This window comes from Kriegella aquimaris, from assembly GCF_900103215.1.
In the GTDB taxonomy this organism is placed as follows: Bacteria; Bacteroidota; Bacteroidia; order Flavobacteriales; family Flavobacteriaceae; genus Kriegella; species Kriegella aquimaris.
Genome location: NZ_FNGV01000005.1, coordinates 1 through 57,671 on the forward strand (window position 1 = coordinate 1; position 57,671 = coordinate 57,671).

43 protein-coding genes and 1 pseudogene (1 of these 44 running past the window's edge) are annotated in these 57,671 nt (G+C 38.7%); 34 read left to right on the forward strand and 10 right to left on the reverse strand.

Annotated features, from left to right (window positions below; translation table 11 throughout):
- The 3 genes and pseudogenes from BLS33_RS11675 to BLS33_RS11685 all read right to left on the reverse strand — a co-directional run.
- Positions 1-6,625: pseudogene (locus BLS33_RS11675) on the reverse strand (T9SS type B sorting domain-containing protein); the annotation flags it as partial.
- A 467-nt stretch (positions 6,626-7,092) separates the two neighbouring features.
- A complete protein-coding gene (locus tag BLS33_RS11680) occupies positions 7,093-9,144 on the reverse strand; it encodes a PorP/SprF family type IX secretion system membrane protein (RefSeq protein WP_089888936.1) in 2,052 nt (683 codons plus the stop codon).
- Positions 9,145-9,149: 5 nt separating this feature from the next.
- On the reverse strand, positions 9,150-11,399 hold the full coding sequence (locus tag BLS33_RS11685) for a T9SS type B sorting domain-containing protein (RefSeq protein ID WP_176801379.1): 2,250 nt from the start codon (positions 11,397-11,399) through the stop codon (positions 9,150-9,152).
- Positions 11,400-11,685: 286 nt separating this feature from the next.
- Here BLS33_RS11685 and BLS33_RS11690 point away from each other — a divergent pair, with 286 nt between their 5' ends.
- The 4 genes from BLS33_RS11690 to BLS33_RS11705 all read left to right on the forward strand — a co-directional run bounded on the left by BLS33_RS11690 (position 11,686) and on the right by BLS33_RS11705 (position 14,597).
- Entirely contained in the window at positions 11,686-13,368 is a 1,683-nt protein-coding gene (locus tag BLS33_RS11690) for a glutamine--tRNA ligase/YqeY domain fusion protein (RefSeq protein WP_089889718.1), read from the forward strand.
- Positions 13,369-13,701: 333 nt separating this feature from the next.
- Positions 13,702-14,031, forward strand: a complete 330-nt coding sequence (locus BLS33_RS11695; protein WP_089888940.1) for a YtxH domain-containing protein — start codon at positions 13,702-13,704, stop codon at positions 14,029-14,031.
- A gap of 3 nt (positions 14,032-14,034) precedes the next feature.
- Complete coding sequence (locus tag BLS33_RS11700; protein WP_089888944.1) at positions 14,035-14,385, forward strand: phage holin family protein; 351 nt, start codon at positions 14,035-14,037, stop codon at positions 14,383-14,385.
- Positions 14,382-14,597, forward strand: coding sequence for a DUF6327 family protein (locus BLS33_RS11705; protein ID WP_089888947.1), 216 nt, complete (start codon positions 14,382-14,384; stop codon positions 14,595-14,597). The genes BLS33_RS11700 and BLS33_RS11705 overlap by 4 nt, the downstream gene beginning before the upstream one ends.
- A 73-nt stretch (positions 14,598-14,670) precedes the next feature.
- Here BLS33_RS11705 and BLS33_RS11710 read toward each other — a convergent pair whose 3' ends face one another.
- Together BLS33_RS11710 and gltX are read right to left on the reverse strand one after the other, a co-directional pair.
- Positions 14,671-15,597, reverse strand: coding sequence for an SPFH domain-containing protein (locus BLS33_RS11710; RefSeq protein ID WP_089888950.1), 927 nt, complete (start codon positions 15,595-15,597; stop codon positions 14,671-14,673).
- Between the two features lie 208 nt (positions 15,598-15,805).
- A complete protein-coding gene (gene gltX / locus BLS33_RS11715; RefSeq protein WP_089888953.1) occupies positions 15,806-17,314 on the reverse strand; it encodes a glutamate--tRNA ligase in 1,509 nt (502 codons plus the stop codon).
- A 238-nt stretch (positions 17,315-17,552) separates the two neighbouring features.
- Between gltX and BLS33_RS11720 the strand changes: the two genes are divergently transcribed.
- From BLS33_RS11720 to BLS33_RS11745, 6 genes are all read left to right on the forward strand, one after another.
- On the forward strand, positions 17,553-20,963 hold the full coding sequence (locus BLS33_RS11720; RefSeq protein ID WP_245731414.1) for a DUF4175 family protein: 3,411 nt from the start codon (positions 17,553-17,555) through the stop codon (positions 20,961-20,963).
- Positions 20,956-21,375, forward strand: a complete 420-nt coding sequence (gene ybeY / locus BLS33_RS11725; protein ID WP_089888959.1) for an rRNA maturation RNase YbeY — start codon at positions 20,956-20,958, stop codon at positions 21,373-21,375. The genes BLS33_RS11720 and ybeY overlap by 8 nt, the downstream gene beginning before the upstream one ends.
- 105 nt (positions 21,376-21,480) lie before the next feature.
- The gene (gene mnmG / locus BLS33_RS11730) at positions 21,481-23,349 is read left to right on the forward strand and encodes a tRNA uridine-5-carboxymethylaminomethyl(34) synthesis enzyme MnmG (protein WP_089888962.1); all 1,869 of its coding nucleotides are present in this window, start codon (positions 21,481-21,483) and stop codon (positions 23,347-23,349) included.
- A 232-nt stretch (positions 23,350-23,581) separates the two neighbouring features.
- Positions 23,582-24,145, forward strand: coding sequence for a hypothetical protein (locus BLS33_RS11735; RefSeq protein WP_089888965.1), 564 nt, complete (start codon positions 23,582-23,584; stop codon positions 24,143-24,145).
- Complete coding sequence (locus BLS33_RS11740) at positions 24,123-24,950, forward strand: class I SAM-dependent methyltransferase (protein ID WP_089888968.1); 828 nt, start codon at positions 24,123-24,125, stop codon at positions 24,948-24,950. The genes BLS33_RS11735 and BLS33_RS11740 overlap by 23 nt, the downstream gene beginning before the upstream one ends.
- A 292-nt stretch (positions 24,951-25,242) precedes the next feature.
- Positions 25,243-25,749, forward strand: a complete 507-nt coding sequence (locus BLS33_RS11745; protein ID WP_089888971.1) for an OmpH/Skp family outer membrane protein — start codon at positions 25,243-25,245, stop codon at positions 25,747-25,749.
- A 59-nt stretch (positions 25,750-25,808) separates the two neighbouring features.
- Here BLS33_RS11745 and BLS33_RS11750 read toward each other — a convergent pair whose 3' ends face one another.
- Together BLS33_RS11750 and holB are read right to left on the reverse strand one after the other, a co-directional pair.
- On the reverse strand, positions 25,809-26,207 hold the full coding sequence (locus BLS33_RS11750) for a DoxX family protein (RefSeq protein ID WP_089888977.1): 399 nt from the start codon (positions 26,205-26,207) through the stop codon (positions 25,809-25,811).
- 102 nt (positions 26,208-26,309) lie between these two features.
- Entirely contained in the window at positions 26,310-27,461 is a 1,152-nt protein-coding gene (holB, locus tag BLS33_RS11755) for a DNA polymerase III subunit delta' (RefSeq protein WP_089888981.1), read from the reverse strand.
- A gap of 113 nt (positions 27,462-27,574) precedes the next feature.
- On the opposite strand from holB, the gene BLS33_RS11760 reads away from it, so the two are divergent.
- The 3 genes from BLS33_RS11760 to BLS33_RS11770 all read left to right on the forward strand — a co-directional run bounded on the left by BLS33_RS11760 (position 27,575) and on the right by BLS33_RS11770 (position 31,658).
- Entirely contained in the window at positions 27,575-28,765 is a 1,191-nt protein-coding gene (locus BLS33_RS11760) for a phosphoglycerate kinase (RefSeq protein ID WP_089888984.1), read from the forward strand.
- 117 nt (positions 28,766-28,882) lie between these two features.
- Positions 28,883-30,541, forward strand: a complete 1,659-nt coding sequence (locus BLS33_RS11765; RefSeq protein WP_089888989.1) for a lytic transglycosylase domain-containing protein — start codon at positions 28,883-28,885, stop codon at positions 30,539-30,541.
- A 118-nt stretch (positions 30,542-30,659) separates the two neighbouring features.
- Complete coding sequence (locus BLS33_RS11770; RefSeq protein ID WP_089888993.1) at positions 30,660-31,658, forward strand: DUF4837 family protein; 999 nt, start codon at positions 30,660-30,662, stop codon at positions 31,656-31,658.
- An 84-nt stretch (positions 31,659-31,742) separates the two neighbouring features.
- Here the strand turns inward: BLS33_RS11770 and BLS33_RS24850 are convergent, their stop codons facing one another.
- The 3 genes from BLS33_RS24850 to tatA all read right to left on the reverse strand — a co-directional run bounded on the left by BLS33_RS24850 (position 31,743) and on the right by tatA (position 35,478).
- Positions 31,743-31,913, reverse strand: a complete 171-nt coding sequence (locus tag BLS33_RS24850) for a DUF6747 family protein (protein ID WP_176801380.1) — start codon at positions 31,911-31,913, stop codon at positions 31,743-31,745.
- Positions 31,914-32,370: 457 nt separating this feature from the next.
- On the reverse strand, positions 32,371-34,854 hold the full coding sequence (locus BLS33_RS11775) for an OmpA family protein (protein ID WP_245731416.1): 2,484 nt from the start codon (positions 34,852-34,854) through the stop codon (positions 32,371-32,373).
- Positions 34,855-35,295: 441 nt separating this feature from the next.
- On the reverse strand, positions 35,296-35,478 hold the full coding sequence (gene tatA, locus BLS33_RS11780) for a twin-arginine translocase TatA/TatE family subunit (RefSeq protein ID WP_089888996.1): 183 nt from the start codon (positions 35,476-35,478) through the stop codon (positions 35,296-35,298).
- A gap of 203 nt (positions 35,479-35,681) precedes the next feature.
- On the opposite strand from tatA, the gene BLS33_RS11790 reads away from it, so the two are divergent.
- The 21 genes from BLS33_RS11790 to BLS33_RS11895 form a co-directional block, all read left to right on the forward strand.
- Positions 35,682-36,551, forward strand: coding sequence for a M23 family metallopeptidase (locus tag BLS33_RS11790; RefSeq protein WP_089889004.1), 870 nt, complete (start codon positions 35,682-35,684; stop codon positions 36,549-36,551).
- A gap of 5 nt (positions 36,552-36,556) precedes the next feature.
- Complete coding sequence (locus tag BLS33_RS11795) at positions 36,557-38,056, forward strand: GH3 auxin-responsive promoter family protein (RefSeq protein WP_089889007.1); 1,500 nt, start codon at positions 36,557-36,559, stop codon at positions 38,054-38,056.
- Positions 38,057-38,087: 31 nt separating this feature from the next.
- Positions 38,088-39,776, forward strand: coding sequence for a DUF6909 family protein (locus BLS33_RS11800; RefSeq protein ID WP_089889010.1), 1,689 nt, complete (start codon positions 38,088-38,090; stop codon positions 39,774-39,776).
- 3 nt (positions 39,777-39,779) lie between these two features.
- Complete coding sequence (locus BLS33_RS11805) at positions 39,780-40,793, forward strand: hypothetical protein (protein WP_089889013.1); 1,014 nt, start codon at positions 39,780-39,782, stop codon at positions 40,791-40,793.
- Entirely contained in the window at positions 40,793-41,830 is a 1,038-nt protein-coding gene (gene rfbB / locus BLS33_RS11810; RefSeq protein WP_089889016.1) for a dTDP-glucose 4,6-dehydratase, read from the forward strand. Before BLS33_RS11805 ends, rfbB begins: the two co-directional genes overlap by 1 nt.
- Position 41,831: 1 nt before the next feature.
- Positions 41,832-42,689 carry a glucose-1-phosphate thymidylyltransferase RfbA gene (gene rfbA / locus BLS33_RS11815; protein WP_089889019.1) on the forward strand — a complete coding sequence of 286 codons (858 nt, stop codon included), beginning with the start codon at positions 41,832-41,834 and terminating at the stop codon, positions 42,687-42,689.
- An 18-nt stretch (positions 42,690-42,707) separates the two neighbouring features.
- Complete coding sequence (rfbC, locus tag BLS33_RS11820; protein ID WP_089889023.1) at positions 42,708-43,253, forward strand: dTDP-4-dehydrorhamnose 3,5-epimerase; 546 nt, start codon at positions 42,708-42,710, stop codon at positions 43,251-43,253.
- On the forward strand, positions 43,250-44,035 hold the full coding sequence (rfbD, locus tag BLS33_RS11825; protein ID WP_089889026.1) for a dTDP-4-dehydrorhamnose reductase: 786 nt from the start codon (positions 43,250-43,252) through the stop codon (positions 44,033-44,035). Before rfbC ends, rfbD begins: the two co-directional genes overlap by 4 nt.
- A gap of 368 nt (positions 44,036-44,403) precedes the next feature.
- Positions 44,404-45,858 (forward strand): MBOAT family O-acyltransferase, encoded by a 1,455-nt coding sequence (locus tag BLS33_RS11835; RefSeq protein WP_089889032.1) that lies wholly within the window; start codon positions 44,404-44,406, stop codon positions 45,856-45,858.
- Between the two features lie 5 nt (positions 45,859-45,863).
- Positions 45,864-47,318 carry a hypothetical protein gene (locus tag BLS33_RS11840; protein ID WP_089889035.1) on the forward strand — a complete coding sequence of 485 codons (1,455 nt, stop codon included), beginning with the start codon at positions 45,864-45,866 and terminating at the stop codon, positions 47,316-47,318.
- A gap of 117 nt (positions 47,319-47,435) precedes the next feature.
- Positions 47,436-48,623 (forward strand): UDP-N-acetylglucosamine 4,6-dehydratase, encoded by a 1,188-nt coding sequence (locus BLS33_RS11845; RefSeq protein WP_089889038.1) that lies wholly within the window; start codon positions 47,436-47,438, stop codon positions 48,621-48,623.
- A gap of 5 nt (positions 48,624-48,628) precedes the next feature.
- Positions 48,629-49,771 (forward strand): LegC family aminotransferase, encoded by a 1,143-nt coding sequence (locus tag BLS33_RS11850; RefSeq protein ID WP_317039851.1) that lies wholly within the window; start codon positions 48,629-48,631, stop codon positions 49,769-49,771.
- Positions 49,758-50,387: an acetyltransferase gene (locus BLS33_RS11855; RefSeq protein WP_089889041.1), complete on the forward strand. Its 630-nt coding sequence runs from the start codon at positions 49,758-49,760 to the stop codon at positions 50,385-50,387. Before BLS33_RS11850 ends, BLS33_RS11855 begins: the two co-directional genes overlap by 14 nt.
- Position 50,388: 1 nt before the next feature.
- Positions 50,389-51,393, forward strand: a complete 1,005-nt coding sequence (gene neuB, locus BLS33_RS11860) for an N-acetylneuraminate synthase (RefSeq protein WP_089889044.1) — start codon at positions 50,389-50,391, stop codon at positions 51,391-51,393.
- 81 nt (positions 51,394-51,474) lie between these two features.
- Positions 51,475-52,650, forward strand: coding sequence for a UDP-N-acetylglucosamine 2-epimerase (gene neuC / locus BLS33_RS11865; protein ID WP_089889047.1), 1,176 nt, complete (start codon positions 51,475-51,477; stop codon positions 52,648-52,650).
- Positions 52,637-53,683: a nucleotidyltransferase family protein gene (locus BLS33_RS11870; RefSeq protein ID WP_089889049.1), complete on the forward strand. Its 1,047-nt coding sequence runs from the start codon at positions 52,637-52,639 to the stop codon at positions 53,681-53,683. Before neuC ends, BLS33_RS11870 begins: the two co-directional genes overlap by 14 nt.
- Before the next feature lie 3 nt (positions 53,684-53,686).
- Complete coding sequence (locus tag BLS33_RS11875; protein ID WP_089889053.1) at positions 53,687-54,751, forward strand: N-acetylneuraminate synthase family protein; 1,065 nt, start codon at positions 53,687-53,689, stop codon at positions 54,749-54,751.
- 53 nt (positions 54,752-54,804) lie between these two features.
- Positions 54,805-55,638 (forward strand): cytidylyltransferase domain-containing protein, encoded by an 834-nt coding sequence (locus BLS33_RS11880; protein WP_089889057.1) that lies wholly within the window; start codon positions 54,805-54,807, stop codon positions 55,636-55,638.
- Positions 55,635-56,090 carry a NanQ anomerase/TabA/YiaL family protein gene (locus tag BLS33_RS11885; protein ID WP_089889060.1) on the forward strand — a complete coding sequence of 152 codons (456 nt, stop codon included), beginning with the start codon at positions 55,635-55,637 and terminating at the stop codon, positions 56,088-56,090. Before BLS33_RS11880 ends, BLS33_RS11885 begins: the two co-directional genes overlap by 4 nt.
- 10 nt (positions 56,091-56,100) lie before the next feature.
- Positions 56,101-57,558, forward strand: a complete 1,458-nt coding sequence (locus tag BLS33_RS11890; RefSeq protein ID WP_089889063.1) for a lipopolysaccharide biosynthesis protein — start codon at positions 56,101-56,103, stop codon at positions 57,556-57,558.
- Positions 57,555-57,671, forward strand: the beginning of a protein-coding gene (locus tag BLS33_RS11895) for a hypothetical protein (protein WP_089889066.1). 1,269 nt of this gene lie beyond the right edge of the window; only the first 117 of its 1,386 coding nucleotides appear in the window; it begins with the start codon at positions 57,555-57,557; its stop codon lies off the right edge, out of view. Before BLS33_RS11890 ends, BLS33_RS11895 begins: the two co-directional genes overlap by 4 nt.

Consider the following 57,671-nt stretch of genomic DNA (forward strand, 5'->3'; position numbering starts at 1 on the left):
AGGAGTAGTTCGGTGTTCCGCCCGTTGCGCCTGCCGTGATAGTGGCACCTGTATTGTTACAGGTAAAGGGCTCGGATATGTTGGCCGATGCGACCATTACCGGTGGTTCTGCTATTGTCTGTTCGAGAAGGGTAACGGTACATCCCGCGGTCGGGTCGTCGAGGTCCCTTACGGTAACGGTATAGTTGCCGGCGGGGAGTCCCGAGATCGTCTGTGGCGATGTTGTCCCGCCGCCCAGTGTTGTGGCGAAGTCGTCGAGGCTGTACTCGAACCCTCCGGGGCCGAAGTTCTCGACCTCGAAGGTTATCGAACCGGAACCGTCTCCGTTACAGTCAAGGTCCTCGTACGAAATTACCGATGCCTCGATGGCGTTGCCGTCCTCCACTAAAACATCTACATTAACGAATGATGGACATTTGGCTGGAGGTTGGGTAGCGAGAATATCATCGATAGCAATATCATTTCCATCTTCAACGGCTGAATTGGTACGTATAACAATATCCAAAGAGGTGTTCGGTCCTGGATTCAATAATACCGAATAATCATGCCAATCATTGGCACCAAAGTTCTTAGGCACATTTCCGGTTGTTGTGCTAGCAATTACGTTACCACTACCATCAACAAGTTGTATCTCAATAGAAGGATCTCCGCCAGACGTCCCATTTCGAAGTAAATTAAATGCAGATAAAGAAATTGTAATATCTTGGTCAGGCAATACTTCAACATCTCTTTTCGCATATATTATTCCCCCAACACCGGCGACGCCACCAACATTTATTGCCAAAAATCTTCCATTGGTATTTCCAGTATGATCATTTGGGCTCAACCAAGCAGGATACGTGTTGATTAGACCTTGTGTAACTGTGTACTCTCCATCCTGGAGTTCTGTATTTGTTCCAAAACCGCAAAGACTTGCTGAACCATCTTGAGGTTCGTAACAATATGCAGGATCAATTTGTGTAATACCAGTATTCGTTCCAAATCCAAAATCCTCAAAAAGCAAGGTGCTGGGAGGTGTTGCAACGGTAATCACATAGTTAACAGTTACTACATGGTTTCCAGGGGAAATATTGTCAAATACATTTGATGTTGCGGGTGTATTGGGAACAGCATCTATTTCATAAGTATAATTATAACTTGGATCATCGGGAGTTACGGTAATCGTTCCTTCACCATCGCACGCATAGTCTATTGTTGTTGTAACCCCTGGCGGTGTGAAAGGTGGCGATACGGTCACTTCCATTTGATGGTAGCAGTTATTGGCATCCCGTATGAAGAGGTCATGAGTTCCGGGCAATAGATAAGAGATATTACTTGGATTATAAGTTGCTCCACCATCAAAACTATAGGAATATGGAGTCGTGCCTCCACGGGCGTTGACAATCCTAACTTCTGCCCCTGAGGGGTTACATTCAATCAATTCTGCCACCAAAGCAGAGGCCGATAAGTTAAAGGGCTCTGAAATAGCGTAGATTTCAGAAACTGTACAGTTATTAGAATCTCTAACTTGAATATTATAGCTGCCGGCTGCTAGGTTTAAAAAAGTGTTAGATGTTTGGTATGTGGCTCCATTATCTATACTATATTGATATGGATAACCTCCACCGCTGGGCGTAATGGTAAGTGAAGCAGATGCATCACTACTACAAAGCACAGGGGTGTTGGTAATTACAATTGACAGTGGATCTTCTTTTACAATAGTAATATCATAATTTGTCTCGCAAAAACCAATGTTCCCGTTGTTGTCCCGCACATAGACATCATAATCGCCTACATTATTTACTGTTATCGCATTTGAAGACGTAAAAGAGCCGGCAGAGGGTACAATGCCATTGTTTACAACCGCGTAAACAAAATTTCCATCCCCTCCTGCGGCGGTAACATTAACTTCAGTGGTTGAACCACATGCTGAAATGGGGCTGGCCGAGGCCGTTACGCTCAGCTCGGGATTAATTGTGATTGTTTCGCTATCAGTACAGTTCTTTCCGTCCCTTACATTTATGGTGTAGGTTCCAGCATTCAGGCCAGAGAAGACATTAGAGGATGCAAATGCTCCCCCGTTTAAATTATATTCAAAATTACCATCACCCCCGGAAGTTACATTAGCCGTAAGCGTCAACCCGTTGGCGTCATCATAACAAACCCCATTCGGTGTTATGGCCAGTATTGGCGCAACAGCCGAGTCTACACTAAATGAGGTGGTAACTACACAACCATTGGCATCCGTAACAGATGCATTATAGGTTCCTGTTTGTGTAAGACCAGAGAAAGAACCATTAGCATTAGTGCCGAAGGGAGTAGTATCAGGATTGGTCAATTCATAGGTATAACCTCCCCAGCCATCTGAAGCCGTTAATGTCACACTTCCATCTGTAATACAACTGGGCTGTGTTACATTTACCGAAAGAGTAAGGGCTGCTACAGGGCCCTGTACCTCTACGCTATCGGTATCTGAACAGTTGGTATCATTGTCGGTAACGGTAATTGTGTACGTACCGGCGGAAAGGCCTGATAATGGTAAAATATTAGCCGTCTGTGCCGTTCCTGAGAAATTACTTGGGCCTGACACGGTATAATCATAGGAAGTGCTAAAATCTGTAATATTAAAGGAAATAACACCATCAGATAGCCCAAAGCAGGTTACATTACCATCTAGCTGGCCCAATGCATTTATACGATTTACGGGTGTAACCGTGAAATCTTCTTGGACCGTACATCCCTTGGTATCGGTAATTTGAAAAGTATAAGTGCCTGGCTCGAGTGCAGTAAATACGTTACTGTTCCCATTATTCACTGCGTCGGCGGCAGGGGCTATTATCTCATAAGTAAAATTCGGGTTACCATCAGTCACGGTAACAGTTACATCTGAAGTCAAAGCCGGACAATTGGGAGATGTAGCCGAAAACACTAAATCGGAAGGCTCGTTCAGCGGATCAACTGTGATAGGATTGGTCACGAAAGTACATCCCGCATCGTCTCTTATGGTAATGGAATAGGTACCATCGCTCAAGTTTGCAAACCGATGCGCATTGGGCGTGGTGTCGGGTACAAAATTGATGCCGTCAATACTAAATTCGAACGGGGCCGTACCACCAGTTATATTTTGTGCCTCTATTATCGCATCTTGAAGACAGGTATAGTCCTGTATCAAAGAGGCTGATCCGTTTATGGGGTTTGTGGGTGAGGAGATGGTGTACGATTCTTCATAATCGCAACTTGCACTTCCTTTACTTTGATTTATTATTACGGTGTAATCATCGGCTGGCAATCCTTGAAAATTTCCAGATCCGTTGGTCGCAACTTCGACATCATTGGAGTCGTAAAGGAAATAGGTCAATTGATAACCATTATCGTCAACCAAATCAAACTGAATACTTCCGCTGATATCACCAAAACACGACACATCAACCACTGATGTCGCGTTAAACTCCGCAGCAGGCCTGAATTCAATACTTACCGTATTGGAATACGAAAAACAGTTGTTCCTATCGACTACCACGAATGTATAATCACCCGGGTCATATATATCAAAAATCTGACTGGTTTGAAAATTCGCTGCGGGGATATCTTGGGGCGTAGGATACGAGGTGACCGTAGTGCCACCTTCATCTACATAAGACCAAATAGCATAGTTGTGAGGTGTTTTTCCCCCGCCTGAATCCATTAGAATATTACCCTCCCTACAAGTGATATGTTGTGATACTCGGGCGCTTAGCCACAAGTCATTTTCATTTAAAATTGTTACATTTTCAGTATATGAACAACCATCTTCCGAGCGAACGACAGCAATATAATCGCCAGGGCTTAAATCAGTAAATGTAAAGTTGTTATCAGGTTGGGCTGTTTCACTGTCTATTAATGTTCCCAAACCGCCATTACTTCCATCATCTAACCGTATTTCATACTCGTAAACGGGGTCGGCGTTATTGATTTGAATATTAATGGTGCCGAGTGCAATACAACTTGCCGAGGTTACATTTACGGCATAGGTTACATCACGGTCTAGGATGCCTATCACAGGAGTGGAAAATATACAAGCATTGACAATAGGATCTCCATTGGTATCCAACTGCGTTACCTCTACTCGATACGATCCATTTTCGCCAGAGGCAAAGTCAAAACTTGGGCCGTTGTTCGCGCTAAATGGTATAAGAACATTATTCGTAAGATCATCAATTAATTGAAAGCCATACCCGTTTCCTATATTGGTAATGGTAACATTGCCTGGCGTATTACATATGATATCCCTTTCATTATACTGTATATCAAGAGTATTTTGAAAACCATTGAAATAGAACCGGCTTGTACAACCATTTTGGTAGGTTACCGAAAGCCGAAACTGACCTTCGGAATTGAGTAAGTAATTGCTTCCTGTACCCACTTGATTCCAAGTACAGGTAAGGGCCTTGTTGGCACAATCATCTCCTGAAGCAGTACAACTACCTTCGTCCAGCTTTTCCCAAATCACATTTTGGGCGTCTAAGATGTTTACCTGTAGTAAATGGGAATCATTAATTCCACAAAGAAAAATTTTAGGCAATAAATCGCTATCTATACTACACGAGACTATTTCCCCAGCGACATCATTAGAAGGATCACTATCGTTATTAACCTCATTGAGAAACTCAATGATTGGATGTGGAATACTCCCAGATCCGAAGGGCTGAACTTCAATAATTTCTTTGAAGCCCTTACAGGGATCAGCAACAATTTTATCGACAATGTAGGTGCCAATTGTGCTTACTGTAATGGTACTCGGGTCGTTATCGGGGTCGCCATCATTTATAACGGTATCTACAGCGTCAATTTCGTTATTGCCATTAGTATCGCGATACCAGACATATGAATCAAAACCGTCACCGGCATTCAGCAAGGCGCTGGTTCCACATAATTCGACGGTTCTATAAAAATTACAATCACTCAAATCATCCAACAAAAAGTTAGTGGCTCCCGGAACGGTAAAGCCACAAGCGTTGAAGTCAGTGACACTCGGGTCGTCAGTGATCATGGCACTATTCTTGTCACCTCGATAGGTGCTAAAAGCCAAATTCTCAATAAGATCAGAGCAAGCATTGATAAAATCGTAACAATTTTCTGCTACCTGTACCCTCATTCTAATCGAATAGGCCGGGTCTTCATCTTGTACCAAATGATCAGGAATAGTAAAAACTACCTCTCTGGTAGCCGGATTATAAACGTATTCAATAGGAGTTAATGGAGTAGTATCGGGGAAATCGAAATCTGAGGCGTTAAAAAAACTACGGCCGTCAGGTGGGGAAACATTAACAGGGAGTACATCGCGAATGGTGTAATCCTTTGCATCATCATTTCCTATATTGTCAAAGGTTAGCACATAGTCCAATACTTGACCTAAGTGTACGCCTTCTCCTGTAATATCATCACCGCCAGGTGTATTTACACGTTTTTCAAGAATTATATTTGGAGCTATAATCTCGACATCAAAGGACGCAAAGAATATATCATATTTATCACCAGATGAAAACGCCCTTAAATTCGCACTTGTTGCGTCATTGGGAATTGTTCTGTTATTGGTGTTTGGAATTTCAATTAGGTCAACATCCCAACCGGAGGTATTTATACTATTAGGATTTCTAGCAGTGAATGGTGCATCTTTGATGGTGATACTAGAATTAAAGAAATTGTTTGCTGGGTTTTCTGTGTTGGATAGTATTGGAGTATCCACACCGTTTGCATCTATTTCCAATCCATCACCATCGATTCGATTATCTCCTTCAAGGGCAGCAACACCCATATTCGCGATAACGGGAAAAGGGGCTGGAAGTGTGGTAAATCCATTCACAGGAATATTGACTTCCTCTCCAGATTTTATTCCGGCATAGCCATCGAATGTTGTTATGTATTTGCTTCCAGATAAATTCGGGTTTTCATAAACTACAACCATTGACCAGCCCCCGGAGATACCACCGGAAATACTACTCCCACTACTGGCCCTTACATTGGCAACAAAGTAATCGCCATTAGGGTTGGCCATTCCTGACACGATTGAGGTGACATCGGCGTACATGGCATACGGACTATAATAGCCAAAATCTGCATCCCCATTCCCGTCAAAAAGAATTTCGTCAGCAGTAATATCTTGATAAACACCACCTGGCACCTTGAATTTTATTTCATCGATATTACTCCGATCGGAATTCACATATACTGCCGACCAATATAGACCTGCATAACGTACTAAAGCACAATCAATGTCTGGAATATCAAGTGCGGCACTACTAGAACTAAAGGTTGAAGTATCACCATCAACATCAATATACTGCATATTGAGGTCGTCATTGTATCCTGAGTTTCTGCCAGTAAGATTATAGGGGTCATTGGGCGTTTGCTCGGGGTAACAAACACGATTTCTTCTTCTCCCAGTACAATACGCATCGATCTGTGGCCCCACGATACTATTCGCAATGAAAGTCAACTCTCCCCTGATATCGGCTTCATAGCGAACATCAAAGTCATTTTTTACTTGAGAAAAAGCGGAATAACTACCTAAAAAGAACAAAAAGATAATGAAGATGCCCTTTGAAACAACTATTCTCAAAGAGCCCTTGTTTTTTGCGTAACCCGGAAATGTAAAGATGTTGGCCATATGGTACTTTTTGTTTGGAATTGCCCCAATAGTGTCTTTTTAAGAATGTAAAGTGTCTACAATGGTATTATCCAACAACAAATATTAACCTTACTTCCGAGGTGTAGAATTTAATGTTGTAGCAGTATGCTATAGTGTTGTGAAAACGTAGAATTCTATGGTCTGAGAATCTCTAGAACCCTGTGTTTTACGGATGTTTCCGTTAATCGTTAGAATTTGCATTTGCACGGATAAATTGAGAATTTTCACCAATGTCGAACACTTTTTGACGTAGCTTTAGACAACTATGCAATGAGTTTCTAGTAGTCCATTTTTTACTGAGGAAGAGATAGCCGTATTTGGCCAAGAAACTGGTAAGTTAATTTAGAGCCGTAGAAAACCTTTGAAATTTCCGTTGGCATTAGATAGTAAAATATCTCGAAAATAGCTATGCACGTTCGTTGTATTTCTGAGGTAGACGGAAAAGCTTATGTTATATTATCCGGTGTAACTCGCATAATCCACATTTTGTCATTATACGCGTCATTTAGTTTGGAGTAATAGGAAATTAGGGCATTATTCCAAGAGTCATGTTTTTTCAAATAAACATACCGATAGTTATTTTCAGGATTTATAAAATAACTTGCACTGAGTCCGTATGAGTTCAAAAGCTTAATAAACTTCTTAGCATTGCTCGGGTTCGCAAAAACGTTGGCTATGATATAATAGCCTGATCCGATGCCATTGGTTACAACCGTTTTTGAAGCGGCTTCGGCAGAGGCAAGATTATCTCTAACAATCACATTTTGCCGTAATACGTCGGTACCATATTGAATTGATTTCTCTCTAAGCTTGTCTACATTTTGAACATAGGCCTCGTTGCTGTATCGGTTATCGACGTTCATGATCCACATAGCTTCATCATATTTGCCGTTTAGTTTGCTTTTATGGGCGTCAACGGCTTCTTGCCAAGTATCAAATCGTTGTAAATAGACGTATTTAAGTCCATTGTTCGGGTTGTCAATATAATTGGCCTGAATACCTTTTTGTTCAAGGTTGTTCATGAATTTGTCCATATAACGACCTCCTTTGTAGACATTGGCAACAACATAATACCCATCTTCGACACCTTCCAGATTCTTGAATTTTCTGCTTTTCACTGCATTTTTGGAAGATTGGGAACTAGAGGAAATTTCTGGATGTTTGATTGCGAGCTTTTCTCGCTTCTTATTTGTTGTTACAACTACGTCTTGTGGTTGGTTTCTTTGCGTTGAATTGCCGAGAACCACCCCGTCGTTACTAGCATTATTTGTCTTTGACGAAGGTTTGTCTTGGCCATTTAGAAATAGTTGTTCGGCTTTTTGCTCCAAGTCGGGCCGATTACTTTTTGTTTCATTACGAACCATTTTCATTACCATTTCAAAACGGCGCTCTAAGTCTGTTTTTCGATTGGATTCTAAGGAGTCTTGACGGAACATTAATTCGGCAATTATGGCGTCGTTCTCTGCCAACTTCTTTTTTAATTCTTCAATTTGTTCATCTTTGTTCGTAGCAGCTTCCTCATCGTTTTCCACCAGCAAATCATCTTCAAGCATGACACGATCCTCGGTTAACATTGGTGTGAAAGAATAGGCAAATGAAATTTCATGGGTTACACCTAAATTGTCGAAATCGGTGGATAACCCCTTTTCCATTGTGTAGCCCAACGAAAGTCTGCGGTTGATATTAAAGCCGGCCCCTACAGATGCACCATAGAAGCTATCATATCCCCCTTGTAACCATCCGAGTTTGGGCAAGTCAAGAATTAAACTTCCACCCAAGGTCAGGTCGTTTTGACCGTCCATTCTAGCTCTGGCCAAGGGCATTAAGCGCCCACTTTCCATTATTCCATCTGTATTTTCAAACTGATGGGTATATTGTAAATGACCAGAGTATGCTTTATCCTTAAATTCAGTCAGCGATTTACTGGTTTTAATATTATAGTCAAGTAAATTTTCTGCAAATGCACCAAAGTCGAATTTTCCGAATGAAATATTGAAACCGGGTTGAAAGGATAGTACATTGCTGTCTTCGGTACCGTTAAGTCTAAAGTCATTCGTGTCTACGACATCGATACTATTGATGTCAAGACCCGTACTGTAATAGGCTAAATTTCCACCAAAAGTAAAGTTACTCTTGTCGCTTAGTTTTATACCGTAAGCGTAGTTGGCCAACACACCTATATTGGAAACTGGCCCTATCTTTTGAGTATAGAGACTTAATCCAAGACCACTTCTGTCACCTATTCGACCGCTGTAACTCAAAAAATAGGTTTGGTCGTTATCTTGAAATTGTACTGATTGGTTTCTGTGTAAAAGATTGATGTATGACTTATCTTCTCGAACGGTCGAAAAGGTAGGGTTTATCAAAAACCGGTTAAATTTCAATAGGTTTTGAGGTGCTACTTTATAGGGAAGAATAGGATCATCTTCCTGGGCACTTACTTTGGTAAGTGCAAGTAGGGCCAAAACGAATAACGATATGATCTTGGTTAATTTCATTGCTGTTATCTGATAACGGTTATCGTACCTTGTTTTAAGGTTTCAGAGGCTTTCTTTATGATGTAATAGTAGACCATGTTTTGTTTGGCAAATGAAGCAGATGATTCAGGCCAATTATTTTGATAGCCCAATACGTTCAAGACTTCCATTCCTTTCGAATTGTAGATAATCACGTTTACATCCGATTTGTTTGAATATGAATTGGGAATTGTCCATTGATCGTTAGATCCATCACCGTTTGGAGTGATTACATTAGGAACATTGAATACATCCAGATACGAAGCAGTGAATTGTTTAACGATTTCACAGTTTTCAATTTGTGCAACCAAGGTGTAAGTGCCTTCTGTTGTAAGGGTTACAGAAGATGAATTTCCAATCTCGGTATTATCATTATTGTACCAAGTATACCCTGTTCCACCCGAAGCAGTTATTGTTTTGGATGAACCCTCAGGGAAAACGACATCGTTACCCGAGTCAATAGTTATTAAGTCTTCGTTCAATGAGGAAATGGTAATTTCATTAGAGGTTAACGGACACCCATTTCTGTCGATGATTAACCGGTAGGCCGCAGGCTCTGTCACTGTTAACTCCAAATCTGTTGAGTTGCTCATGGCAACTCCGTTTTTCACCCATTCGAAACTTTCTCCGACTAGATTTGTTGAAGTACTAATTGTAATGGCATCTGAAGCACTGCAATACACTAAGTGGGTAGCACTAATAGTAAGCGTCTCATTTGATTTCAATGTTACAGGTAGTGTATTTGACGAAATGTTATGTGCATCTATAACGGCAGTTAATTGGTATGCTCCATTTTCAGAAGTTTCGGTAAGGCTAATCGATTTAGAGGTAGCTCCGTCAACGTTCGAACTGTCTTTTGACCATTGATACGTGAATGAACTTGCTAGTGCAGCAGTTACGTCCGTTTTAACTCCATCATCAGCCACCGCCGCTATATTTGTTACCTCTACCAATACATTATCATTGGCGCAGGACGAATATGCTGAGGCATAGTCGATACTAATTTCGAATGAGCTGGGAGTGACGGCCGTAAAGGTGTCCGAGTTTTTCTTTGTTCCTGGACAAGTTCCTCCATTTTGTGTTACTTCCACATAGTAGGTACCGTCTTCTGTAATCGTCAAAGTGCTTTGATTCGTGCCTATGGGGCTGCCGTTTCTAAACCATTGAAAATTTGGAGTTGTTGCGGTGGTAGTAACACTTAGAGTTTCGGGTTGTGATGGTAAGACCACAATGTTCGCAAGACCAGCTTGTGTTATTGTGAAGTTGTCGGCATTGGTAATTGTTACTGCCGTAGATCTTTCATTACAAATGCCTGTAGCCGATATTTCGACTTGATAGTCTCCTTCGAAAGCTGCGTTATTGGAGTCGACAGTATAGCTTGTACCAGTTGCCCCTATGATTTTTTGAGTATCCTTATACCATTGGTAGCTCCAACTGGGGTCGGTACTATCAATGCTTAGTGTTTCGGTATCCCCGGCACACAAAGAAGTTTTAGATGGCGTATTTATACCGACACCCATACCAGCTGAACCAATTGTTACATTAACAAAGTTCGAATCTGTATTACCTGAACCTGTACAATTAGGCCCGTAATAGATAAAGGCCTGATAAATTCCGGATGTTGAAACGTTCAACGTATGACTGGTTTCACCAGTAATGGGAGAACCGCTCTTATACCAAATATACTGATAGGTTTCTGGATTGCTGATGTTGTCTACTTGTAGCGTTATTGGATCGGTACTGCATATTGTTCCTGGTGGGGTGCCGCTACCATTATCACTGATATTAATGTTGCTGGTCACATCCATATAGTACATGCTATAGGCTGCGGATTCGGCACTTGTACTCGCAGGGCTAGTACTTCTAACTCTTAATTTGTAGCCCTCTCCGCGTGTTGTGGGGGGTATGGCAAATTCAAAACCTGGATTTTGTACAGCCGCATTGTCACTACTTCTAGAAAGTTCGGTGGCTGAACTGAAACTACCACTGGCATCGGATAATTCTAAAATGAATTCGTTTCCAACGTTTGGGGCGCCCGCATAACTAACTTTTGCGTAATACTGATTGAATCCACCTACGCCCGCGCATATGATGTTCCAAGGGTCACTTCCAGCTAAATTTGGATTATCTGCAGGTGTAGGTGCATTAATAATTATTTGACTAGAAACACTAAGCGATGCCATTAGGAAAAATACGGGCATCAAAAATCGTACGTTGTAATGTAGTTTTGCTTTCATAAGTAGTCGTAGTTTAGGGGTCACTACAAGTTCTATCGTTTAGATTTGGGTCTTGATAAAACGTATAATTTGATTTAATCTAGCTGCGGTATCCTGTTAAAACCGAACGAGACAGTCATTTCTACAGTATTCAATAACAAATATGAATTATATATACCGTACCAAAAATATAATGTTGTGGTACTGAATGAATATGTTGTGAAATAGAAGTATTTGTATGCTAAGGTGTTTGATGGGAATCTATTTGGCCATTTTCTTTACCTTTGTGTCCTCTAAAGATGAATACATGAATGAAGTTGGTGAGTCACTGAATTTTATTGAACATATAGTCGAAGAAGATCTTCGCAATGGATATACGAAAGCGGAGTTGCGATTTCGTTTTCCACCTGAACCGAATGGCTATCTACATATAGGGCATGCTAGTTCAATATGTTTGAATTTTGGCTTGGGTTTGCGCTACAATGCCCCCGTCAATTTAAGGTTTGATGACACTAATCCGGCGAAGGAAGAACAGGAGTATGTTGATGCGATAAAAAAGGACGTGGAATGGTTGGGCTATACATGGGATACTGAACGGTATGCTTCTGATTATTTTCAACAACTCTACGACTGGGCGGTATTATTGATTAAGGAAGGAAAAGCCTACGTTGATAGCCAATCGTCTGAGGAAATGGCTAAGCAAAAAGGCACCCCGACGGAAGCAGGTATCGATAGCCCGTTTCGGAACCGAACTGTTGAAGAGAATCTCACCTTGTTCGAGGGAATGAGACGTGGTGATTATGAGGAGGGTACGCATGTACTGCGGGCAAAAATTGATATGAAATCGAGTAATATGCTGATGCGCGATCCGATAATGTACCGAGTGTTGCATAAATCGCATCACCGAACAAATACCGATTGGTGTATTTATCCGATGTATGACTGGACACATGGAGAAAGCGATTATATTGAGCAGGTTTCGCACTCACTGTGTACTTTAGAGTTTGCGATGCATCGAGAATTATATGATTGGTTTTTAGATCAGGTAACCGATCCAAAAAAATTGCGTCCGAAACAACGTGAATTTGCGAGGCGTAATTTGAGCCATACGGTGGTAAGCAAGCGAAAGCTTCTGCAGCTGGTAGAACAAAATGCCGTTAATGGTTGGGACGATCCTAGAATGCCAACAATTTCTGGTTTGCGCAGAAGGGGCTTTACACCGGAGTCTATTAAAAATTTCGTGAATACGATTGGAATAGCGAAACGTGAAAACTTGATAGATGTCTCTCTTTTAGAGTTTCATGCACGCGAACATTTAAACAAGATTGCTCCAAGGGTAATGGGGGTTTTGAATCCCTTGAAATTAGTGATTTTAAATTATGAAGGGGAGGAAGAATGGTTAGAGGCAGAAAATAATCCTGAAGATGAAACGGCAGGCTTTAGAAAGGTGCCTTTTTCCAGGGAGCTTTATATTGAGCAAGAAGATTTTAAGGAAGAAGCTAACAGAAAGTTTTTTCGTCTGAAATTGGGTGGTGAAGTGAGGCTAAAGAATGGCTACATTATAAAAGCGGAAAGCTGCACAAAAGATACCGAGGGGAATATTTTGGAGGTGCTGTGTACTTATGACCCCAAAAGTAAAAGCGGGAGTGGCACTGAAGAAAGTTTGAGAAAAGTAAAGGGAACCTTACATTGGGTATCCATAAAACATGCCGTAGAAGCAGAAGTTCGATTATACGATAGACTTTTCACGGACGAAAGCCCTGACACACACAAGGACAAGGATTTTATGGAGTTTATTAATCCGGAATCCTTGAAGGTAATCACGGGATATTTGGAGCCAAGTCTTAAAAGTGCCCAAGTAGGTGATAGAGTTCAATTTCAGCGACTCGGATATTTCTGCGTTGATCCAGATACAACTTCTGAGAAATTGGTGTTTAATCGAACGGTCGGCTTACGAGATGTTTGGGCTAAAATTCAACAACGCGATTGATATAGATATTTCTTATTTCTAAAATAAGGGCAATCACTAATTTCTATTCAAAAGAGCGTGTTTTAAGCACATATGCAAGAAGATATTGCAATACGCTTGCAATGGCCCATTTTTACTCCATTAACGCATAAGGCGCTTCGATAACAAGTTTCTTGGGTTTGTTCATGGAAGCGTTAATATTTGTTGTGATTGGGTCAATTTCTTTTGAGTGCATATTTTAATTTTGACAAATAATCTTGAATTTTCCAGCTTGTTACTTTTAACCCATTATTAACGCATTGTTTGGATTTTCAAGATTATCTTAGAAAGAATATTAATTTTAAATAAGAGATTATGTCAAATGATAGTGGAAATGTTTTATTGGCACTTTTAACAGGAGCTGCCATTGGGGCTGGAGTGGGAATTCTGTATGCCCCGGAAAAGGGTGTAAAAACTAGAAAGAAAATAAAGGAAAAGGCAATTTCTGCCAAAGATGATATCGCTAGCAGGGTATCACACGCTACAGAAGAGCTCACAAAAACAGCTGATGCCAAAAAGGAAGATTTCGAAAGAAGGTTGGAAGACACTATTTCGAATATGAGCTATAAGGCCGATGATATCATTCTTACCTTAGAAAAGAAGTTGGAAGATTTGAGAAAGAAAAACGCACAACTTCAAAAGTAGTGTATGGCTTTTGATGATGTAAAAGAGAGTCTTACCGAGGCGGAGGCAAGCATTCGATCATATGTAGAGAGTAGCCAAGAATACTATAAACTGAAAGGGTTTAAATTTTTGATGCGGGGTATTACCTCCTTTTCAAAAATCCTTATGGTTGGTGTTGTGGCGCTATTGGCGTTGCTTTTCCTTTCTTTTGCCGCATCTTTCGGCATAGGTCAAGCCTTGAATAATACGTTCTATGGGTTTCTTTGTGTTGGATTATTTTATTTACTGATAGGTTTACTATTGTATTTTTTACGTCACAAATTGAATAAACCTTTGCTTAAGAAGTTTTCCGAATTTTATTTTGATGACATATGAGACACAAAAAATATACGTCATTCAAGGAAATTGATAATGACTTAAGAATTTTGGCGCTGCAACAAAACGTTGATAAAGAGACGTTGAAACTAAATTTCAGAACCACAAAGAACAAATTGTACCCTACAAACCTCATGGGAGGTTTCGGGGGGATAGTTCAAAAACTTCTAATTTCGTTTGTAGCCGGTAAACTGTTGAAAAAGTTTAAGTAGCGAAGAGATTCATTAACTAAAATTTTAAAAAAAGCCCGATTTCTATTTTTAAGAAATCGGGCTTTCTGATTAATTACTTTTTTGGTTTAGGGTTTTGTTTCTTCATTTCCTCCCCGATCATATTACTTGCCGTAAATGAGGCAACCATATTATTCAACATGTCACTACCTGTTTGAGGAGAGTTGGGTAAGAGAATCAAGTTCGAGTTGGTCTCTTCGCCAATAGACTGAAGGGTGTCGTAATGCTGTGTCACAACGATTAGTGCTGAAGCTTCTTGTGAATTGATTCCTACTTTATTAAGAACCTCGACCGATTCTTCCAATCCACGGGCAATTTCACGACGTTGATCGGCAATGCCCTGCCCTTGTAAACGTTTGCTTTCGGCTTCTGCCTTCGCTTTTTCCACAATTAGAATACGTGCGGCATCGCCTTCGAACTGGGCTGCAATTTTCTCCCGTTCCGAAGCGTTGATACGGTTCATTGCCTCTTTCACTTGAGCATCAGGGTCAATATCGGTTACTAGTGTCTTTATAATGTCATAGCCGTAGTCTAACATGGCATCCTGTAGTTCCGATTTAACCGCGATAGCAATATCGTCTTTTTTGACAAAAACGTCGTCTAACTTCATTTTAGGCACTTCTGCACGTACGACATCGAAAACGTATGAGGTTATCTGATCATGCGGGTATTCCAACTTATAAAAGGCTTCGTAGACCTTTTCTCTGATAACCACATATTGAACCGATACTTTGAGTTTTACAAAAACGTCATCCAATGTTTTCGTTTCCACGATAACATCAAGTTGCTGAATTTTTAATCCTAAGCGAGCCGAAATACGGTCTATTAAAGGAATTTTCATTTGTAGCCCTGATTGTCGAATACTATGGAATCTACCAAAACGCTCGACTATGACTGCGGTCTGTTGTTTAACAATGAAGAAGGAAGAGAATAGGATTATAGCCCCAAGAAAAATGATTGGTATTAAAAAGAAATTGCCCATGGTGATAGTGTTTTTAATTGTAAAAATGAATATAGTAAGACTTTAGCATATCTGTAGCTTTTTCGCAAAGTTTGTTACAACCAAAGGCTAAATAAGGAGTTGAAACAGGTATAGATATCCACTCTACAAATTAGGTAAAGGCTAAAGGGGTCTACCAATAGGGATGATTGATGGACCAGAGATTAAAGGTAATAAGCAAAAGACTTGACTAAGCCAGTAAAGCTATAGCCTTTTTAATGCGGGTTATGCTTTCTTCTTTGCCGATTAATGCCATAATATCAAATAGATGGGGTCCTTTCATATCGCCGACGATAACCAAGCGTAGCGGGGGCATTACTTTTCCAAAGGAAAGTTCTTGTTCGGCAATCCATGTTTTGACATCAGTTTCAACGTTTTCAGAAGTAAAATCTTTTATGGTACTCAAAGTTGACGTCAATTGTTCCATTATCGCAGGGGAATCTTCTTTCCATTGTTTTCTTAAAGCTTTTTCATTATAAGATATGGGCGCTTCAAAGAAGTAGTCGGAAAGCTCCCAGAAATCGGATACAAATGTGGCCCGTTCTTTAATCAGTGAAACTACATTTTCAACAAAATTGTCATCCCAATTTTCAGCGGGAATTTGCTTTTCAGTTAGAACGGACTGAAATAGGTGAGCTAGCTCTGAATTGCTCTTTTCTTGTAAATATTGCTGATTATACCATTTTGTTTTTTCAGGATCGAAACGAGCACCCGATTTGTTTACACGTTCTATACTAAATGATTGTACCAATTGGTTCAAACTAAAAAGTTCTTGTTCAGTACCTGGGTTCCAGCCGAGTAAGGCTAGAAAATTGACCACAGCTTCTGGAAAGTAGCCAGTTTCACGATAGCCTTTAGATTCGTTCCAGGAGAGGGGAAACACCGGAAAGCCTAATTTATCCCCATCTCTTTTGCTCAATTTTCCTTTCCCGACAGGTTTCATTATCAAAGGCAAATGGGCAAAATCGGGCGCTTTCCATTCGAAAGCATCATAGAGTTGTTTGTGAAGTGCTAATGAAGGCAACCATTCTTCCCCCCGAATAACATGTGTTATCTGCATTAAGTGATCGTCTACAATATTAGCGAGGTGATAGGTGGGCATGCCATCGCTTTTAAAAAGCACCTTATCGTCCAAGACATTGGTGTCAATCTCCATGTCACCACGGATAATATCTTTTAAATGCAATTTTTCATCGGGAGGGGTTAAAAAACGAATTACATAATCTTCACCCGCATCGATGCGCTTTTCTACCTCGGCGGGCAATAAAGACAACGAATTATCCAGTTTCAAGCGATTGTGCCAATTATAAATAAAGGTTTTACCTTTTGCTTCATGATCCTTGCGGTGAAAATCCAATTTTTCACTGGTGTCAAAAGCATAGTAAGCTTTCCCCTTTTGTAAGAGTTCGTCGGCGTACTTCTTGTACAGGTGTTGTCTTTCGCTCTGGCGATACGGTCCAAACCCTCCATCTTTGCCCGGTCCTTCATCAAAGGGAATTCCACACCAATTCAAGGCCTGTATAATATATTCCTCGGCGCCATCTACATAACGGTTTTGATCGGTATCCTCTATTCTAAGAATAAAATCGCCCCCGTTTTTTTTTGCAAAAAGGTAGTTGAAGAGTGCTGTTCGAACTCCCCCTATATGTAATGGGCCAGTTGGGCTAGGGGCAAAACGAACTCGAACTTTTTGTGACATAATTGAGGTTTAGGGGCAAAGATAATGCTTGTCGCATTTTAGGAATCATGTAAACGTAGCTTTTTAACAATTTTTTGTTACTTAAATTTATGACAACAACTATATTGGTACTGTGTGCGTTTTAATTCTGTATTTTTCTAAGATAAATTGGTTCGAGCCATAAAGTGAAATTGTATTGGATAGTTATAATAACATACTGAATAAGCTAAAAAGCTTTACGAAGAAACATTATACGAAAATGTTGGTAAAGGGAACCTTGTTGTTCTTTGCCTTCGGTATTCTCTGCCTTTTAGTTGTTCTAGGACTGGAGTATTTTCTATGGCTCAGCTCTATGGGGCGAATGGTTTTATTTTTGATTTTTATTGGGGTGGAGGGCTTTCTGCTCTATAATTATATTGCTGTTCCCTTATTTTATCTTTTTAGGATTAAGAGAGGGATTTCTAATAAAGATGCTTCTTTGCTGATAGGAAAGCATTTTCCAGAGGTCGGGGATAAATTGTACAATCTATTGGATTTGGCTGAAGATGAAAGTCGATCTGAACTCCTATTGGCAAGTATTGAACAGCGATCTAAAAATTTGGGTGGAGTGCCTTTTGCCAGGGCAGTCGATTTTCGGGAAAATGTACGGTATTTAAAATATCTATTGGTACCGGGTTTGGTATTTGGGTTAATTTGGATATCTGGAGACTTGGTTTCTTTTTTCCGTTCTTTTGATCGCGTTGTACATTATGATTTGGCTTATGAACAACCCGCACCGTTTACATTTAATCTGATATCCAATGACTTGAGTGTTCTAGACAACAAATCATATACGATTCTTGTTGATACTGAGGGAGCCATTCAACCGGCATCGGTTTATATTCATATAAATGGGAAGCTTTCTTTGCTACAAGAAGCGAATGGAGTCTTTTCATATACGGTGAAACCTCCCCTTAAAAATTTTAAATTTCATTTTGTCGCTAATGATATAGCTTCGAGGGAATACGAATTGGAGGTCTTAAAAACACCGACTATTCAAGATTTTAAAATTGAGCTCGATTTTCCCGATTATACGAATAGGGCGTCAGAAATTTTAAAAGGAACAGGTAACGCCACTTTTCCTGAGGGAACCAAAGTTACTTGGAAAATTAGTGGTCAAAATACGGAAACCATTAATTTGGTTAACCGCGATACGGTTATGTCTTTTTCCATTAATGATTCCTTGTTTGAGCTGTCAAAAACATGCTATACGGATTTGCCATATGAATTGGTTACCTCAAATGATAATGTAAGGGATTATGAGCGATTGGCATATAATTTTAATGTGATTAAAGATGGCTATCCTAAGATAAGGGTAACACAAGTTTTAGATTCGTTGAATGCAAATATATCGTACTATGCGGGAGAAGCATCAGATGATTATAAACTAAACAGTATAAAACTTGTATGTTTTCCTACTGAAGAACCAAAAAGTCGGCAGATAATAGCTTTGTCAAATAATTCCTCCAATTTCGATCAGTTTTACTACACCTTTCCCTCAGGTTTGATTTTAGATGTGAATACGGAGTATAGTTTCTATTTTCAAGCTACGGATAATGACGCTATTCGAGGCGGGAAAACTTCTAAAAGCAAAGTGTTTTCAACGTCTTTGTTGAATGAGAATCAATTGAAGAACAGGGAGCTCGAAGTGCAGCAATCCATTATTGATAATATGGGAAATTCACTGGATAAACTTAAAGAGCAGGAAGAAATTTTAAAGGAAATCAATCAAACCCAAAAAGAGAAAAATCAGTTGAATTTTAACGACCAGAATCAAATTAAGAATTTCCTTAAAAAGCAGCAGCAGCAGGAAAGCATGATGGAGAAGTTCAGCAAGCAATTGAAGGAAAACCTGAACAAGGTAGAAAGCAGCGATAAAGAGAATTTATTACTGCAAGAACGTTTAGAGCGTCAAGAGATTGAGGCACGTAAGAACCAAGAATTATTAGAGCAGCTCCAAAAAATAGCGGAGAAAATGGATAAAGAAGAATTGGCTAAGCGTTTAGATGAACTGGGGAAAAAGCAAAGTAATAGTGAACGAGGCCTAGAACAGTTGTTAGAATTGACAAAGCGCTATTATGTTACCGAAAAGGCAGCACAGTTGGCCAAGGACCTGCAAAAGATGGCGGAACGTCAAGAAATTCTATCTGAACTAAAAATAGGAGAAACTTTTTCTACAAAGGAGCAAAAGAAATTGAGTTCTGATTTTGAAGAATTTTCTGAAGACATGAGGGAGTTGGAAAAGGATAATCAAGATTTAAAAAAGCCGATGGACATTAAGGGTGATTCTGAAAAAGAACAGGCCATTAAGAAAGATCAACAGGAGGCATTGGAGGAAATTAATAAGCATCAGGGTGCGGAGAATGCTTCCGATGAAGAACTGCAACAAAAGAGTGAAGACAAGGCGAAACAAAAGCAGAAATCGGCAGCAGAAAAGATGAAGGAAATGGCTGAGAAACTGGAACAAAGTTCATCTTCGGGTAGCAGCGATTCCTCTGTGGCCGAAGATGCTGAGATGTTGAGGCAGATACTAGATAACTTGATAACTTTTTCATTTAAGCAAGAGAACCTTTACGATAGTATGGAGGGCGCTGACGCTGACATTTCCCATTTTTCGTCCACCGTTCGTCAACAACAAGAACTAAGGCGTCTCTTTGAGCACGTTGATGATAGTCTTTTTGCCCTTTCTCTACGGCAGGCAGAACTTTCTGAGCTAGTTAACGAACAAATTACCGAAGTTTATTTCAATATTGATAAATCATTGGAACGTATTGCCGATGGGCAGATTTACCAGGGGACTTCCAATCAAAAATATGTACTCAATGCCTCGAACACATTGGCAGATTTTTTAGCAACGATGCTCGATAATATGCAACAGAGTATGAAAATGGGACAAGGCCAGGGTCAGAGTCAAGATTTTCAATTATCCGATATTATTAAAGGTCAGGGTGAGTTGAAAGAGAAGATGGAGGGAATGGGTCAATCTGGTAAAGGTAAGCCCAAAGATGGTGAAGGAGAGGGGGCCAATGGAAAAGGAAATAAAGAAGGTCAAGGTAATGAAGAGGGAGAAGGGAAGCAAGGTAAAGGTGATGACGGTGTTGTAGGTAAAGAAGGAGATGGTGAAAAAGGTAGTGGTTCAAAGAAACAAGGTGATGGGGAGGGAAGTGGTGCTTCAGAAAATCAAGAGCAAGGTCAAACAGGGCTGGGAGAGCAAGAGTTAAAAGAGATTTATGAGATTTATAAGCAGCAACAAATATTACGAGAAAAATTGGAGCAGCAATTGAATGATATGATTAATAATTCAGACAGAAAATTGGGTGAGAAGTTGGTGCGGCAAATGGAAGATTTTCAAGACGATTTGCTAGAGAATGGAGTTACCCCATCTGGGCTGAATAAAATTAATACTATAGCATATGAGCTTTTAAAATTGGAAAACGCGGCACTAAAACAAGGTAAGAAAAGCGAAAGGGAAAGCAATTCGAATCTCAATAGATATCAGAACTCTATTTTGGTAAAGCCTGAGCAACTAAAGAATTATCGAAACGAAGTAGAGATTTTAAATCGGGAGGGGTTACCTTTGCGCCAAAATTTTCAGAATAAAGTTAAAGAGTATTTTAAGAAAAATGATTGAGTATCATTACGAAGTAGATTTTGTATTGAAAAGAGAAACCGACTTTTCCGAGTGGATAAGTAGGATACTGGAGTCAGAGGGCGCTATTTTAGGTCATTTGAATTATATTTTTTGTTCTGATGATTATTTGCTGCAAATGAATCGACAGTATTTATCACATGACACTTTTACAGATATTTTAACGTTTGACTATTCTGATGGTGGGAGTATCACTGGGGATGTTTTTATTTCGTTAGATAGGGTGCGGGAGAATGCCGCATCTTTTGGGCAAGGTTTTGATGTTGAAATGCTACGGGTGATGTCTCATGGCATACTTCACCTTTTGGGTTATGGCGATAAGACAGTAGATGAAAGCAAGCGAATGCGTTTAAAAGAAGAAGAAAAAATTGAATTGTTCCACGTGGAACAATAAATATTTGGCGTAGACGTTACAGGCTCGAATTTTTCAATTTTATAAAAGCAGTTAATATTTTCTTTGTGGGAAGTCCCATTGAATATCAATAAAAATTTAAGGAATATGTTCGCAGATGAATATGATGTAATAGTAGTTGGGGGTGGACATGCTGGGGCTGAAGCTGCGGCTGCAGCGGCCAATATGGGGTCAAGAACTTTGTTGGTAACAATGAACTTGCAGAATATTGGTCAAATGTCTTGCAATCCCGCGATGGGCGGAATTGCCAAAGGGCAAATAGTAAGAGAAATTGATGCGCTCGGTGGGTATAGTGGAATCGTAACCGATAAATCTGCCATTCAATTTAAAATGCTGAACAAATCCAAGGGGCCTGCGATGTGGAGCCCACGTGCTCAAAATGATCGGATGAGGTTTGCTGAAGAGTGGCGTTTGGCGCTAGAGAATACTCCAAAAGTCGATTTTTATCAAGAGATGGTGAGTGGACTGCTTGTGGAGAACGGTAAGGTGGCCGGGGTTAAAACCTCCCTAGGAATTGAGATTAAATCAAAGGCTGTTATTTTGACGAACGGTACTTTTTTAAATGGTCTTATCCATATCGGAGATCGGCAATTAGGTGGTGGTCGTGCCGGAGAGAAGGCCTCGACCGGAATTACGGAACAGTTGGTTGAACTAGGTTTTGATAGTGGTCGAATGAAGACGGGAACACCGCCAAGAGTAGATGGCCGTTCATTGGATTATTCGGTTATGATTCCCCAGCCTGGGGATGAAATTCCAGAGAAGTTTTCTTATTTAGATACCGCTGCTTTAAGTGTTCAACGTGATTGTCATATGACACATACGAGTGCTTTAGTGCACGATGTATTGCGAGAGGGGTTTGACCGTTCACCTATGTTCAATGGTCGAATAAAGAGTATAGGGCCTAGATATTGCCCGTCAATAGAGGACAAGATTAATCGCTTTGCCGATAAGGATAGTCACCAGCTTTTTGTTGAACCTGAAGGTTGGAAAACAGTGGAGGTGTACGTCAATGGATTTTCAACTTCGTTGCCAGAGGATGTACAATTTAAAGCGTTGAGATCGGTGAAGGGTTTTGAAAAGGTGAAATTTTTTAGACCTGGCTATGCCATAGAGTACGATTATTTTCCGCCCACCCAATTAAAACATACATTGGAAACTAAGTTGGTAGAAAACTTATATTTCGCAGGGCAAATTAACGGAACTACGGGTTATGAAGAGGCCGCATCACAAGGGCTGATGGCGGGTATAAATGCGCATCAAAAAATACAGGGCTTAGACCCATTTATTTTACAAAGGGATGAAGCCTATATCGGTGTTTTAATAGACGATCTTATTACGAAAGGTACTGAAGAGCCCTATCGAATGTTTACTTCCCGGGCTGAGTATCGAACGTTACTTCGTCAAGATAATGCCGACTTGAGACTAACTCCTAAAAGTTTTGCCATAGGGTTGGCTAAAGAAGAGAGGCTCCGAAAGATGGAGGATAAGGAGCGTAAGTCAAAGGCTTTTGTTAAATTTTTTAAGGACACAAGTGTTTTGCCTTCTGACATTAATCCCATTTTAGAAGGTTTGAATTCATCACTGGTCAAGCAATCCGATAAAATGTTCAAAGTGTTTTCTAGACCGAAAGTTTCTATGGATCACATGCTTCAATTGGAATCTGTTTCCGGTTTTGTGAAAGACAACAACCTTGGCCGAGAGGTTTTGGAACAAGCGGAGATTCAGGTTAAATACGCGGGTTATATTGAAAAGGAAAAAAACAATGCAGACAAGTTGCAACGATTGGAAAATGTTAAGATTCCTGACGACTTTGATTATTCGAAGTTGAAGTCCTTGTCGTTTGAAGCAAGGGAAAAATTGGCGTCAATACGACCGGTAACCATTGCCCAGGCAGCTAGGGTAAGTGGTGTCAATCCTTCCGATATTAGTGTTTTGCTGGTTTTTTTAGGGAGGTGATTCGGCGTGTTCCACGTGGAACATCTTGAGTTTTTAACCGTTTAGAAGTGCATTTTCTATGCTCGAATAGCTTTTAGAGGCTGGCTATTTCCTTTTGAAAGGCACATTGTAAGGTGTATGTGGAGAATGGTTATTTTTTGTGATGTGCCTTTCCGTCACATTTCTTTCCCGGGTTAGCTGAAAATGGTGTGATTTTTGATATTCCTGTTTCAAAGTGTCAATCCAATTTCGAATGCGTTACATAATTGCTGCCATTGGTTTATTTTTTTTAATGCATTCTTTCTGCTCATGTATTCCTGTGCGCATCGCACCTAGCATCGGAGATTATAAGTTGGTTAAGGGTAAGAAGTTCAAGCGAAGTTTGTCAAGGCGGCAAATTTTTATCTTCAATGACCCAAAGCCCTCAAATCACTTTTACGATTATGTGAATACTAAATTTCAGCTTGACGGCGAAAATGTGTATGACGATGTACCGTTTGTAATAGATGGAGGGCAATATTTTTTTGCGTTTTATGAGGTTGAAATTTCTGATAAGACCTTAAATTTGGTTCCAGGGTTAACTAACGCCATCGCGAATAAGCTTATTAAAAGTGAAGATGAAGAGAAACATTTTAACGGTCAAGAACTGATAAGGAAGGAAAACTGGTATATTGCTATGGAGGTTTATTCAGATACGGAAAAAGATTGTCTGAATGCGAATTCACTTTCTAGAGAAGTAGTTTTGAAGTATCTTTCGACACTAAAAAAAGAGTACCTCGCTACCCACAATTACAATGAAGTTATATTTAAAAACTAAGGACTATTCCGTAAGCCAAGAAGAATTTGGGCTTGTGCAGCATCCTGAGTTGGAAATGCTAATTACCAAACCTCAGCCAAAGGAGATAGATCGATACTATCAAAGTGAAAATTACATTTCTCATTCCGATTCCAAAAAATCCCTACTCGATAAAATGTATCAATTCGTGAAAAGGGTTACTTTATTCCAGAAGGTTAAATTGGTGGATCGATATGTTCAAGATGATAAATCCATTTTAGATATTGGTGCAGGAACTGGAGATTTTTTGTTTGCTGCGGCACAGAAGGGATGGACTATATCAGGAGTAGAGCCTAACTCAGAAGCCAGGAATAGGGCATTTCAAAAATCGGTCGCTTTATCCCCAGATTTAGAATCTCTAATGCATCGAAAATACAAAGTAATCACCTTATGGCATGTGTTGGAGCATTTGCCCGATCTTGAGAACCAAATTTTAAAAATGATATCGCTGCTGGAGGAAAGAGGGGCTTTGGTCATTGCCGTGCCTAACTTTAATTCCTATGATGCAAAACATTACAAAGAATCATGGGCGGCCTATGATGTTCCTAGACATCTTTGGCATTTCTCCAGAACGGCAATTAAAAAACTATTCCATAAATATGGAATGGAGGTAGTCGAAACTCGACCGATGATTTTTGATGCATTCTATGTAGCACTCTTGTCAGAGAAATACAAAACAGGCAAGACAAATTATTTAAGAGCTTTTCAAGTTGGACTTCGTTCGAACATCAGTGCCTGGACGACCAAAGAGTATTCATCACTGATTTACGTGCTTAAAAAAGCTTAATTACTCATTTTAACGAGTTCTAAGCGCCTTTGAGCGCCTTAGATGGCACGTAGCCCGTAAAAAACGTGATTGTCAATTAGAGATGGTTTTTCGAAGCCCTTTTCGATAGAGTAAACCGATGAGATAATGTTTATAGTATAAAAATTGCCTATAGCGCTACATTTTAGAATAATTGGATAGATTAGCCCTCTTTAGATTAAAACGAATCGTTTAGTATCAATTCCAAAAAGCTTTCCTATTTTTGCGCCACAAAAAACGGATTTCCATAATTAGGAAATAAAAAAACAAAAACATGAAAAAATTATTTTTGGCCCTGATGGTCTTAGGGATACTTTCTTGTGAGCAAAGTAAAATCGGTTATGTGGACAATTTAAAACTGATGGACGATTATCAAGAAAAAATTGATGTAGAGGCTAAATTTAAGGTCAAGGCAGATGCATTGGCGAAAAAACGTGATAGTATTTCGCAAGCTTTTCAAATGGAGGCTCAGGCATTTCAGGCAAAAGCTCAGAAAATGTCACAACAGAAAGCCCAAGAAGAGTATGGTGAAATGCAGCAGCGTGGTCAGCAAATCGGGCAACAATTGCAAATGCAAGACCAACAATTACAAGCTGAAGGTCAGGTTCAAATGGATAGTATCGTTAGTAAGGTGAAAAGTGAGATTACAGCTTACGGAAAAGCAAATGGCTATACTTACATTCTTGGCGGCGGAGATGGCGGCAGCGTACTTTATGGTACAGATGCCAATGATCTTACCGACGAAATTGTCAAAATATTAAATGACAAGTATAAAAAATAAAACGATTTCCGAGTTTAAATTAAAAAGCCACGATTCTAAAAGAATCGTGGCTTTTTAATTTATAACTGTAGAATATACACTAACAAAATAGCAGGAATAAAGTAGACTGCTATAGTCTTGGCACCTTCATAATCTTTTACCATTCGTTGGCCAAATAGCAGCATCAATAGTGATAAGCATGATAATATGGCTCCGTATAGTGCAATTGAACTCTTGCCCATAATCACAATTTGATAAAGTCCGACAGCACATAAAATGCCGGCAGCCATTTCTGATAAGAGTACAGTGCCCAACAAAAAAGGCACAATGTTACCCAGGGGTGATTCTTCGAAATGCTCTTTCAGCCAAGTAAGGTTACCGTTCCAATCAAATATTTTATCAATTCCACTCTGTAAAAAAGTTATTATTAGAAATAGAAGCAAAAGAATTTCAGTGGCTTTGCTAAGCAAATTTTCCATATAATTTATTTTTGGTTGGTACTATTTGGCCAATGTATGATGGCTGAAATAGTTGTCTAATATGATTTTAGTATCAAGTAATTTTCAGAAATATGCTAAATTTTATGCCGCTTTCTTATGCAATAATCTGGTCAGTTTGATCGATAAATCGGTCAAAATTATTTTTGAATTTCCGTTGCGTTCAATATGATATATGGCGTCTTCCAGCTCTTGTACGATGTTCTGAATATTATTCTCATGTACAAAAGGCGCGAATTTCTCCAACTGAAAACCATCAACATGTATTTTCATATAGGCCAGCTTAGATACCTTAAAGTTGATAAGCATCGCTTGACGCATAAGAACCAGGCAGTAATGCAAAAATTTCTTTTGGGTCTCACGTCCGGTTTTAGCAACTTCCTCACTCCAAAGAATAAGGTCGTGAATGGCCGCTTTGTTTCCCTTTGCTTTAAAAGCACTGCGTACCCACTGAACGAACCATTTTTCGAAAACAAGATCTTCTGAATCGTGGTTCATCAAATCCAAGGCTTTATTGAAATTACCATTTGCTTCATGCGCAAGACGAAGGGCTTCATCCCTCGTAGCACCCTTTTCAACCAATGCAGTTGCCATGGCTTCTTCTGCCAATGGGGGGAAAAGCAATTGTTGGCAACGAGACCGTATGGTTTGCAGAATTTGTTCTTCATCTTCCGCAATCAAAAGAAAAACCGTCTTTTCCGGGGGCTCTTCTATAAGCTTAAGTAGTTTATTGGCTGATGCGGGATTCATCTTTTCTGCCATCCAAACGAGCATTACCTTATAGCCACCCTCATAAGCTTTTAATGAGAGCTTTTTGACAATGTCTTGAGCTTCGTCAACGCCGATTTGACCTTGTTTTTTTTCAATACCGATCATTTGGTACCAGTCAAAAAGATTTCCGTACGGTTGTTCTTTTACAAACTGTCGCCATTCTTGCATGTAATGGTCACTAACTGGATTTTTCTTTATTTTTTCCGAGGTGGCCACCGGGAAAGCAAAATGCATATCTGGATGGGAAAGTGCATTGAACTTAACGTTGCACGCTTGATTTGCACCTTGGTTCTCTCCTCCTTCGTTCCTGCATATAAGATATTGGGCATAGGCAAGTGCCATAGGCAGGGCTCCACACCCTTCAGGTCCGATAAACAATTGGGCATGCGGAATACGTCCCATATCGGCACTTTGAACCAAATGATTTTTAATGTGGGAGAGTCCTAAAACATCGCTGAACAACATGGTTCAAATATAGAGTATTTAGAGAAATACTAGGCGTCATTAAATAAAAGCCTGACCCTCTTCCTCTAAACGACATAAATCTTTACATTTGATCCTATCTAAAAAACGACCCTATGAAAACTATTGATGATATCAATTTTAAAAACAAGAAGGCATTGATTCGAGTCGATTTCAATGTACCCCTTGATGACGAATTTAAAGTAACGGACACCAACCGTATTGAAGCGGCAAAACCCACTATCATCAAGGTATTGGAAGATGGCGGAAGTGCTATATTAATGAGTCATTTAGGAAGACCCAAAGGACAGCGCAACCCAGATTTTTCGTTACGCCACATCGTTGATAAGGTTTCTGAAATCATCGGGGTTCAAGTGAAATTTGTAGATGATTGTGTGGGAGAAAGTGTGGAGAAGGCGGCTACCGAATTAAAATCAGGTGAGGTGCTAATGTTAGAAAATCTACGTTTTCATGCAGGTGAGGAAAAAGGTGATAAAGATTTCGCAGAACAACTTTCTCGATTAGGGGATATTTATGTAAATGATGCTTTCGGAACGGCTCATAGGGCACATGCCTCAACAACTATTGTGGCTCAGTTTTTTCCTGAACACAAATGTTTTGGGTACCTGTTGGCCAAGGAAATTGAAGCTATTGAAAAAGTAATGCGAACTGGCGAAAAACCGGTATTGGCCATATTGGGCGGAGCAAAAGTTTCTTCTAAGATTACGATTATAGAAAATATTTTGGACAAAGTAAATCACTTGATCATCGGTGGTGGAATGACCTACACCTTCGTTAAGGCTCAGGGCGGTCAAGTAGGAGACTCTATTTGCGAAGATGATAAGATGGATTTGGCACTTGATATTCTAAAACAGGCCAAAGAGAAAGGAGTCGAAGTTCATATTCCCGTTGATGTTGTGGCGGCCAATGATTTCTCGAACGATGCTGAAATCAAAGTTTTACCAGTTGATGAGATACCCGACGGATGGCAAGGACTTGATGCGGGACCAGAAACATTAAAGCAATTTAAAGAGGTAATTCTTAAATCAAAAACTATTTTATGGAACGGTCCCATAGGAGTTTTTGAAATGGAAAATTTTGCTAAGGGTACTATCGCTTTAGGAAATTATATTGATGAAGCGACCAAGAATGGTGCTTTTTCACTCGTCGGCGGTGGCGATTCGGTTGCGGCGGTAAAACAATTCGGATTTGAAAACAAGGTCAGTTATGTTTCTACCGGGGGTGGTGCGATGCTTGAAAGCCTGGAAGGTAAAACCTTGCCCGGAATCGCTGCAATAATCGAATAATAAAGACGTTATCGATAAACAGGCCGGCGATACATCGAGGGATTTTTGATAAACAAAATTTTATTTTATCAGAAAAAAACACGATTTTCGTTAGGCTTCCCCTATATTAGATTGTCTATGATATCAAAAGGAAAAAATTTCTTATTTCTGTTTTTACTTTTTACCGTAATATTCAGTGTTACGGCACAAAAGATTGACTCCATTCCAGTTTCTGCGAATACATCAAAGTCTTCAGTAGCGGTCAATGAAGTTGCGGTCGATACGTTGGCGATGGATATGGAGGGAGTTAAACAGATGGAACTTATGCAAGCCGATACCACGCTTGTAGATAATCCATTGGTTCTGCTTAAGGACACAATAAACAGTAAGTATAATTTAGAGGATCATGCCGAAGCCGCCAAATTTGATAGCTTGTGGATGAGGGAACTGTATGAGTATGCAGGGCTCTCGAACAGCATGTATTACGAGATAATGGATTTGGATACTGAAACGGAATATGAGTATGATCTGCCTACCGACACCTTAAAGCTGAGACTTCAGAAGTTGAATCAAAAGACTCCTTTCAATGTTGTCTATAACCCGTCTTTGGAAAATGTTATCAAATCATTTTTGACACGAAAGAGAGGCTTGATGGAGCGCATGCTTACTGCAAGCCAGTTTTATTTCCCCTTATTCGAACAGCAATTTGATAATTACGACATTCCACTGGAAATGAAGTACTTGTCTATTGTAGAATCGGCATTGAATCCAAGAGCAAGATCGCGAGTAGGGGCTACGGGATTGTGGCAATTCATGTACGGAACGGGAAAACAGTACGACCTAGATGTAACCAGTTATGTAGATGAACGTAGTGACCCTATTAAATCAACAGAGGCCGCTTGTAAATTCTTGTCGAAACTGTATGAAATTTTTGGAGATTGGGATTTGGCATTAGCTGCCTATAATTCTGGCCCAGGAAATGTGAACAAGGCAATACGTCGATCGGGAGGGCATAGAAATTATTGGAACATACGAAGAAACCTTCCGCGAGAAACTGCAGGCTACGTACCGGCATTTTTGGCTGCCATGTATATTTTTGAATATGCAGAAGAGCACAATTTAAGGAAGAGAAAAGTAGACAGGCCCTATTTTGAAACCGATACCATTCATGTAAAGAGCTTGATTACCTTTGACCAGATTGCTGAATTGGTAGATGTCAGCAAGGAAGAGTTGCAAATTTTGAACCCATCCTACAAATTGAATGTCATTCCTTATATAGATGGAAAAGATTACGCGCTGCGACTACCAAAGTCTTCCATTGGAAAATTTGTGACGAATGAAGCTGCGATTTATGCGCACATTGAAAAGGAGCTCAAAAGTAAAGAAAGTGCCTTACCGCAATTGGTAAAAGAGGCAGAAGAAAATAGAATTCGATATAGGGTGCAAAGTGGTGATTTTCTTGGAAGAATCGCTGAGCGCTATGACGTGGGAGTGAGCCAAATTAAACAGTGGAACGGTCTTAGAAGCAACAATTTGAGAGTGGGTCAGCGGTTGACCATTTTTCCTAGAAAGAATGGGGCCAGCTCCATTTCAACAAATAGTACGGCTGCAGTTTCAAAAAATCAATCTTTCCCTCCAGGCACGAAGATACATACAGTTCAGAGTGGTGACTCCCTTTGGACAATTTCAAAAAAGTATCCGGGTATAAGTGTCGATAACCTTAAGAAGTGGAACGGGCTCAACAGTAGCAACTTGAGACCGGGAACCAAGTTGAAGCTCTGCGAATGTTCTTCCTAAGCAAAAAGATTTAAAATTCTTGTTAAAATTTGTTGGTTTGGAACGATTTTGGTGGTAACCATTTTTGGATTTTAATATCCAAAACCAACCCATTATAAAGCAAAAGTGAACACGCAAGATGAAAAAAATCCAATTTCTTTGTATACTACTATTTTTAGTAGCCATCGTTTCCTGTAAAGACGAAAATCAAAAAAACTACAAACCCAATTCCATCGGGGCCATCAATTCACTGGCCGTCGTCATGGATACCGAACTATGGCAAGGGGAGGTCGGTGACAAAATAAGGGAGCATTTTGCCGCCCCCGTCATGGTACTTACACAAGATGAACCGTTATTTACTATTGAACAGATGCCCAAAAGGGTGTTTACCGGCACTACCCGTAACAGGCGTTTAGTACTATACGTTCAAAAAGACACCTTGAATGTTGCTCATATAAAAACAGATTTATATGCCTCTCCCCAGAAAATTGGTGTGATAAAAGGTACAACAGAGAAAGAAATTATCGAAAATATAGATGAGAAGGCCGATGAAATTATCACTGCTTTTAAAGAATTAGAGTTAGAAGTATCACAAAAGAATTTTTTAAAATCCTTGAACAAGGAAAAAGCCTTGGAAGAAAAGTTTGGGATCTCTATAGACTTGCCTTCCATTTACAGGATAGACAAACAACAAGACAATTTTGTTTGGATCGCTCGTGAGATTCAAAAAGGCAATATGAACATTATTGCTTACAGCATGCCCTCAGACAGCTTTAAGAATGACTCCACTTTGGTAAAGGATATTGTGCGTATGCGAGACTCGATTGGGCAGAAATATATTCCTGGACCTGATGTTAAGGGCAAAGTAACCTACATGCGAACGGAACCAGCTTTTTCACCAGCAATTTTCCCAGTAGAAATAGCAGGTAGGAAAGCGGTTGAGGTTAGGGGCATTTGGGATGTTAAAAATTACCCCATGGCCGGACCCTTTATAAGCTATATTATAAACGATAAAGAAAATGATAGAATTCTGGTACTGGAAGGCTTTACGTTCGCTCCTGCAACCAATAAACGGGATGATATGTTTCAATTGGAGGCAATTCTAAAAACAGTAAAATTCCATAGTCAAAAAAAATAGGTGTAAAGACTTATCTTCTTTCCTAAAAAAAGGCCCATACATACGATGTAAGGGCCTTTTTAGTTCGATGTATACATTTTCTCATTAATCAAAGGCAAAGCCTGTGGCAATTCTGTAAATTAATGCATATGCTGCAATTGCGATTAATGAAAAACAAATCCAAGAGAATACTTTAAAATACTTCCTAAGCATCTTAAAGGTCCAATCTTTAAATGCATCCACATAAATCTCTCTAACAAGTAGTAAATTTTTCATACATATAATTTTGAAATTAAAGTACAAAGTTGGGGCTTATTAAAGCTTAGCTTAAATAAATTAGACAAAAGACTAAAAAAGACGGACATTAAACCTATCAGAATTAGCACATCAGATTATCTGCGTGATTTCCTAGGCGAACCACATTTGACCGAGATTAAGAAAGGACTATAATGTAGCACTAAAGGGTAAAGAACAGTACTTAATAAAGTATTTAGGGAGAACTTGATTGAGGGGAAAAACAGTGAAAGTGACTAATAATATGTACTTCATCATTTAGCCACAAAGATGATAATCATTGAAATGATATAGTGATATCAATAGCGATAAAAAACCATCAGGGACTACATTAGTAATAAAAAAAGTACCCAATACCAATAGAAAGGCCGCTGGCCTTAGTTATATTCAACGGCTACACCTGATTACCATCGTATCTACAATGCTAGGTTTTAAACTTTTACATGTTCGTGATTATGAATTCAGATCTTCGATTGAGGTAATGATTGGCCTCACTACACCTTATTTTTCCATTACACTCGTTGAGCAATCGATTTTCACCATAACCTATCGCACTTTCAATGCGTTCAGAGTCAATACCCTTCGAAATAATATAATCTCGCGTTGATTTGGCACGCTTGTCCGACAGATATTCGTTATACGATTTTGCTCCTCTAGAATCGGTGTGCGATTCTATCTTGATGGTCATTTGAGGATACTCATTCATTACATCAACCAGCTTATCAAGTTCTATAGCCGCATCTTTTCTTATATATGATTTGTCAAAATCAAAATGGATCATTTCGGTTTTTAATTTTTTGATACCATCTTCGATAGCAATCATCTCCTTTAATCTCTTAAGGGAGATGTCGACGCTTATTGTTTCATTTTCTTTCGTAACAACAGCTCTTTCATCGTCAAAATATTGACCATAAATGGTTTTTAGGGTATACTTGGTGTTGTTCTGTAGATCTTCAAAAACAAAACTGCCATCATCTTCGGTTAGCATTTCTTTTAACTTGATATTATTCTCGTCGAATAATTGAACCAACGCCTCTGGCATGACTGTGCCGGTTTGTCGTTCGGTAATTACGCCGGCAATGACGTTTAGATTCTCAGGAATTTCTTCGACCAGAGGAGTTCTGAAGGAATAAATGTCGTCATCTCCTTTTCCGCCAGATCGATTGGATGCAAAGAAGCCTTTTTGGGTCTCTTCGTTCACTATATATGAAAAATCATCCAATTTGCTATTGATTGGTTTTCCCAAGTTTATTGCTGGTTGAAACCCATCTGTTTCGTTATAGGCCGCCTTAAAAATGTCGAGCCCCCCTATGCCTGTGTGGCCATCAGAAGAAAAGTAGAGTTTTTTGTCACTTATGAACGGGAACATCTCCCTTTTTTCGGTATTCACATTCGGCCCGAGGTTCATTGGCTTGGAAAAAGTTCCGTTCTCTAAGACATCGACAACGAAAATATCACTCATACCGATGCTTCCAGGCATGTCGGACACAAAATACAGTTTTTTGCCATCAGGGCTCAAGGCAGGGTGGCCTGTTGAATAATTGTCGCTATTAAAGGGCAACTCAACGGCTTCCGTCCACTCTCCGTCAACCTTTGTCGACCGGTATATTTTTAAGTGGTTCACCCCATTTTTATCGCGTTTCAATTTTTTGCCATAGTTGTTGCGCGTAAAATAAAGCGTTGTGTTGTCAGGAGAAAAAGTGACTGAAGCTTCGTGGTACTTCGTGTTAATTTTTTTAGAAAATTTTATGGCCTCTTTTAAATCCTGTGATTCCTCGTTTATTTTAGCAACATACAGATCCAAGTAGGGTTGGTCGTTCCATTTGTATCGACGCGTATTGAAAAAGGAAGAATCTTTGGCTGAAGAAAAAACAACTTTGTCGGTATCAAAGAACATTGGAGAAAATTCGGAATATTTAGAATTGATTGCCAAATTCTTTATCTCCATGGTGTGTTCTGTCTTCAAAATGTTGTCTAGAACAACTTCATTTGACGTACGTGAATTTGTATAATCGGTTTTCGCAGTATCCTCATTCTTGGTTTTTTTACCATACAAACGCATCAGACGTTTAGACCTAGCATATTTGCCCGTACCCTTTAAGGAATGAGCATATCTGAATATGTTATCCGCCGACATATCATCTTTATAGTTCTCATATAGAAAATCATACCACTGTAGGGCCTTTTCCATATTGGTATTGAGATAATGGGCATCGGCAGCTTTTCGAATAACTTCAAAAGAATAATTTTGTTTTCCTTTTTTTAGAACTTCTTCATAAAGTTTAGCGGCTTCGGCATACCACATTTTGTTAAAATACTGGTCGGCCCGATGTAATAATTTACTTTTAGCCGGGGATACATTATTATTCGCTTTGACCGAGGCATTGTCTGAAGACTTTTTCGTGTTATTTTCAATGGAATTGCTTAATTCCTTTAAGGATTCTTTATTTTGAACTGTCGGTATCTCTTTTTCTTCAGTTTTTCCCTCTACCTCCAAAATCCATTTGTCTTTACTTTTTGGGTTTACGGTCGATACACAGGCTTCTACCGCCTCAATGCCAAAGGGGTGGTACTGTGCGTAGACGTAGTTGAGATTGTTTTCAGGATTATTAATAAATCCTGGGGCAGCATACTTTTTTTTCAATTTTCGAAGTGCTCTTCTAAGGTTTTTCCCATGACCAAAAACGCCAGTGATAATATAATATCCCTCCTCGACGCCCGCTAGATTTGTGAGTTTCCTATGGGGTATTTCATTTCTATCGGCAGCGGCTTCAAAAGTCTCATCTATTGAAATTGGATCTGTATCCAATGGTACCTGCATATTTTCCGTATTGCTCGCAAGCACGAGACTAGTTTCGGAGGTTGTTTGTGCAGTCAATCCTAAGACCGCTAAAAAAAAATACGCCGTAATAAGTTTTTTCATGATTTGGGATATTCGAAAAAATCTCGTGTAATTAAATAGGGTTCCCTAGATTGATGATGGCAACTTGTGAAAGTTCACGAGTCCCTTTAACAATGACCGCCAACAGCTTATGATTATAGTGACAGTAGCTCACCTTTAGTTTCAAAAATTTATGTAGCAAAAAATGCATCCAATTATACTGTCTATAGTTAACGCCTAGAGTTGACGTTTCGTATATGTTGGATTTTTAGGAAGTTATGTGCAGGGTTCGTGCTATGACAAGAATGTCATATAGCAATAACACTTAAACGTGAACTGGATGAACTTTGTGTAAATGAACCAGTGCCATGGGAAATGCTTGACATTTTCCGAAAAGACACAATTTGTTCACTTGTAGTGTGAGGTTTTTAAACAATAAACCCTCTAAGAAAGAGGGTATATTGGCAAGAATATTGTTTGTGTTTATTCTTTGTTTTCTTCTAATTTATCATCTTCTTTAGAAGCATCCTTAAATTCTTTGATGCCGCTACCTAGTCCGCGCATCAATTCTGGGATTTTTTTTCCACCGAACAAAAGAAGCACAACCATCACGACGATTGCTATTTGCCAAGGACCTATGGCCAAAAAAATATGTAAAGCTGTCATAGTTTATGATTTATTGGATAACAAATGTACTAAAAAGTAATTATCTATGCTGTTAATATTAAGGTAAGGTACATAATTTTTAATTTTATCAACTTTGGTTGAGTTAATGAAGGTCCTGATCTTCAGAGGCGCTTCACATTTGAATTCATTAATTTCGATGGTAACCGAGACATAATTCAAATCCATCCGTATCTTTGTCTATTATGGCCACTAAAACAAAAAAGAGAAAGGAAATCAAGAGAAAGCTCTTACACAAGTATCGTTTGGTTATTTTGAACGAGAGTACTTTTGAAGAAAAAATATCCTTTAAGCTTAGCAGATTAAATGTTTTTGTTACAGGCACTCTGTGTATAATATGCCTTATTGGCTTGACAACCTTATTAATTGCGTTTACTCCTTTACGGGAATATATACCGGGATATTCCTCTACCAAACTCAAAAAGCAGGCTACTGAGCTAACTTACAAAACAGATTCCTTAGTCAATGTGTTAAATTATACCAATAAGTATATAGAGAATATTAGATTGGTTCTGAGTGGCGATCTTGAAAACAGCGAGATAAATCGGGACTCAGTTTTTGAACGTTTTAAAATTGATCCTTCAACGGTTGATCTTAACCCTATAAAGGAAGATTCGGTTCTTCGGGCCGAAGTTGCGATGGAAGACAAATACAATCTCTTCGAAAGAAACATTACCAAGACCGATTTAATTCTATTTCCGCCTATAAGTGGAATTGTTTCTCAAATGTATGACCCTGAGAAGCGGCATTATGCCGTAGATGTCACTGCAGTGACCGACACTCCCGTTAAGGCGGTAGCCAAAGGAATTGTTATTTTTGCAGAATGGACGGCCGACACCGGATACGTTTTAATAATAGAACACAAGGACGGACTTTTAAGCGTATATAAACATAACGGATCACTTAGTAAAAGTCAAGGAGATTTAGTCAGGGCCGGGGAAGTTATAGCTTCAATTGGCAATACGGGAGAATTCACCACAGGGCCACACCTTCATTTTGAACTGTGGGACGATGGAAACCCGGTGAACCCTTTGGATTTTATTGATTTTAAATAAATGTCATGTCCTTAAAGTCATTAGCTGCTCAATTATTTGCGAAAAATATTCATCGAAAGACCAAAAAATGGGTCGACAACCCGATTGCGGCACAAAAAAATGTCTTTACCGAACTTGTGCAAAAAGCAAGTAATACAAAATTTGGGCATGATCATGACTTTAAAAATATAAATTCCCACGCCGATTTTGTCAGGCTAGTACCTGTAAGAGATTATGAAGAGCTCAAGCCGTACATAAATAAGGTCGTTGCAGGGGAAAGTGATATTCTTTGGCCTGGCAAGCCTATTTATTTTGCCAAAACATCGGGTACCACCTCAGGTTCGAAATATATACCGATAACCGAAGAATCTATAAAGAAGCAGGTAGAGGCATCTCGAAATGCCATTTTGAATTACATTCATGAAACGGGTAATTCAGATTTTGTAGATGGAAAGATGATTTTTCTTCAAGGAAGTCCTGAACTTACCGAAAAAAACGGCGTAAAATTAGGTCGCCTTTCGGGCATATCTGCCCATTACGTGCCTAACTATCTACAAAAAAACCGTTTACCTAGCTGGGAAACAAACTGCATTGAAGATTGGGAGACCAAAGTAAATGCAATAGTAAATGAGACGGTTAATGAGAACATGACCGTTATTGCCGGCATACCTTCTTGGGTACAAATGTACTTCGAAAAATTACAAGCCAAGACAGATAAGAAGGTTGGTGACCTTTTCAAAAACTTTCAGCTCTTTATTTATGGGGGGGTCAATTATGAACCCTATCGGGCAAAGTTCGAGAACCTGATAGGACGAAAAGTCGATAGTATCGAATTATTTCCTGCCAGTGAAGGCTTTTTTGCATATCAAGATTCACAAAAAGATAAGGGGATGTTGCTCTTATTGAATCATGGTATCTTTTATGAATTTATCAAATCCGAAGAGTTTTTTGATGAGAAGGCCAAAAGAATTACGCTGAAAGATGTGGAGCTTGAGGTTAACTATGTAATGATTATCTCTACAAATGCCGGTCTTTGGGCCTATAATTTGGGAGATACCATTCAGTTTATTTCTAAAAGTCCCTTTAAAATTATTGTTTCCGGTAGAATTAAACACTTTATCTCGGCCTTTGGCGAACATGTTATTGCCAAAGAAGTAGAGCAGGCCATGCAAGAAGCCATTTCGGAGACCGATGCCAGGGTAAACGAGTTTACTGTGGCACCTCAAATAGTTCCTGAACGAGATGAGCTTCCGTATCATGAATGGTTGATTGAATTTGAAAAGTTGCCGACAGATATGAACAAGTTCATTAGTACATTAGACAACTCGTTGCAACGGCAAAACAGTTATTATTTTGATTTAATCGACGGTTCCATATTACAGACTTTGAAAATCACTTCTATAAAAGAGGGGGGATTTAACGAGTATATGAAATCAATAGGAAAACTGGGCGGTCAGAATAAGGTACAGCGGTTGTCAAACGACCGAAAATTGGCAGATGGCTTACATCAGTTCAAAAACCTGTAATTTTAATTGTAATTTTGATTGAAATGCTGTTATGGGCAAAACAACTGACACAACTCGCGCACAAGAATCCACCAACGCCATTGAGCGCTTGTATATTACCATGCGCCATTTGTTCAACCGTGGTTTTTATAAGCCTACAGGGGTTTCTGGTGAATCGTTAAAAAATGCATTATTACAATTACGGCCTGAAATTTATGGTTCTGTTGCCGAAGAAAAAGCAGAGCTCAGCGGTTTGATCTATGTGTTGGAACGCCTTCCCGAGGGTATTGAACAATGTCGTTTCATCAATTTGACATCTGATGAGGGTTACGGGAAATCGCAATTTAAGGCTATTGTTCCCCCGAAAAGAAGAAGAAACTGCTACCGCATCGATGAAGAACAGATGAACATTGAGATTACTCGTGGGCGATCTGACATTTACGATATCTTGACCCACCTTACTTTTTTATTCATCGAATCTGAAAAAATTTGTAAACGTGTTTTAATAGAAGATACAGACAAGACTATCCGCGATTGGACAAAGTTGGAAGCAGCAGCCCAAAAAAATCAACTTACACAAAGTGAAAGAGAGGTAGCCTTAATACATACGGCGAATATCTTAGCAAGACCGTTCGAAGAAATTATGGATATCCATAATTTCTTGGCTACAAAAAAGAATCCAGAGCGTTTTCTTAAAATCATCTATTGGTTGGGCAAGTTGGCTATTGAGGAAGAATTAACAGGAGACAAAAGGGTCATAACTTTTAGCGCGTTATTACGTGAACGTTTAGGGCATCATATCCATGGGGAGCGCTGGGCGGTATCCATCAAAGATGTATTGGCGAAAAAAGGACTATTAAAAAGACCCATACATATTATTAGCGCGAATATGCATAGCGTAATGAATTCTTTGTTTGCCCGTAAAGCATTGTCTAAGGAATTTACCGATAGTGATGATTCGCTAAAAATATTTCAAGCATTAAGTTCCAGCCAGAATCTGGCTTTACAGAATAAAGTGAGTGCTGCTGCGAAGAAGAACGGTATGATTGCCATAGATGACTTGTCGGGTACCAATATTGATGTTCAGATTTTTGATTTGGCAAAATTGGGTCCTAGTGCATGCTGTTACGAAATGTCTGCGGAAATTTCAGAGGGCCAAAAACCTGTTATATTTGTCATGGACTATGCCTTTGGCGAGCAGGCCTATGAAACCATAGATGAACTTTTAAAGCCTTATAAAACCAAAGGCCGCAAAGATGTCTTTTTAAATATAGCATCTATATCGATTATGGGAAAGGCAGGCATTTTAGAGGGGGGAAAAGGTGATTTGATGATTCCATCGGCTCATATTTTTGAGGGAACGGCCGATAACTATCCTTTTAAAAATGAATTGTCCGCTTTTGATTTTAAAGGTCACGGTCTAGCGGTGTTTGAGGGGACCATGGTCACAGTTTTGGGCACATCACTACAAAACAAGGATATTCTGAAATTTTTCCACCAATCCACATGGAATGTTATTGGTCTAGAAATGGAAGGGGTACACTATCAAAAGGCGATACAATCGGCCTCAAAAATACGCAAGAGTATACGAGAAGATGTAAAGGTGAGATATGCCTATTATGCATCTGATAATCCGCTTGAAACAGGAAGCACATTGGCTTCTGGAGGGCTAGGTACCACAGGTGTAAAGCCTACTTATTTGATAACAGACAAAATTTTACAACAAATATTCAATTCATAGTATATGGGAAATCAAGTACCCTCTCAGAAACCTTCTGAGTCAGAAGAAATAGATTTGGCACAATTGTTCAGAATGGTTAGAACAGGCCTAGATAATATAGCTGAAGCATTCTTAAGGATATATTTGTTCCTTAGAAGAAATGCATTAAAGTTGGTCGGACTTGTTATTTTGGGTGTCGCGATTACTTTGGTACTCAATATGTTGGTTCCTGAAAAATTAAAAAATGAAGTTATTGTAAGGTCCAATTTTGACAGTAGAAATTATTTGTACGATGCGATTGAGGAAATACAAGCTAATATCTCTGCAAAAGACACCATTTTCTTACGAAAACTGGGTTTAGAACAGTATAATTTTAAAGGTTTTAAGATTGAGGTTGAACCTATTGAAGAATCAAAGGAGGAATTGGACAAGGATCATATAGAGCAGCAGATGAAGTATTTAGAACTTCTTCAAAATTTCAAGGACGAAAACTTTGTTCTCGATATTATACGGTCAGAACTCAACCGTAAAAGTATTTTGAATCATCGCATTGTATTCAATTTTGGGGTTGCGAACCACAGTGAGGAAATAGTTCAAAAGGTAATGGAATACCTAAACAATAACACTTATTTTAAGGACGTTAAAGAAATATACCTACAGAATGCTTCAACTCGGATAACCCAAAACACAGAGTTGGTAAGGCAGATAGATGAACTCGTTTCAAATTACTCCAAAGGTTTAGCCGGACGCAATGATAAACGTGATCAAGCCACAATTATCATGGAGGGTGAAAATGGACTGAACATTCCAAGCCTCTTAAGTTTAAAAGCTAGACTCATAAAGGAAATTGAAGAAAAGAAACTCGATATTGTTCAGCAAACGGGGACTCTGACTATTGTTAACTTTGGAGAAACTCATAGAGTTAAGAAGCCTTTCTTTAGCAAAAGAATCGTTGCCTTTCCCATGTATCTAGTCATTGCCTTTTTTGTTGTTTCTTTTATAATGTATCTAAATAGGAAGGCTAACCAACTATCATAATGGCTCGGAATTTATATTCTTATCGCCCTATATTGATTACCGGAGGTGCTGGATTCATAGGAAGTAATTTTATACCCTTTTTTTTAAGGCAAAACCCGTTGGTACATGTCATAAATCTTGATAAGCTAACGTATGCTGGAAATCTAGAAAATTTGATAGAGGTAGAAAACAACGAGCACTACACGTTCTTAAAAGGCGATATTTGTGACGAAGAGCTTGTTGAACAAATTTTTGATCAGCATAAGATTGAGGGGGTTATTCATTTTGCTGCCGAGTCACATGTTGACAACTCAATAGAAAAGCCAGCCGATTTTATCAAGACTAATATCAGAGGCACTTTTACCCTGCTAGAAGCAGCAAGAAAATTTTGGTTGAATTCGATTGGTCAGACAAGGAAAGGTTTTGAAAACGCTCGTTTTCATCATATTTCGACCGATGAGGTTTATGGGAGTTTGGGAGCAACAGGTTTTTTTAATGAAGAAACCCCATATGCACCCAATAGCCCTTACAGTGCTTCAAAAGCTTCATCGGATTTCTTGGTAAGAAGCTATTTCCATACGTATGGTCTACCTGTAATCACAAGTAATTGTTCTAATAATTACGGCCCACATCAGCACGATGAAAAATTGATTCCTACCATCATTCGAAAAGCATTGGCAAATGAACCTATACCTATCTATGGAGACGGCCAAAATATTAGGGACTGGCTTTACGTCATAGACCATTGTCGAGGTATCGATGCGGTATTTAATAAGGGCGAGATTGGCCAGACTTATGTTATAGGGGGTAATAGTGAATCCAATAATTTGTACATTGCCCAAACGATATGTAGCACTTTAGATGATCTTGCCCCAAAAAAAGGAGATAGTTATAAAAAGCAAATCAAATTTGTCAAAGATAGGCCTGGTCATGATTTTCGTTATGCGATCGATGCCACGAAAATAAAAAAAGCGTTAGGTTGGCAACCCAAAGAAAGTTTTGATTCGGGAATTCGTAAAACCATAGCATGGTACCTAAATAAATATCAAAAAGTATAAAATGAAGGGAATAGTTTTAGCGGGAGGTACTGGAACACGCTTATATCCTATAACTATGGCGGTTAGTAAGCAGTTGATGCCAGTTTACGATAAACCCATGATTTATTACCCCCTAGCTACGCTAATGTCCAGTGGTATTCAAGATATATTAATTATTACAACCCCTGAAGATCAACCGTTGTTTAAGAAACTACTAGGAAACGGAGCGCAGTTTGGTTGTAGTTTTCAATATGCCATTCAGAAAAATGCAAATGGCTTGGCGGAGGCATTTATAATCGGTAAGAATTTTATTGGTAATGACAAAGTTGCCTTGATATTGGGAGATAATATTTTTTATGGTTCAGGCTTGGCTTCACTTCTTCAACAAAACAACGATCCTGATGGCGGAGTAATTTATGGGTATCATGTTCAAGATCCAGAACGGTACGGTGTAGTTGACTTTGATTCTAATGGTATGGCGATTTCAATCGAGGAGAAACCGCTTCACCCAAAATCTAATTTTGCGGTTCCCGGTATCTATTTTTATGATAACGATGTGATTGAGATTGCAAGGCAAATAAAGCCTAGCCAAAGAGGGGAGCTCGAAATTACCGATATCAATAGGGAATATTTAAAAAGAAATAAGCTTAAAGTAAGTATTTTGGATCGCGGTACAGCCTGGCTCGATACTGGAACTTTTGAATCGTTAATGCAGGCATCTCAATTCGTGCAGGTTATTGAAGAACGACAAGGCTTGAAAATAGGGGCTATAGAAGAGATAGCTTACAGTATGGGCTACATTGACAAAGAACAACTACATCGTTTAGCTAAGCCCTTAATAAATAGTGGATATGGTAGTTATCTTTTAAATCTTTCATAACACATAATTGGAAAATTAGTGAAAGTTACAGAAACTCAACTTAAAGGTTGTTTTATTATCGAACCGGACATATTTCAAGATGATAGGGGTGTTTTCTTTGAATCGTATCAAAAGAAAAGATTTGAAAGTGCAATTGGGAAAAGTGTAGCTTTTGTACAAGACAATCAATCGATATCAAAGCAAGGAGTGCTCAGGGGATTACATTTTCAGAAAAAAGAGCACGCCCAGGCGAAGTTGGTTCGGGTAATAAGAGGTGAAGTTTTAGACGTGATTGTAGATTTAAGGGTAGACAGCGACACCTTCGGAGAACATTTCAAGACAAAGATATCTAGCGACAATCACAAAAGTATTTTTATACCAAAAGGTATGGCCCATGGTTTTTTAACTTTAAGCGAAGAGGTAATCTTTGCTTATAAATGCGATGACTACTACCATAGTGGGGCCGAGTGTGGTATTATTTATAATGACCCCGATTTAAATATAGATTGGGGCGATAGTGACAAAACGATTTTCCTTTCTGAAAAAGATAGACATTTGCCTCGTTTTAAAGAACTCTTTTCATGAAAAACGTTTTGGTAACAGGGGCAGCGGGGCAGTTGGGTAGATGCATCAAAAAAGTAGCATCTAATTATAAGTCTTTATCCTTTGTTTTTAAAGATTCTAAAGATCTCGATATCACGAATAAAGAAAAAGTAGACGCTTTTTTTATTTCTGGAAATTTTGATTTTTGTATTAATTGTGCGGCGTATACCAATGTTGATGATGCTGAGCGTTTTCCTGAAATGGCCTATGCCGTAAATGCAGACGGCGTTAAGTGTTTGGCCGAGGCATGTAGTTCCAATGATGTGAAGTTGATTCATATTTCAACGGATTATGTTTTTGATGGAACGAAACAAAGTCCATATCTTCCCGAAGATGTTCCAAATCCTATAAATGCCTACGGCAAATCAAAACTTAGAGGAGAAAAGTATATACAAGAATTTTTAGAACAGTATTATATAGTAAGAACATCATGGTTGTACTCAGAGTATGGGAACAATTTTTATAATACAATTCTCAAAAAAGCTAAAACGGAAAAGAAACTCTCCATAACTACAGATCAAATCGGTTGCCCGACAAATGCCAATAATTTGGCCCTATTTTTAATGGGATTTCTGAAAGCAGCAATCAAACCGTACGGTATTTATCATTTTACGGATGGTGAGGCTATGACGTGGTACGAATTTGCTGCAAGAATACTACGCGAAAACAGGATGGATGACGTAGTTCGTCTAGAAAAAGTAAAGAATTATCGTACTTTTGCTGTTAGACCTAAGAATAGTGTTTTAAAGATTAGACATGATTAGGTAAAAGTATATTAGAATAAAAATCGGATTTTTTTGAAATTATGTGTGAAACTATTAAAAAAGGTCTCGTGGGGTAAAGAGGTTCAAAAATTTCGAAAAAAACAAATTGAAAAGGTATGGGCACCAAATCAACACCCTTTAAGCGTCAATAGGTTGCTTTCTTTTTTAAAGATTGGTCCGGGTTATGTTTGCTTGCATACAAGCATGAAAGCGATAATTACCATAAGAATTGAGGTTTTTCGTGCTTTTGACAAAGGGTCTGAGTTGTGCATGCTCATTTCTAGAATTGGCTCACCACAGGCAAGAAACGGCGTTTATTCAACAGGTTACCTCTTTTTGAAAAAATTAAATTATCGATAAAAGTCAGTATGCTTTTTAACTCCATTGATTTTGTCATTTTTTTCCCTGTAGTATTCGTTTTATACTGGGTTTGTTCCACGAATTTGCGTCTACGTAATAGTTTTATCCTAGCATCCAGCTATGTATTTTATGGATGGTGGGATTGGAAATTCCTCGGATTAATCATTATTAGCTCATTTGTCGATTATTATGTAGGAAAAAAACTGGGAAAAGAAAAAAGTGAAAAAAGAAGAAAATTGCTGCTCTATCTGAGCTTATTTGTCAATTTGGGATTTTTATTGTATTTCAAATACTTTAATTTCTTTATAGATTCTTTTGTAAGTGCGTTTACACTTTTGGGAAAGCCGTTGGAAATTTCCACTTTAAACATTGTTCTGCCAGTTGGAATCAGTTTTTATACTTTCCAGACATTGAGTTACACCATTGACGTGTATAGAAACAAATTAAGACCTACAGATAATATCTTATCCTTTTTTGCCTTTGTTGCGTTTTTCCCTCAATTAGTGGCTGGCCCAATTGAAAGGGCTTCACATCTTTTACCGCAATTTTCCAAATTATACCGATTCAATACTGATGAAGTTCGTTCTGGGTTGCAACTAATGCTTTGGGGCCTTTTTAAGAAGGTTGTTATAGCGGACAGATTGGCTATTCTAGTGAATACCGTCTATAATAATCCTGGGGCGTATAGTGGAATAGATTTTACAATTGCCACATTGTTTTTTACTTTTCAAATTTATTGCGACTTTTCCGGTTATTCCGATATAGCAATTGGTCTTGCCCGAACCATGGGCTTTGATCTCATGAAGAATTTCGATAGCCCCTATTTTTCCAAATCCATTACCGAATTTTGGAGAAGGTGGCATATATCTTTATCTACATGGTTTAGGGACTATGTTTATATACCTCTAGGGGGAAGCAAAAAAGGAAAAAACAGAACTTATATAAATCTTTTCACAGTTTTTTTGGTTAGTGGGCTCTGGCATGGAGCGGCTATAACCTTTGTTATATGGGGAGCCCTACATGGTGTTGTCATCGTGCTAGAAAAAGCTACTAAAACAATAAGGAATAATGTGTTTCGATTAATAGGACTTGATAAGGATGTTTTTTCCAATAGATTGTTTTTTGGGTTCGTTACATTTTCCATTGTTGCATTTGCTTGGATATTTTTCAGAGCTAATAGTTTTTCGGATGCCCAGCTTGTTATTTCTAAAATAGTAAGTTTAGAAATGTCTGAATTGAGTAAAGATATAGGATTATCCAATTTTAATTTCAATTTATCTATTGTTTTAATATTCACTTTGATTTTGATAGAGTATGCGAACAAACGTATATCTTTTAGTGGTTTTGTGAATAGCCAAAGTCGGGTTTTTCGATGGGCAATTTATACGGTTTCTATTCTCTTCATACTTTTTTATGGGGTATATGGTGAAGATTCCCCCGAGTTTATCTATTTCCAATTTTGAGATATATGAAAATATTTTTTTTAAGGGTGTTCATCTTTATTTGCCTGCTCTTCTGGCTCATAAATGCTATTAGTGCTCTTTTTGTCGAACCCAAACATTTTATGAACACCATAAATGATTTTAATAGAATTGTTGACGAGAATAAAGAGATAGACATCGCTATGTACGGTAGTTCACATGTCTATTCAAGTTTTGATCCTCGAACTATTGATAGTATCGTTCAGGCTAGAAGTTTCAACTTTGGTAGTGCGGCACAAAGAATAGCGGTTACTAAATATGTGGTAGGAGAATCTTTTAAAAAGATAAGGCCAAAAGTTGTAGTTATTGATTTATATGCATCCTCTATTAAGTCACCCAATGATGATGAGAGCCTATCTCATCAAAAACAAGCCTATAATTTTTTCGCTTTCTCATTTGATAAATTAAAGTCTATTATTGAGGTTTTCCCATCAAAGGAGGTCCTAGAGATTGCGTTTCCCGTTTTTGACAGAAAAGATTATCGACTAAATTTTGATAATATTATTTTCAATAAGGATTATAGATATAAAACACATGAATTAATGTGGGAATATCGTGGCTTTGCCGGGCTTCCATTTAAAATGAAGCAAGACAAAAAGTTCGATTCCAATTTATTTGTTGATTTTAGCAAAAAAGGTCAAGCAGAGTCAGGGCTTACAAAGTTTACGAAAGAGGAAGAAAGAAACATAAAAGACTTGATAAATAAAGCAAAATCCCAAGGAGCAAATGTGCTAATAGTAACGGCTCCATTTCTGCCGGCAATGGTAGACCCAAAATATGCTGCTTTTCATAGGTTAATTGATAGTATATGTATTGCTAACAATGTAGGTTATATTGATTTTAATTTTTTGGGGAGAGAACTCAATTTAGATTTTAGCGATTTTAGAAATGCTTGGCATTTGAACCAGTTTGGGGCTAAAAAAGTAAGTTCGTATTTGGGCAACTATATAAAAACCAATTACGATTTGCCGAATAGGAGCAAAGAAAAAGATTGGATCAGTGAACAACCAGTGAATACCCTTCAGTATTTATCACAAACTTATGAAGACCAAAGCCTACAAGTAGATGAGAAATTGATTGATAGTATCAATATAGTTTCTTTTGGCTGTTTTGATGAAGGTGATATGAAAACTTTTATTTTTAAGTTGAATGATGACATTGAGACGCAAGTTCTTGAAAAATACAAATTGGGTCTATATCTTTATGCCTATGACGATGATAAGAACTTATTGTCCGATAAAGGCAGAAATTTCGAATCTGCAAATTTTTCACCAACAGTGATTCAAGTAAATGGGAATAGATATATTGTTAAAAAAATAAGAACTACGTTGACGAGGTTTTCGAAGATTAGGTTCTTTTTGTTCGATACATCAGGGTATAAAGGAATAATCGGAAATGCCATTGAAATTGAAAATATTCTAGCACACCAAAAATCAAATTAATAATATGATATTGGTCTAATATTTTTTTAAAACCCATAATTGGCGCACTTTTAGGTGAAATGCTAAAAGTAGAGCGGCTTTAATTTTCGCTTAACAAAATAATTTAAAACAGCTTAGATGGAAATATTGGATTTAATAGGCAGAAAGCAAGAGTTGTTTCTTGAAGATATTTGTAAGAATGAAAAGGAGCTTTCTGTTTGTGTAGCTTCTTCTTCTTTCTTGGTTATCGGTGGGGCAGGATCCATAGGTCAGGCGGTAACGAAGGAGATTTTTAGGAGAAACCCTCTAAAGCTTCACGTTGTTGATATTAGTGAGAACAATATGGTCGAGCTTGTCAGAGATATCAGAAGTTCTTTTGGGTACATAGCGGGTGATTTTCAGACCTTCGCACTTGACATAGGATCCGTAGAGTATGATGCTTTTATTCAGCAAGACGGCCACTATGACTATGTGCTGAACTTATCGGCCTTAAAGCATGTACGTAGCGAAAAAGACCCTTATACTCTCATGCGAATGATTGATGTAAATATTCTGAATACACAAAAAACCGTGCAACAGGCTATTAATAAGGGCACAAAAAAATATTTTTGTGTTTCTACCGATAAGGCCGCAAACCCCGTAAACATGATGGGGGCTTCCAAGAGAATTATGGAAATGTTTTTGATGCGTAAGAGTGAGGAAATAGATATTTCGACAGCCCGTTTCGCTAATGTGGCCTTTTCCGATGGATCTTTACTTCACGGGTTCGATCAACGAATAAAGAAGCAACAACCTATTGTTGCACCTAATGATGTGAAACGCTATTTTGTAGTGCCCAAAGAATCTGGAGAACTCTGTTTGATGTCCTGTATTTTTGGCGAAAACAGAGATATATTTTTTCCGAAGCTCAGTGAAGACCTCCATTTGATTTCTTTTGCGGATATAGCTGTAAGATATCTGGGCCAACTGGGGTTTGAGCCTTATTTGTGCGAAAGCGAAGAAGAGGCAAGAGAACTCGTCAAAACGCTTCCTGAAACTGGTAAATGGCCTTGTCTATTCACTAAAAGTGATACTACTGGCGAGAAGGACTTTGAAGAGTTTTTTACTTCAAAAGAGGTTTTGGATATGGATAAGTTCCATAATCTTGGAATAATAAAAAATGCTCCTACGTACGATAATGAAAGATTAGAGCAATTCCAAAAAACAATTGCCCAACTCAAAGCTGCCAAAGCGTGGCGTAAAGAAGATTTGCTACATTTGTTTTTTTATATGATACCCAATTTTGGTCATAAGGAAACGGGAAAATATTTAGACGGTAAAATGTAGTCTTAATGATGGTCGAACAACTTATTAATTTTACACGGGAACTATATGGTACTGATGGGTTTATTCCGCTTCACGAGCCTCGTTTTATAGGTAATGAAAAGAAATACCTTAACGAATGTATCGATTCCACTTTTGTTTCAAGTGTGGGTAAATTTGTGGATCGGTTTGAAGATGAGGTGGCCCGATTTACTGGTGCCAAATATGCCATAGCTACGGTCAACGGAACTGCGGCATTACACATTGCTTTGCTACTAGCCGGGGTAGAGGAAAATGACGAGGTTATTACCCAGCCCTTGACTTTTATTGCTACCTGTAACGCTATTAGTTATATAGGAGCACATCCAATTTTTACTGATGTCAATATGAGCACTCTTGGCCTCTGCGCGGAAAAATTAGAGCACTTTCTTTCTCGAAACACTGAAATAGTAGACGGGCGATGTATAAATAAAAAAACGAAACGAATTATAAGGGCCGTGGTTCCCATGCACACATTCGGGTTGCCTGTTCGAATTGATGAATTGCTTGCCGTTTGCGAAAAGTATAAATTGAAAGTTGTTGAAGATGCCGCGGAATCTTTAGGAAGTTACTACAAAGGGCATCATACCGGAACCTTTGGTTTATTGGGAACCTTAAGTTTTAATGGGAATAAGACGATTACAACAGGAGGTGGGGGTATGTTGCTCACCAATGACGAAGCACTGGCCAAGAAAGCAAAACATATTACTACGACCGCAAAAATCCCCCATCCATGGGATTTTGAACACAATCTAGTCGGGTATAACTATAGATTGCCCAATATCAACGCAGCTTTGGGCTGTGCCCAGATGGAAGTCTTACCTGAGTTTATTAAAAGAAAAAGAAAAGTCGCTGAACAGTATGATGCTTTTTTTAAAGACAAAGCAGTTGTATTTGTTAAAGAACCTGAAAACACCAGTTCAAATTATTGGTTAAATGCTATATTGGTCAAAGACATTGACGAACGTAATGCATTTTTAAAAGAAACCAATGACAATGGCGTTATGACTCGGCCCATCTGGAAGTTAATGAACCACTTACCCATGTTCAAGAAGGCACAGATCGGTAATTTGGAGAATGCCATTAATTTAGAAGAGCGTGTCATAAATATACCGAGCAGTGTCAGAATCTAAAAACCTATTTTTTTTGGGCTATTCGGGCCACGCCTATGTGGTGCTTGACGTAGCCTTGGCCAATAACTATAATATCCAAGGTTATTTCGATAATAAAGAGGCTGCTTTTAATCCATATAAGTTACCCTATTTAGGCGATGAGTGCACCATTGACATAACAAGTATTATTGAAAACGGTTGTATTTTCCCGGCTATGGGTTCTAATAGTATTCGTAAGAAACTAATTACCTTTGTTAAAGATTATGGTCTTAATCAAATAGAATTAATTGATCCAAGTGCTTGGGTTTCTCCCAAGGCCTGTATCGGCAGTTCTAGTGTGGTTGCACCGAATGCAATAGTAAACAGTTTGGCCGAGGTGGGAGATGGATGTATTATAAATTCCGGGGCGGTAATCGAACATGAATGTAAAGTCGGCAATTTTAGCCATATTGCCCCAGGTGCAGTGCTGGCCGGTAACATTGTTTTGGGGAGCCTTACTTTTGTAGGAGCCAATGCTGTAATTAAACAAGGAATAACGGTTGGGGATAATGTCACGATCGGTGCCGGATCCGTGGTGTTGAAAGATATCCCGAACGGAGAGGTCTGGGTGGGAAATCCGGCGAAACGAATAAAATAGAATGAAAAACAAGGTGCTGATTATTGCAGAAGCTGGAGTTAACCATAATGGAGATATCCATTTAGCCAAAAAATTGATTGATGCCGCCGTCACTGCCGAGGTAGATTTTGTGAAGTTTCAGACGTTTAACTCAAAAAAATTAGTAACTAGAAATGCCGGGAGGGCAACTTATCAAATTGAGAACACCAACAATTCTTCCGACTCGCAATTGACAATGTTGCAAAAGCTCGAACTGAGCAAAGATGATCATCTCGAACTTATTTCGTATTGTGAGACAAAAGGCATAAAGTTTCTATCGACGGGCTTTGACCTTGATAGTCTCGATTTTTTGAATGAATTGGGTATTCCTTTGTTCAAAGTGCCCTCTGGGGAAATAACAAACCTTCCATATTTGAGAAAAATCGCTTCTTTTGGTAAGCCAGTGGTCATATCCACAGGAATGGCTGATTTACGGGAAGTCGAAGATGCATTGAATGTTGTTTTGAATGAAGGGGTTGACAAGAAAGATATTACAATCTTGCACTGTAATACCGAGTATCCAACACCCATGGAAGATGTCAACCTCAGGGCCATGATTTCTATTAAGGAGAAGTTGAATGTAAATATTGGGTACTCAGACCACACCCTAGGTATAGAGATTCCCATTGCAGCGGTAGCAATGGGCGCTACAGTTATTGAAAAGCATTTTACTCTGGATAATACGATGGAAGGCCCAGACCATAAAGCTTCATTGGAACCTAGTGGGTTGAAGGCAATGGTTTCGTCTATAAGAAACATTGAGCGGGCACTGGGCCATGGCAGAAAAGAACCCAGCCCCAGTGAAATGAAAAATAAAGCTGTGGCAAGAAAAAGTATAGTGGCCAATATGGAGATTGAAAAGGGAGCCATTTTCACAGTAGACAATTTAACCATAAAGCGACCTGGAACCGGTATATCTCCAATGCTTTGGGATGAAATAATGGGAACAAAGGCGACAAAACACTATAGCGAGGACGACTTAATCTGAAAGCACATAAACGTGTAATCGGATAAAAAGGCAGTATCGAACAATAAACATTGAATACCCTAAGCCAGTAAATTTAAAGTAATGAAAAAAATAGGTGTCGTTACCGGAACCCGAGCTGAATATGGCCTTTTAAAGCCGTTAATCAAAGTGCTCGATAAAGCCGAAAACTTGCAACTACAACTATTGGTTACTGGAATGCATCTAATGCCCGAATTTGGAAACACCTACCTTCAGATAGAAAAAGATGGATTCCATATTGATGCCAAAATCGATGACGGTCTTATCGGTGACAGTGCTATCTCCATTACAAAAGCTGTGGGCAACGCGTTAGTCGGTTTTGCCAAGGCGCTCAAAAATTTAAACCCGGATATGATAATAGTATTGGGTGACCGGAGTGAAATTTTTGCAGCCGTAACGGCGGCTATGATGACAAATATCCCTGTAGCACATATACATGGAGGCGAAACCACGGAAGGAGCTTACGACGAATTTATACGGCATGCCATAACCAAAATGAGCCATTTACATTTTACCTCGACGGCAACCTATCGCAATCGGGTCATACAATTAGGAGAGCATCCAAGCAGGGTTTTTAACGTCGGGGCGATAGGTGTCGACAGTATTCGTCAGGTGAACTTTTTAGACAAAGAAGCCTTTGAGGAGTCCATTTCCAAAAAATTGGATAGAATGGCCGTTTTGATTACTTTTCATCCGGTAACCTTAGAGAACGCCACCGCCGCCTCCCAATTTGGAGAATTATTGAAAGCCCTTGATCTAATGGCGGACACAACTTTAATTTTTACCAAACCTAATTCTGACAGAGATGGGCGGATAATCGTAAAAATGATTGATGAATATGTTACAAAAAATCCTCAAAAAGCAGTCGCATTTACCTCCTTGGGACAACTACGGTACCTATCTGCACTAAAATACGTAGATTTTGTCATCGGCAATTCCTCTAGTGGCATTTTAGAAGTTCCCTACTTTAAAATTCCTACCATCGATATAGGAGATCGACAAAAAGGCAGACTTGCTCCGGAAAGTGTAATCCATTGTTCTCCGAAATTTGAAAACATAAATGAGGCTATTGTAAAGGCCAGAACAAAAATTTTCCTATCTTCCATCCAAGACCAACCTAGTTTGTACGGTGACGGGCATGCGACGGGAAAGATTATCGAGCAAATTAAAATATTTGATGTTTCGAATACTAAAAAGTCGTTCTACGACCTAAACCCAGATTGTTTTGAGAAATTTTAGAGACCACCTAATATTAACGGGAAGTTCCATAAAGGATGCGCTATTCAAACTGAACGAATTGGCCAAGGATGCCATTTTGTTTGTTGCTGACCCTGAAGGTAAACTCGTAGGTTCTTTAACTGACGGTGATGTCAGAAGAGGGCTTTTAAGAGGGATAATGATAGACAATGTGATTGAAGATATCATCCAAAAAAATCCGCGCTATATCAGAAAGGAAGAAGGAGATATTCAGAAAATAATCGAGTATCGCGAAGGCAATTTTCGGATTCTACCTGTAGTTGATAAAAATCATAAAATTGTCAACGTTATCAATTTCAGGGAAATGCGTTCATATTTACCTATAGACGCGGTAATAATGGCCGGAGGACGGGGCGAAAGATTGCGCCCTTTGACCGATAGCACTCCAAAACCTCTGCTTAAAATTGGGGATAAACCTATAATTGAACATAATATAGATCGATTGGTTGCTTTCGGAGTCGATGATTTTTGGATTTCCGTAAGGTACTTGGGTGAGCAGATAGAGGCGTATTTTAAAGATGGCTCCGAAAAGAATATAAAGACCAAGTATTTATATGAAACAAAACCATTGGGGACCATTGGAGCGATAGCCAATGAAAAGGAATTTTTACATGACTATATTTTAGTCACCAATTCTGATATTTTGACCAACCTAAATTATGAAGATTTTTTCTTGTCGTTTGTTGAGTCAGAAGCAGACTTGTCGGTAGTTACCATTCCCTATGAGGTTAATGTCCCTTATGCCGTGCTTGAAACCACTAACAAACATGTAGTAAGTTTTAAAGAAAAGCCGACTTACACCTATTACTCTAATGGGGGTATTTATTTGATGAAAAAAAAGATTTTGGAGCTAATTCCCCAGAATGAATTTTTCAATGCTACAGATTTAATGGAAAAGCTTATAGGAGAGGGGTATAAGGTGCATTCCTATCCGCTGCGAGGGTATTGGTTGGATATTGGAAAGCACGAAGATTTTGAAAGGGCACAAGAAGACATTAAACATATAAAATTTTAGAATATGCTGCCAAAGGATACTCCTTATTTGATAGGGGAAACGGCATTTCATCATCAAGGTGATTTGACCTTTTTAAAACAATTGATAGACCACGGTGCAACCGCTAAGGTAGATGCCATTAAGTTTCATTTGTTATTGGATCTCGATGATTATTTTGTAAAAGACCATGAAGCTTATGACGCGTTGAAAGAATGGTTGTTTACCGAAAATGAATGGAAGGAAATAATAGATTATAACGAAGGCAAAGGGATTGATTCAATTGTATTATGCAATGATCCAAAAGCAGTGGATTTCGTTTTGGATTACGAAGGAAATTCTATAAAGGCCATAGAATTGCACGCCACAGGGCTTAACGATTATCTTTTGTTGGAAAAATCGGCAAAGTTTAATGGAACTGTGATATTGGGTGTAGGCGGGTCATCTATCGATGAAATTTCATATGCCATTGACATGTTGAATAGATTAGGCAAGGATGATATTTTTTTAATGTACGGTTTTCAGAATTATCCGACACGCTACGAAGATATTAACCTTAGGAAAATGATTAAGCTCAGGGCGCTTTTTGATTTACCGGTGGGTTATGCAGACCATACTGATCCGGCCAACGAGCACAATGAATTGATATCGACCATGGGCTTGGCCATGGGCGTAAATGTATGTGAAAAACACTTTACTCATGCCATAGGGGAAAAACGGATTGATGGCCAAGCTGCCGTTAGCTTAGATCAATTGAAAAAAATAAGGACACTTATGGATATTATCACAACTAGTTTGGGTGATGGAAATCTCAAAATGTCTGATGGCGAGTTGGCTTATGGCAACACCGGACCTATGAAAAAAGCCATTGTTGCCGAAACACCAATAAAAAAAGGAGACGCCATAACTATTGATAATATTGGTTTCAAACGAACCAATGAAGGCACATATATGCTGCAACAGTTTTTGCCAAGAATATTGGGTCTAGTTGCTAATAAAGATATTGCTAAAGATAGCTTTATTGATTTTTCCAATGTCGATTATAAATTCAAAAAAGCCAACAGCGACCAATTCAAAGCCAATCTCAAATAAAAGAATATAACCCTGAGGTTAAAAATCATAAAAGCAACGTAGACCAACATAGAATGAAAATTGGATATTTTATAACAGCGCGCCTCAAAAGCAGTAGACTTAAGCAGAAAATTCTATTACCACTGCATGGTGCAACTGTTTTAGATCATGTAATCAATCGCTGTAAACAGGTTAATGGCATTGACGGCATCGTTCTATGTACTTCCACTAACCCTCAAGACGCTAAATTGTATAATTATGCCCTGGACCATAAAATAAAATTCTATGCTGGCTCTGAAGACGATGTGCTCAAGCGACTTTTAGATGCAGCCAAGTATTTTGGTTTTGATGCTTTTGTGAGTATAACAGCCGATAATCCTTTGCATTCTATTTATGTTGCTAACCTTATTGTTGACTGGGTAACTGTGAAACCGTCTGATTTTGTGTTTACCTCGGGCCTGCCAATTGGCCTTACCCCCTATTTTCTAAATACTAAAGCTTTGGAAATAGCAGTTGGGATGAAGGAAAAAACAGATTCTGAAATTTGGGGTCCATTTGTCAATCGTCCTGATTTTTTTAAGATTGGATATCTTGATTTACAAACGTCTTTGTTCGACAAAGACATACGTTTGACCTGTGACTATATCGATGATTATGAAGTTATAGCTAATATCTTTTCCCAGTTTGGGGAACACTACGAACCTAGTATTTTCGAAGTGTCTAATTTATTTAAAGAGGGCAAAGTTTTAAATACGAACGGGTCAATTACTCAGGCCGCCGTGCCATTAAAAATCATCGCCGATATTAAAGAAACGTTTGATCAGCGAAAAGAAAGAGGGATGAAAATTGCAGAAAAAATACAGCATGATCTTATTCCTGGAGAAAATAAACTAAAAATTACATTATGATTTTTGATGATATCGAAAACGCTGAATTTTATTACAATCTAGGCCCGAATATTAAAAGGGGACTGCAGTTCTTAAAAGAGAATACCAATTTAGAAACACTTCCTCTTGGTAGAGTTGAAATTGATGGAGATAACATATTTGCCCTAGTGCAAGAATATGACACAAAGGCTTTTGATGGCGAAATGTGGGAAGCACACAAAAAGTATTTTGATATACAATATGTGGTCAAGGGCACTGAACTAATAAAAGTTACGCGAATTGAGAATTGTACGCCAAGAACGCCTTATAATGCCGAGGGTGATTATTGGTTATTCCAAGCTGATGGCAATAGCATTACTGTAAGAGCAGGTCAATTTGTTCTCTTGGCACCAGAGGATGTTCACCAGCCAGGAATCGTATGTGGCAACAACACAGAAAAGATTCGGAAAATTGTTGTAAAAGCAAGGATATAGATCTCATTGTATGCCGGAAAACAAAAAGAAACTCGCGAAGAACTCACTGATTTACGCGTCGTTCACCCTGCTTCAAAAGGGATTTGCTTTTTTTCTGATTCCGCTTTATACCATTAAACTGTCTCCTGATGAATATGGAGTATTGGGTATTGTAATGGCTGCAATACCTTTTTTTGTGCTTATTGCCGGGTTGTCCTTAAGAGGTTCTACGGCCTATTTTTACTATGAGTATAAAGACAGTGACAAAGACTATCTAGCCTCCCTTTGGGGCTCTAGTTTCACCTTAGTGCTTATTGTAAGTTTTCTTTTCACCGGAACTCTTTGGTTAGCCAAGGCCCTTTTGCTTGAGTACGTATTTAAGGGAATTCCTTTTGATCCCTATATTTTCCTTGCACTTATCAGCGTTTGTACCCAACCCATATACTATTATTATCAATCTATGTTAAAGGCAAAGCAGGAAGCAAAAAAGGCTGCCCTGCTTGATTTTATCTACTTCGTTATCATCGTCGGCTTGACCATTGTTCTAATACTTTATTTTGATTATAAGGCCGAGGGAGCTCTTTTGGCTTTGGCAGTATCTAATATAATCTTTTTTATATATAGTATTTATGGAGCATCTAAAGAAATACGGTTTGGAATCAATGTCAATGCTATCAAGAAAACACTTAACTATTCCCTTCCAATATTACCTCATAATCTGTCTGCATGGGCAATGAACTTGGCCGATAGATTGATAATTAACAATCTTTCTACACTCAGTCTAGTTGGGCTTTTCGATATAGGCGCACAGTTAGGCAAACTTATAAATATTGTTACTCTGGGTGTTAATTCAGCATATAGCCCATGGTTTTTCGAACAAATTAAGACCAACAAAGAACATAAAATAACCATAGCGCTGATAACGGAAAAAATTCTTCTATTTTATATTCTAATAGGTATTGCGATTAGCTGGTTTTCGCCTGAATTTTTAATGATCATCAGTAAACCTGCTTATCATGGCGCTTGGGTGGTAGTACCATTAATTGCATTTGCATTTGTCTTAAATGGGTTTTATTATTCCTTCAGTAATGTTTATTTCCTTGAAAAAACGAAGTATTTACCCATTATAACGCTGGTAGGGGCGGTATTAAATATTGCATTTAACTTTGCTTTGATACCCGTATATGGAATTATGGGAGCGGCTATTGCCAGCCTGTCATCTAAGATGATTTTTGTGATCATTGCCTATTTTGTAAGCCAAAAGTTGTTCTTTATTCCCTATAGGCTAAAGAAGATGACACTCTGGTTTTTATGCGGATTAGTAATTTCATGGCTCCCATATATTATGCAATCCAGGGTCGAGTCATATTCCATATTTTCCGTAATATTTGTAAAAGCCCTTTTTCTCATAGCAATGATATTTCCTATCTTTTGGATAAATAGAAAACTAGTGTATGAATTTGTAGTCAAGCGGATGCCAAAAAAATGAAGGATTGTAAAGAAAAAAATGAACCAAGCAAAAAATTTGGGGCCATAAAACAAACAAATGAGCTTTTTGATATAGAAAAAAACTTTGATGTTGGGTCGGCTCGTATTTCAAGA

What these genes read in the sequence shown, in the direction of transcription:
- BLS33_RS11680 (WP_089888936.1), bottom strand. Translation starts at nt 9,144, where the DNA reads ATGAAATTAACCAAGATCATATCGTTATTCGTTTTGGCCCTACTTGCA.
- BLS33_RS11685 (WP_176801379.1), bottom strand. Translation starts at nt 11,399, where the DNA reads ATGAAAGCAAAACTACATTACAACGTACGATTTTTGATGCCCGTATTT.
- BLS33_RS11690 (WP_089889718.1), top strand. Translation starts at nt 11,686, where the DNA reads ATGAATGAAGTTGGTGAGTCACTGAATTTTATTGAACATATAGTCGAA.
- BLS33_RS11695 (WP_089888940.1), top strand. Translation starts at nt 13,702, where the DNA reads ATGTCAAATGATAGTGGAAATGTTTTATTGGCACTTTTAACAGGAGCT.
- BLS33_RS11700 (WP_089888944.1), top strand. Translation starts at nt 14,035, where the DNA reads ATGGCTTTTGATGATGTAAAAGAGAGTCTTACCGAGGCGGAGGCAAGC.
- BLS33_RS11705 (WP_089888947.1), top strand. Translation starts at nt 14,382, where the DNA reads ATGAGACACAAAAAATATACGTCATTCAAGGAAATTGATAATGACTTA.
- BLS33_RS11710 (WP_089888950.1), bottom strand. Translation starts at nt 15,597, where the DNA reads ATGGGCAATTTCTTTTTAATACCAATCATTTTTCTTGGGGCTATAATC.
- gltX (WP_089888953.1), bottom strand. Translation starts at nt 17,314, where the DNA reads ATGTCACAAAAAGTTCGAGTTCGTTTTGCCCCTAGCCCAACTGGCCCA.
- BLS33_RS11720 (WP_245731414.1), top strand. Translation starts at nt 17,553, where the DNA reads ATGTTGGTAAAGGGAACCTTGTTGTTCTTTGCCTTCGGTATTCTCTGC.
- ybeY (WP_089888959.1), top strand. Translation starts at nt 20,956, where the DNA reads ATGATTGAGTATCATTACGAAGTAGATTTTGTATTGAAAAGAGAAACC.
- mnmG (WP_089888962.1), top strand. Translation starts at nt 21,481, where the DNA reads ATGTTCGCAGATGAATATGATGTAATAGTAGTTGGGGGTGGACATGCT.
- BLS33_RS11735 (WP_089888965.1), top strand. Translation starts at nt 23,582, where the DNA reads ATGCGTTACATAATTGCTGCCATTGGTTTATTTTTTTTAATGCATTCT.
- BLS33_RS11740 (WP_089888968.1), top strand. Translation starts at nt 24,123, where the DNA reads ATGAAGTTATATTTAAAAACTAAGGACTATTCCGTAAGCCAAGAAGAA.
- BLS33_RS11745 (WP_089888971.1), top strand. Translation starts at nt 25,243, where the DNA reads ATGAAAAAATTATTTTTGGCCCTGATGGTCTTAGGGATACTTTCTTGT.
- BLS33_RS11750 (WP_089888977.1), bottom strand. Translation starts at nt 26,207, where the DNA reads ATGGAAAATTTGCTTAGCAAAGCCACTGAAATTCTTTTGCTTCTATTT.
- holB (WP_089888981.1), bottom strand. Translation starts at nt 27,461, where the DNA reads ATGTTGTTCAGCGATGTTTTAGGACTCTCCCACATTAAAAATCATTTG.
- BLS33_RS11760 (WP_089888984.1), top strand. Translation starts at nt 27,575, where the DNA reads ATGAAAACTATTGATGATATCAATTTTAAAAACAAGAAGGCATTGATT.
- BLS33_RS11765 (WP_089888989.1), top strand. Translation starts at nt 28,883, where the DNA reads ATGATATCAAAAGGAAAAAATTTCTTATTTCTGTTTTTACTTTTTACC.
- BLS33_RS11770 (WP_089888993.1), top strand. Translation starts at nt 30,660, where the DNA reads ATGAAAAAAATCCAATTTCTTTGTATACTACTATTTTTAGTAGCCATC.
- BLS33_RS24850 (WP_176801380.1), bottom strand. Translation starts at nt 31,913, where the DNA reads ATGAAAAATTTACTACTTGTTAGAGAGATTTATGTGGATGCATTTAAA.
- BLS33_RS11775 (WP_245731416.1), bottom strand. Translation starts at nt 34,854, where the DNA reads ATGAAAAAACTTATTACGGCGTATTTTTTTTTAGCGGTCTTAGGATTG.
- tatA (WP_089888996.1), bottom strand. Translation starts at nt 35,478, where the DNA reads ATGACAGCTTTACATATTTTTTTGGCCATAGGTCCTTGGCAAATAGCA.
- BLS33_RS11790 (WP_089889004.1), top strand. Translation starts at nt 35,682, where the DNA reads ATGGCCACTAAAACAAAAAAGAGAAAGGAAATCAAGAGAAAGCTCTTA.
- BLS33_RS11795 (WP_089889007.1), top strand. Translation starts at nt 36,557, where the DNA reads ATGTCCTTAAAGTCATTAGCTGCTCAATTATTTGCGAAAAATATTCAT.
- BLS33_RS11800 (WP_089889010.1), top strand. Translation starts at nt 38,088, where the DNA reads ATGGGCAAAACAACTGACACAACTCGCGCACAAGAATCCACCAACGCC.
- BLS33_RS11805 (WP_089889013.1), top strand. Translation starts at nt 39,780, where the DNA reads ATGGGAAATCAAGTACCCTCTCAGAAACCTTCTGAGTCAGAAGAAATA.
- rfbB (WP_089889016.1), top strand. Translation starts at nt 40,793, where the DNA reads ATGGCTCGGAATTTATATTCTTATCGCCCTATATTGATTACCGGAGGT.
- rfbA (WP_089889019.1), top strand. Translation starts at nt 41,832, where the DNA reads ATGAAGGGAATAGTTTTAGCGGGAGGTACTGGAACACGCTTATATCCT.
- rfbD (WP_089889026.1), top strand. Translation starts at nt 43,250, where the DNA reads ATGAAAAACGTTTTGGTAACAGGGGCAGCGGGGCAGTTGGGTAGATGC.
- BLS33_RS11835 (WP_089889032.1), top strand. Translation starts at nt 44,404, where the DNA reads ATGCTTTTTAACTCCATTGATTTTGTCATTTTTTTCCCTGTAGTATTC.
- BLS33_RS11840 (WP_089889035.1), top strand. Translation starts at nt 45,864, where the DNA reads ATGAAAATATTTTTTTTAAGGGTGTTCATCTTTATTTGCCTGCTCTTC.
- BLS33_RS11845 (WP_089889038.1), top strand. Translation starts at nt 47,436, where the DNA reads ATGGAAATATTGGATTTAATAGGCAGAAAGCAAGAGTTGTTTCTTGAA.
- BLS33_RS11850 (WP_317039851.1), top strand. Translation starts at nt 48,629, where the DNA reads ATGATGGTCGAACAACTTATTAATTTTACACGGGAACTATATGGTACT.
- neuB (WP_089889044.1), top strand. Translation starts at nt 50,389, where the DNA reads ATGAAAAACAAGGTGCTGATTATTGCAGAAGCTGGAGTTAACCATAAT.
- neuC (WP_089889047.1), top strand. Translation starts at nt 51,475, where the DNA reads ATGAAAAAAATAGGTGTCGTTACCGGAACCCGAGCTGAATATGGCCTT.
- BLS33_RS11875 (WP_089889053.1), top strand. Translation starts at nt 53,687, where the DNA reads ATGCTGCCAAAGGATACTCCTTATTTGATAGGGGAAACGGCATTTCAT.
- BLS33_RS11880 (WP_089889057.1), top strand. Translation starts at nt 54,805, where the DNA reads ATGAAAATTGGATATTTTATAACAGCGCGCCTCAAAAGCAGTAGACTT.
- BLS33_RS11885 (WP_089889060.1), top strand. Translation starts at nt 55,635, where the DNA reads ATGATTTTTGATGATATCGAAAACGCTGAATTTTATTACAATCTAGGC.
- BLS33_RS11890 (WP_089889063.1), top strand. Translation starts at nt 56,101, where the DNA reads ATGCCGGAAAACAAAAAGAAACTCGCGAAGAACTCACTGATTTACGCG.